This is a genomic window from Agrobacterium sp. GD03872 (assembly GCF_029840625.1).
Lineage (GTDB): Bacteria > Pseudomonadota > Alphaproteobacteria > Rhizobiales > Rhizobiaceae > Agrobacterium > Agrobacterium fabrum_A.
The window spans coordinates 558,584-616,254 of record NZ_JAOCCY010000003.1; the positions used below are offsets into that span (position 1 = coordinate 558,584).

Annotated in this window: 53 protein-coding genes, 1 tRNA gene and 1 other RNA gene (2 of these 55 running past the window's edge); 24 read left to right on the forward strand and 31 right to left on the reverse strand. The window is 60.0% G+C overall.

The features are described from left to right. From rsmH to N5D22_RS10455, 10 genes are all read right to left on the reverse strand, one after another. On the reverse strand, nucleotides 1–154 hold the start of the coding sequence (rsmH, locus tag N5D22_RS10410) for a 16S rRNA (cytosine(1402)-N(4))-methyltransferase RsmH (protein WP_279656294.1). 872 nt of this gene lie to the left of the window's left edge; only the first 154 of its 1,026 coding nucleotides appear in the window; it begins with the start codon at nucleotides 152–154; its stop codon lies off the left edge, out of view. A gap of 14 nt (nucleotides 155–168) precedes the next feature. Then, on the reverse strand, nucleotides 169–609 hold the full coding sequence (gene mraZ / locus N5D22_RS10415; RefSeq protein WP_279656295.1) for a division/cell wall cluster transcriptional repressor MraZ: 441 nt from the start codon (nucleotides 607–609) through the stop codon (nucleotides 169–171). A gap of 429 nt (nucleotides 610–1,038) precedes the next feature. Further along, nucleotides 1,039–1,392 carry a type II toxin-antitoxin system RelE/ParE family toxin gene (locus N5D22_RS10420; RefSeq protein WP_279656296.1) on the reverse strand — a complete coding sequence of 118 codons (354 nt, stop codon included), beginning with the start codon at nucleotides 1,390–1,392 and terminating at the stop codon, nucleotides 1,039–1,041. Nucleotides 1,393–1,481: 89 nt separating this feature from the next. Next, nucleotides 1,482–1,760, reverse strand: coding sequence for a type II toxin-antitoxin system ParD family antitoxin (locus N5D22_RS10425; protein ID WP_104679538.1), 279 nt, complete (start codon nucleotides 1,758–1,760; stop codon nucleotides 1,482–1,484). 110 nt (nucleotides 1,761–1,870) lie between these two features. Beyond that, nucleotides 1,871–2,272: RNase P RNA component class A (gene rnpB / locus N5D22_RS10430), an RNA gene on the reverse strand. 56 nt (nucleotides 2,273–2,328) lie between these two features. Further along, nucleotides 2,329–3,519: an FAD-dependent oxidoreductase gene (locus N5D22_RS10435; protein WP_279656297.1), complete on the reverse strand. Its 1,191-nt coding sequence runs from the start codon at nucleotides 3,517–3,519 to the stop codon at nucleotides 2,329–2,331. Nucleotides 3,520–3,578: 59 nt separating this feature from the next. Continuing rightward, nucleotides 3,579–4,766: an FAD-dependent oxidoreductase gene (locus N5D22_RS10440; RefSeq protein ID WP_279656298.1), complete on the reverse strand. Its 1,188-nt coding sequence runs from the start codon at nucleotides 4,764–4,766 to the stop codon at nucleotides 3,579–3,581. Between the two features lie 88 nt (nucleotides 4,767–4,854). Further along, a complete protein-coding gene (locus N5D22_RS10445) occupies nucleotides 4,855–5,394 on the reverse strand; it encodes a transglycosylase SLT domain-containing protein (protein ID WP_279656299.1) in 540 nt (179 codons plus the stop codon). Between the two features lie 248 nt (nucleotides 5,395–5,642). After that, a complete protein-coding gene (locus N5D22_RS10450; RefSeq protein ID WP_279656300.1) occupies nucleotides 5,643–6,422 on the reverse strand; it encodes an N-acetylmuramoyl-L-alanine amidase in 780 nt (259 codons plus the stop codon). Further along, complete coding sequence (locus N5D22_RS10455; RefSeq protein WP_003522185.1) at nucleotides 6,419–7,159, reverse strand: DnaJ family molecular chaperone; 741 nt, start codon at nucleotides 7,157–7,159, stop codon at nucleotides 6,419–6,421. The genes N5D22_RS10450 and N5D22_RS10455 overlap by 4 nt, the downstream gene beginning before the upstream one ends. Before the next feature lie 319 nt (nucleotides 7,160–7,478). Between N5D22_RS10455 and N5D22_RS10460 the strand changes: the two genes are divergently transcribed. From N5D22_RS10460 to N5D22_RS10490, 7 genes are all read left to right on the forward strand, one after another. Next, nucleotides 7,479–8,690 (forward strand): pyrophosphate--fructose-6-phosphate 1-phosphotransferase, encoded by a 1,212-nt coding sequence (locus tag N5D22_RS10460; RefSeq protein WP_279656301.1) that lies wholly within the window; start codon nucleotides 7,479–7,481, stop codon nucleotides 8,688–8,690. 52 nt (nucleotides 8,691–8,742) lie between these two features. Then, on the forward strand, nucleotides 8,743–9,378 hold the full coding sequence (locus N5D22_RS10465; RefSeq protein WP_279656302.1) for a LysE family translocator: 636 nt from the start codon (nucleotides 8,743–8,745) through the stop codon (nucleotides 9,376–9,378). Between the two features lie 136 nt (nucleotides 9,379–9,514). Then, a complete protein-coding gene (locus N5D22_RS10470) occupies nucleotides 9,515–10,576 on the forward strand; it encodes a lytic transglycosylase domain-containing protein (protein WP_279656303.1) in 1,062 nt (353 codons plus the stop codon). A gap of 307 nt (nucleotides 10,577–10,883) precedes the next feature. Beyond that, nucleotides 10,884–12,134 carry a DUF3419 family protein gene (locus tag N5D22_RS10475; protein WP_279656304.1) on the forward strand — a complete coding sequence of 417 codons (1,251 nt, stop codon included), beginning with the start codon at nucleotides 10,884–10,886 and terminating at the stop codon, nucleotides 12,132–12,134. Then, nucleotides 12,131–12,850: a class I SAM-dependent methyltransferase gene (locus N5D22_RS10480; RefSeq protein WP_279656305.1), complete on the forward strand. Its 720-nt coding sequence runs from the start codon at nucleotides 12,131–12,133 to the stop codon at nucleotides 12,848–12,850. Before N5D22_RS10475 ends, N5D22_RS10480 begins: the two co-directional genes overlap by 4 nt. 238 nt (nucleotides 12,851–13,088) lie before the next feature. Further along, nucleotides 13,089–13,868, forward strand: a complete 780-nt coding sequence (locus tag N5D22_RS10485) for a GH25 family lysozyme (RefSeq protein ID WP_279656306.1) — start codon at nucleotides 13,089–13,091, stop codon at nucleotides 13,866–13,868. Between the two features lie 122 nt (nucleotides 13,869–13,990). Then, nucleotides 13,991–15,217 (forward strand): lytic murein transglycosylase, encoded by a 1,227-nt coding sequence (locus tag N5D22_RS10490; protein WP_279656307.1) that lies wholly within the window; start codon nucleotides 13,991–13,993, stop codon nucleotides 15,215–15,217. Nucleotides 15,218–15,682: 465 nt separating this feature from the next. On the opposite strand, the gene metF is transcribed toward N5D22_RS10490, so the two are convergent. The 3 genes from metF to ettA form a co-directional block, all read right to left on the reverse strand. Beyond that, a complete protein-coding gene (gene metF, locus N5D22_RS10495) occupies nucleotides 15,683–16,588 on the reverse strand; it encodes a methylenetetrahydrofolate reductase [NAD(P)H] (RefSeq protein WP_279656308.1) in 906 nt (301 codons plus the stop codon). Nucleotide 16,589: 1 nt separating this feature from the next. Then, nucleotides 16,590–17,603: a metalloregulator ArsR/SmtB family transcription factor gene (locus tag N5D22_RS10500; protein ID WP_279656309.1), complete on the reverse strand. Its 1,014-nt coding sequence runs from the start codon at nucleotides 17,601–17,603 to the stop codon at nucleotides 16,590–16,592. 159 nt (nucleotides 17,604–17,762) lie between these two features. Next, a complete protein-coding gene (gene ettA, locus N5D22_RS10505; protein WP_035220398.1) occupies nucleotides 17,763–19,412 on the reverse strand; it encodes an energy-dependent translational throttle protein EttA in 1,650 nt (549 codons plus the stop codon). Between the two features lie 148 nt (nucleotides 19,413–19,560). On the opposite strand from ettA, the gene N5D22_RS10510 reads away from it, so the two are divergent. From N5D22_RS10510 to N5D22_RS10525, 4 genes are all read left to right on the forward strand, one after another. Then, complete coding sequence (locus N5D22_RS10510; protein WP_279656310.1) at nucleotides 19,561–20,511, forward strand: alpha/beta hydrolase; 951 nt, start codon at nucleotides 19,561–19,563, stop codon at nucleotides 20,509–20,511. 101 nt (nucleotides 20,512–20,612) lie between these two features. Further along, entirely contained in the window at nucleotides 20,613–21,815 is a 1,203-nt protein-coding gene (locus N5D22_RS10515) for a CaiB/BaiF CoA-transferase family protein (protein ID WP_279656311.1), read from the forward strand. Then, nucleotides 21,812–23,461 carry a thiamine pyrophosphate-binding protein gene (locus N5D22_RS10520; protein ID WP_279656312.1) on the forward strand — a complete coding sequence of 550 codons (1,650 nt, stop codon included), beginning with the start codon at nucleotides 21,812–21,814 and terminating at the stop codon, nucleotides 23,459–23,461. Before N5D22_RS10515 ends, N5D22_RS10520 begins: the two co-directional genes overlap by 4 nt. 189 nt (nucleotides 23,462–23,650) lie before the next feature. After that, the gene (locus tag N5D22_RS10525) at nucleotides 23,651–24,403 is read left to right on the forward strand and encodes a HugZ family protein (protein ID WP_279656313.1); all 753 of its coding nucleotides are present in this window, start codon (nucleotides 23,651–23,653) and stop codon (nucleotides 24,401–24,403) included. A gap of 281 nt (nucleotides 24,404–24,684) precedes the next feature. On the opposite strand, the gene N5D22_RS10530 is transcribed toward N5D22_RS10525, so the two are convergent. The 3 genes from N5D22_RS10530 to N5D22_RS10540 all read right to left on the reverse strand — a co-directional run bounded on the left by N5D22_RS10530 (nucleotide 24,685) and on the right by N5D22_RS10540 (nucleotide 26,364). Next, nucleotides 24,685–25,026 carry a RidA family protein gene (locus N5D22_RS10530; RefSeq protein WP_003494829.1) on the reverse strand — a complete coding sequence of 114 codons (342 nt, stop codon included), beginning with the start codon at nucleotides 25,024–25,026 and terminating at the stop codon, nucleotides 24,685–24,687. 49 nt (nucleotides 25,027–25,075) lie between these two features. Continuing rightward, nucleotides 25,076–25,414: a TIGR01244 family sulfur transferase gene (locus N5D22_RS10535; RefSeq protein WP_279656315.1), complete on the reverse strand. Its 339-nt coding sequence runs from the start codon at nucleotides 25,412–25,414 to the stop codon at nucleotides 25,076–25,078. Nucleotides 25,415–25,530: 116 nt separating this feature from the next. Beyond that, nucleotides 25,531–26,364 carry an aldose 1-epimerase family protein gene (locus N5D22_RS10540; RefSeq protein WP_279656316.1) on the reverse strand — a complete coding sequence of 278 codons (834 nt, stop codon included), beginning with the start codon at nucleotides 26,362–26,364 and terminating at the stop codon, nucleotides 25,531–25,533. A 155-nt stretch (nucleotides 26,365–26,519) separates the two neighbouring features. Between N5D22_RS10540 and N5D22_RS10545 the strand changes: the two genes are divergently transcribed. Next, nucleotides 26,520–27,908 (forward strand): L,D-transpeptidase, encoded by a 1,389-nt coding sequence (locus N5D22_RS10545; RefSeq protein WP_279656317.1) that lies wholly within the window; start codon nucleotides 26,520–26,522, stop codon nucleotides 27,906–27,908. Between the two features lie 68 nt (nucleotides 27,909–27,976). Here the strand turns inward: N5D22_RS10545 and N5D22_RS10550 are convergent, their stop codons facing one another. From N5D22_RS10550 to N5D22_RS10595, 10 genes are all read right to left on the reverse strand, one after another. Further along, nucleotides 27,977–29,182 (reverse strand): MFS transporter, encoded by a 1,206-nt coding sequence (locus N5D22_RS10550; RefSeq protein ID WP_279656318.1) that lies wholly within the window; start codon nucleotides 29,180–29,182, stop codon nucleotides 27,977–27,979. 47 nt (nucleotides 29,183–29,229) lie between these two features. Continuing rightward, complete coding sequence (locus tag N5D22_RS10555) at nucleotides 29,230–29,877, reverse strand: TetR/AcrR family transcriptional regulator (RefSeq protein ID WP_279656319.1); 648 nt, start codon at nucleotides 29,875–29,877, stop codon at nucleotides 29,230–29,232. A 144-nt stretch (nucleotides 29,878–30,021) separates the two neighbouring features. After that, nucleotides 30,022–30,738 carry a ParA family protein gene (locus N5D22_RS10560; protein WP_279656320.1) on the reverse strand — a complete coding sequence of 239 codons (717 nt, stop codon included), beginning with the start codon at nucleotides 30,736–30,738 and terminating at the stop codon, nucleotides 30,022–30,024. 385 nt (nucleotides 30,739–31,123) lie between these two features. Then, on the reverse strand, nucleotides 31,124–32,269 hold the full coding sequence (locus N5D22_RS10565) for an iron-containing alcohol dehydrogenase (protein WP_279656321.1): 1,146 nt from the start codon (nucleotides 32,267–32,269) through the stop codon (nucleotides 31,124–31,126). After that, the gene (locus N5D22_RS10570; protein WP_279656322.1) at nucleotides 32,266–33,654 is read right to left on the reverse strand and encodes an aldehyde dehydrogenase family protein; all 1,389 of its coding nucleotides are present in this window, start codon (nucleotides 33,652–33,654) and stop codon (nucleotides 32,266–32,268) included. The genes N5D22_RS10565 and N5D22_RS10570 overlap by 4 nt, the downstream gene beginning before the upstream one ends. 18 nt (nucleotides 33,655–33,672) lie before the next feature. Continuing rightward, nucleotides 33,673–34,089, reverse strand: coding sequence for a PIN domain-containing protein (locus tag N5D22_RS10575; protein WP_279656323.1), 417 nt, complete (start codon nucleotides 34,087–34,089; stop codon nucleotides 33,673–33,675). After that, complete coding sequence (locus N5D22_RS10580) at nucleotides 34,082–34,510, reverse strand: helix-turn-helix transcriptional regulator (RefSeq protein ID WP_347881376.1); 429 nt, start codon at nucleotides 34,508–34,510, stop codon at nucleotides 34,082–34,084. The genes N5D22_RS10575 and N5D22_RS10580 overlap by 8 nt, the downstream gene beginning before the upstream one ends. A gap of 47 nt (nucleotides 34,511–34,557) precedes the next feature. Further along, on the reverse strand, nucleotides 34,558–35,925 hold the full coding sequence (locus N5D22_RS10585; protein WP_003494807.1) for a glutamine synthetase family protein: 1,368 nt from the start codon (nucleotides 35,923–35,925) through the stop codon (nucleotides 34,558–34,560). 66 nt (nucleotides 35,926–35,991) lie between these two features. After that, the gene (locus N5D22_RS10590) at nucleotides 35,992–37,506 is read right to left on the reverse strand and encodes an amino acid permease (RefSeq protein WP_279656325.1); all 1,515 of its coding nucleotides are present in this window, start codon (nucleotides 37,504–37,506) and stop codon (nucleotides 35,992–35,994) included. 211 nt (nucleotides 37,507–37,717) lie between these two features. Next, nucleotides 37,718–38,491 carry an N-formylglutamate amidohydrolase gene (locus tag N5D22_RS10595; RefSeq protein WP_279656326.1) on the reverse strand — a complete coding sequence of 258 codons (774 nt, stop codon included), beginning with the start codon at nucleotides 38,489–38,491 and terminating at the stop codon, nucleotides 37,718–37,720. A 176-nt stretch (nucleotides 38,492–38,667) separates the two neighbouring features. On the opposite strand from N5D22_RS10595, the gene N5D22_RS10600 reads away from it, so the two are divergent. The 6 genes from N5D22_RS10600 to N5D22_RS10625 all read left to right on the forward strand — a co-directional run bounded on the left by N5D22_RS10600 (nucleotide 38,668) and on the right by N5D22_RS10625 (nucleotide 44,924). After that, nucleotides 38,668–39,546 carry a MurR/RpiR family transcriptional regulator gene (locus N5D22_RS10600; RefSeq protein ID WP_279656327.1) on the forward strand — a complete coding sequence of 293 codons (879 nt, stop codon included), beginning with the start codon at nucleotides 38,668–38,670 and terminating at the stop codon, nucleotides 39,544–39,546. Nucleotides 39,547–39,838: 292 nt separating this feature from the next. Further along, nucleotides 39,839–40,945, forward strand: a complete 1,107-nt coding sequence (locus tag N5D22_RS10605) for an ABC transporter substrate-binding protein (protein WP_279656328.1) — start codon at nucleotides 39,839–39,841, stop codon at nucleotides 40,943–40,945. Nucleotides 40,946–41,049: 104 nt separating this feature from the next. Continuing rightward, on the forward strand, nucleotides 41,050–41,934 hold the full coding sequence (locus N5D22_RS10610) for an ABC transporter permease subunit (RefSeq protein WP_279656329.1): 885 nt from the start codon (nucleotides 41,050–41,052) through the stop codon (nucleotides 41,932–41,934). Further along, on the forward strand, nucleotides 41,931–42,713 hold the full coding sequence (locus N5D22_RS10615) for an ABC transporter permease (RefSeq protein ID WP_279656330.1): 783 nt from the start codon (nucleotides 41,931–41,933) through the stop codon (nucleotides 42,711–42,713). Before N5D22_RS10610 ends, N5D22_RS10615 begins: the two co-directional genes overlap by 4 nt. Before the next feature lie 13 nt (nucleotides 42,714–42,726). Further along, nucleotides 42,727–43,785: an ABC transporter ATP-binding protein gene (locus N5D22_RS10620; protein ID WP_279656331.1), complete on the forward strand. Its 1,059-nt coding sequence runs from the start codon at nucleotides 42,727–42,729 to the stop codon at nucleotides 43,783–43,785. Nucleotides 43,786–43,880: 95 nt separating this feature from the next. Further along, nucleotides 43,881–44,924 (forward strand): zinc-dependent alcohol dehydrogenase family protein, encoded by a 1,044-nt coding sequence (locus N5D22_RS10625; protein WP_279656332.1) that lies wholly within the window; start codon nucleotides 43,881–43,883, stop codon nucleotides 44,922–44,924. A gap of 30 nt (nucleotides 44,925–44,954) precedes the next feature. Here N5D22_RS10625 and N5D22_RS10630 read toward each other — a convergent pair whose 3' ends face one another. After that, nucleotides 44,955–45,590: a hypothetical protein gene (locus N5D22_RS10630; protein WP_279656333.1), complete on the reverse strand. Its 636-nt coding sequence runs from the start codon at nucleotides 45,588–45,590 to the stop codon at nucleotides 44,955–44,957. Between the two features lie 309 nt (nucleotides 45,591–45,899). Between N5D22_RS10630 and N5D22_RS10635 the strand changes: the two genes are divergently transcribed. Beyond that, nucleotides 45,900–46,676 carry an AAA family ATPase gene (locus N5D22_RS10635; RefSeq protein WP_279656334.1) on the forward strand — a complete coding sequence of 259 codons (777 nt, stop codon included), beginning with the start codon at nucleotides 45,900–45,902 and terminating at the stop codon, nucleotides 46,674–46,676. 78 nt (nucleotides 46,677–46,754) lie between these two features. Next, nucleotides 46,755–48,086 (forward strand): MFS transporter, encoded by a 1,332-nt coding sequence (locus N5D22_RS10640; protein WP_279656336.1) that lies wholly within the window; start codon nucleotides 46,755–46,757, stop codon nucleotides 48,084–48,086. A gap of 204 nt (nucleotides 48,087–48,290) precedes the next feature. On the opposite strand, the gene metH is transcribed toward N5D22_RS10640, so the two are convergent. Beyond that, entirely contained in the window at nucleotides 48,291–52,064 is a 3,774-nt protein-coding gene (metH, locus tag N5D22_RS10645; protein WP_279656337.1) for a methionine synthase, read from the reverse strand. Between the two features lie 192 nt (nucleotides 52,065–52,256). Between metH and N5D22_RS10650 the strand changes: the two genes are divergently transcribed. Then, nucleotides 52,257–53,504, forward strand: a complete 1,248-nt coding sequence (locus N5D22_RS10650) for an AGE family epimerase/isomerase (RefSeq protein ID WP_279656338.1) — start codon at nucleotides 52,257–52,259, stop codon at nucleotides 53,502–53,504. 146 nt (nucleotides 53,505–53,650) lie between these two features. Here the strand turns inward: N5D22_RS10650 and N5D22_RS10655 are convergent, their stop codons facing one another. Continuing rightward, a complete protein-coding gene (locus N5D22_RS10655; RefSeq protein WP_279656339.1) occupies nucleotides 53,651–54,211 on the reverse strand; it encodes a dual specificity protein phosphatase family protein in 561 nt (186 codons plus the stop codon). A gap of 200 nt (nucleotides 54,212–54,411) precedes the next feature. Then, complete coding sequence (locus tag N5D22_RS10660; protein ID WP_279656340.1) at nucleotides 54,412–54,864, reverse strand: hypothetical protein; 453 nt, start codon at nucleotides 54,862–54,864, stop codon at nucleotides 54,412–54,414. A gap of 443 nt (nucleotides 54,865–55,307) precedes the next feature. Here N5D22_RS10660 and N5D22_RS10665 point away from each other — a divergent pair, with 443 nt between their 5' ends. Both N5D22_RS10665 and N5D22_RS10670 read left to right on the forward strand, forming a co-directional pair. After that, nucleotides 55,308–55,940 (forward strand): porin family protein, encoded by a 633-nt coding sequence (locus N5D22_RS10665; protein ID WP_279656341.1) that lies wholly within the window; start codon nucleotides 55,308–55,310, stop codon nucleotides 55,938–55,940. A gap of 218 nt (nucleotides 55,941–56,158) precedes the next feature. Further along, nucleotides 56,159–56,530 (forward strand): hypothetical protein, encoded by a 372-nt coding sequence (locus tag N5D22_RS10670; RefSeq protein ID WP_279656342.1) that lies wholly within the window; start codon nucleotides 56,159–56,161, stop codon nucleotides 56,528–56,530. A 173-nt stretch (nucleotides 56,531–56,703) separates the two neighbouring features. On the opposite strand, the gene N5D22_RS10675 is transcribed toward N5D22_RS10670, so the two are convergent. Continuing rightward, a tRNA-Ile gene (locus N5D22_RS10675) sits at nucleotides 56,704–56,779 on the reverse strand. 178 nt (nucleotides 56,780–56,957) lie between these two features. Here N5D22_RS10675 and N5D22_RS10680 point away from each other — a divergent pair. Further along, on the forward strand, nucleotides 56,958–57,671 hold the 5' portion of the coding sequence (locus tag N5D22_RS10680) for an SIMPL domain-containing protein (protein ID WP_279656343.1). 30 nt of this gene lie beyond the right edge of the window; 714 of the gene's 744 nt are visible here — the first part of the coding sequence; the start codon lies at nucleotides 56,958–56,960; the stop codon falls past the right edge of the window.

A 57,671-nucleotide genomic window follows, 5' to 3' on the forward strand; every position in this document is an offset into this window, starting at 1 on the left:
CCTGGGTGTAGCCGCCAGCGCCGAAAGTGCCGTCGAGGATGATCTTGCCGGGCGCAGGTTCCAGTGCGGCGATGACTTCGCGAAGCAGGACAGGGATGTGACGCTGAGGTCCGCCATCGGCATCAGAAGATCGTCCGCCAGAATTCGCCGCCATCCCGTGTCCCCGTCCTAGGCGGGGCGAGCAGCCGAAAAACCGCGCCCCGCTCTTGCTTCCGCCTGCGCCGCCAAAAACGCATCCGGTTGCCAAAGCTGAAAATGATCCGCCCGCCCGACGAAGGTGACTTCGGTGGATATGCCGGTGAATTCCCGCACGAAATCCGTCACCATCAATCGACCTTCCTGGTCGAGCTTCATGAAAACGCCGCCGCCGTGAACCAGCAGCGACATCGCGTTCGCCTCGGGCGAGAAGGCATCCATGGACGCAATCTGCCGCTCGTAGCGTTCCAGCAAATCCGGACCGCCGACACTGACTGCCGGAAAGGCGAAATCCTGAAGACAATAAAGCTCCTGAATGCCGCGCTTCGCCAGCACCGAACGAAACGGAGACGGAACCGAAACGCGCCCCTTGGCGTCGATCCTGTTCGTCACGTTCGATAAAAAGCGGTCCATTACTCAACTCGCCAAAACCGCATTCCGCAAAGCGAACCATCCACTTTGCAGACGACACCGGTACGCACGACACATCGCCAAGCGCCAGGGCGACATGCCCTGCAGCAGCCCCTCGCAGGCTCCTCACTTGTTTCAGCGATTGCGGGTCAAAAACACGACCCAATGTGGTGTGCATTTGGGATATCATGGGACACTATGGGCGTCAATGGGAGAAGCCGGCACGATACCGACTTCGCATCGGAAATTCATAAGCCGTTAAGTTTAACGAATGGTTTATTTGGCGCGCGACAATGCGCCCTCACGGCACGGGAAGATGCGGCGAAGTCGCTGTTTTTCTCTGCCAAAACAAGGAAATGGCCATATCATCCGGATTCACGAGCAGATGGGTCAGGCCGTCAATGTCAGAAAATAATGGAATCGATGAGAAGCTCAGTCACGATGGTTTCCATCGCTGCGCTCTATAACCGCTTTCTCAAGGCGCAGTGCTTCCTCATCAAACTCCTGGCCTTTAGCCAGAAGGCGCAGAACGACCACATCGTCCTGCTCCACCACAAAAGCGACACTGGTGCTGCGTTCAAAACCGATTATGCGGAGTCCCACACGCAGTTCGTTACGCACCGTGCCCCGTTCGGGAAAGACATTCAAAGTTGAAAGAAATATGCCGATGCGATCAATGTACCGATCTGCGACAGCGGGCGACCCTGATTTGCCGACGATATTTTGATGGATATGCACCAGATCGGTCTGCGCTTCAGGTGACAGGCGCACAGCGTAATACTTCATTTAAAAGCGTTTCCAGCAAAAACATGCGGCAACTTGGCATTACGAATTACATAAATATAAATAGATAAAGGGTTTCCGAGAGGTGAGAGCTATGTGCGCCCCTCACCCTTGGCAATCCGCGCCCTGACCTCAGCCAAACCTTCATTGAGGGGCTTGGCCCTGCCCGGGTCTGCTTTGTGAGCATCGTATGCGGATGTCACTTCTTCCTGCAACCAGCGCTCCACGGCCGCATCGCGGGCCGCCAGGGTTCGAAGGCCATCACGGATAACCTCGCTCTCCGTCGCATATTCGCCGGAAGCGACCTTTGCCTTGACCATTTCCGCCATTTCCAGGGGAAGTGTGATGCTGAAAGCTTGGGTGGTGCGCATGGTTTTCGCCTTTCATTCACCCTTGTATCACACGGTATGATTTAATCATACACATTCCGGATTATCCATGAGGACGCGGCATGTCGGAGCCGCCGCAAGATTGAGGAAAATTCGCCAGTTGGCCTGTAAGCCGGGTTCTGTATGGCCCCGGTTTGACCCGGAACGTGGCAGCCATTCATCTGGGACGGCATTTGCATGCCGCCTCGCGCAACCCACCCGGATGACGGGCCCGGAAACCGGCTGTGAATGGGCTTTCGCCCATCCCGTGTCATCCCTATTCGGTCTTGCTCCCGGTGGGGTTTACCTTGCCGCCGCTGTTACCAGAAGCGCGGTGGGCTCTTACCCCACCCTTTCACCCTTACCATGCGATGCATGGCGGTTTGCTCTCTGTGGCACTTTCCCTGGGGTCGCCCCCGCCGGACGTTATCCGGCACCGTATTTCCGTGGAGCCCGGACTTTCCTCACCTTACCGTCTTTCGACATTGGTAAAGCGCGGCTGCCCGGCCAACTGGCATGGGCTCAATAACCATGTTCCGGGGCGAAAGCCACCGAAAAGCGCAGGCAAGGATCAAAGAAATGCCGGCTTGAAATCCGTCGCAAAGGCGCCGTCGGCGATTTTTCCGTCCCGCAGCAGCACAGCGCCGAGCCGTCCGATCTCATCGGAACTCTTGGCCGCCGTGCCGTTACCGCCGGTCAGAACCGCAATCTTCGGCGAGGCGGTGAAGCCGATGGCCGGATAACCGCTTTGCGTTTTGGAGACGACGCAGGCGGCCATCGAGACACGCGAGAGATCGATGGAAGGCACCAGCGATCCGACGATCTCCGAGAGATGATCACGCACGCTTTCGCGTCCGCCGGAGCGGAACCATTCCCGGATTTCCGGGTCGCTGCCGAGCCTCTTGTCGTCGGGATCGCCGCCGATCTTCAGATAGAATTTGCCATCCGGATAACGCACCGGCGGCAGAAGATAGATATGTTTCGTCGTGTCGCGCGGCTCATAGATCAGCGACGGCATGTCCGCATATTGATCCAGATCGCCCTCATCTACCTCGAAGAACGCGACGGTGCGTGCATAGACATCGAGGGCCACCGGCTGCGGCAGCAGATCTTTCGTGATCGAGAAGCCGCCGGCCGCCACCAGCACCCGGTCTGCGGTATAAACCGCACCCGAGGCCGTCTCCACCCGTGCGCGACCATCCTCTTCCAAAGTCGAGACGACGATATCGTCGATAAGCGCAACGCCCGCCTTTTCAGCGAGAACAGCCTGCGCCCTCACCAGCCCACGCGGGTTGACGTATCCGGCATTGTCCCTTTCGAACACGCCCTCAGAACCCTGCTCGAAGGAGAAATAGGGAAAGCGGCTTTTCAGACTTTCACCGCCGAGCAGTTCCGTCGAAACGCCGAGCCGTGCCGCCGCCTTGCGGACATCGTCGACAAAAGGATTATCGCCGCCCCGTTCAGGCCCCACCATCAGGCAACCGACCGGCGCATAAAATTCAACGCCGCTTCTTGCGGCAATATCGGCGTAACGCGCTATCGAGCGGTTGGCGAGCAGCGCCCAGTCGACATCGCCATCGATGGTGCGGGTAATCCGCGCCTCGTCATAGTGACTGGCGTAGACGCCTCGATGCGATTTGATGTCGGCAGGTTCGCCGGGACCGATCAGCGCGACGCCATCCACCGTTTCGGCCAGATGGCGGGCGGCGGCCGCGCCCATCATGCCGCAACCCACGACGATGTATCTGAAATGTCCCGACATGCCGCCCTCTTCACCCGCTCATTTCCGTCGCAACCTTGTAGCTGCTTCGCCCCTGAATGTCAGACGAAAACCGGCGACATTTCGGCGGCGAATTCATCCTCGGTCAGCTGGCCGTTCAAAAGCAGCATGGCGCCCAGCCGGCCGATTTCGTCAGAAGACTTGGCGGAGACGAAATTGCCGCCGGTCAGAACCGCGATATTGGAGGACTGCGTATAGCCGATATAGGGATAGCCGCTGCGGGTAATGGAGGCGACACAGGAGCCTGAAGTGACCGGGCAGCCGGCAAGCTCCGGCATCAAGGAGAGCGCCCGCCTTTTCAGAAACTCCACCTCATCAGGCGCGCCGTCCGAATGGAACCAGCCGACCGCCTCGGCCAGCGTTTCAAGCCTGCCCTTTTCGCTCTCGCCGCCGATCTTCAGATAGACCTTGCCGTCGGGATAACGCACCGGCGGCAGAATATAGACGATGTCATCCTCGGTCTCCGCCAGTACGATGGTGGAAGGCATGGCACCGAACAGCGCCTGCCGCGCCTCATCCAGCTCAAAAAAGACGATGGTGCGGCCCGTGGCCGCCATATCGACCGGAGAAGGCAGAAGCTCGGCCATGTTGGTGAAGCCGCCGGCCGCTACGATGAGTTTTTCAGCCGTATGGACCGCCCCTTCCCGAGTCGAAACCTCGACGCCATGGGACGTATCGCGAATATGCGCCGCCGTCTCACGCACAAGCCGCGCGCCCTGTGCAGCGGCAATCGTGCATTGCGCCCTCACCAGGGCGCGCGGATTGACTTGGCCGGCATATTGCGGCTCGAAATAACCGCTGTGATCGGCCGGCAGGGAGAACATCGGAAACCGGCCAGCCAGCGCATCAGCGCCGAGTGTCTCTACGCCGAGACCGAGACGGTCGGCCGAGGCAAGCGCGCGCGAGACATAGTCCCCCGCAAGCCCCTTGCCGTTTCCGGTGAACAGGCAGCCCGCTTCCGTGAAAAAGCGGATGCCGCTTTTGGCCTCGATCTCCGCATAACGGCGGATGGAGCGCTGCGCGAGTTCCGCCCAGACCGGATCGCCATCAAAACCGCGGGTAATGCGCGCTTCGTCGTAATGGCTCGAAAACACACCCCGATGGGTCTTGCGATTGGCGGGCTCGTCCGGGCCGATCAGCGCCACGCCATCCGTTTGCACTGAGAGATGCCGCGCCGCGGCCGCTCCCATCATCCCGGCCCCGACGACGATATATTTGAAATCCGGCATGTCATGCTCCGTATCAGATTTGCTTCTGACTACAGCATGCCGGGCCGAACCGGAATCGCTTTTCGCAATTTCGCAGACGGTGGCGGCCTCAGCCGGCCAGCAGCGCCTGCACCTTGCCGCAATAGCGCTTGGAGACCGGGTTCATCCGGGTGGCGCCATGGCCTGCATTGTAACGCAGGATCGTGCTGCACACCTGACCGCCGCCGAGCTGATGCGCCGTCGCCAGATATTGCATGCCCCAGCGAATATTGGTCTCGGGATCGTAGAGCGCCTTGGTCGTGCCGCGATAGCCCATCATCCGCGCCGTCGCCGGCTTGATCTGCATCAGCCCGACCTCGCCTGCGCTGCCGCGGGCCTTCGGATTGAACTTGCTTTCCACCGAAACCACGGCATGCGCCAGATTGGTGGGAACGCCGTAACGCTTGGCATATTTGACGATCAGATCGGAATAATCGTTCCTGAGCGAAGAAGGCAGGCTCTTTTCGGGAATGGGATAACCGGACTTGCGGAAGAAGGTCTCCAGCGTCACGGTTTTGGTCTTGACGTCCTCGTCTTTGGCAAAAGCAATCCCCGCCTGCGAAGCGAGCGCAACAACGCCCGCCACGACAGCAACAACAACCCTGTTCATATGTAGAAAAAGTCTCCAGATCGGATGACAGAAACAATGAAGCGACACAAATAATCTGCGCCCGGAAAGTCGATCACGACCTTCCGCTGTCCGGTCTCCTTGATTGATATTGACGGCAGGTTCCCCTGAAGAACGACACCGCATGCAGTGACGTTCTTAAACTTCCTCAATGCGGATTAACTGTGGCACAGGAAAAAAAGCGACTTGAACACGCCGGAAAACCGGGAACGCTTTTCCAGTTTCCGCGTTCAGGCGGCCGAAAATCTCGGCAGGCTGGCGATCAGCCGGTGCAGCGTGTCAATAGTGGAGAAATCCGCGATGCCATCCACCAGGGCGGGACGGAAATGCCGCTGGAAGGCAGCCACGGCGCCTTCGGTTTTCTCGCAATAAGCGCCTGTAATTTCAACGCCATAACCATAGATGGACAACATCGACTGCAGCGCTTCGACCGGCTGGCCATGGTCGCCGCGCTGAAAAAAGCGGCCGCCACGGATCGGCGCAGGCTCCACCCAATGGCCGACACCGTGCTGCGACAGGATGTCCCACGGGAATTTTTCACCCGGATCGACCTTGCGGATCGGCGCGACATCCGAGTGCGCCAGCACCCTTTCAGGGGCGATAGACCAGCGCTGGCCGCAATCGCGACACAATTCGATGACGGCTTCCACCTGTTTCTTCGGAAATTCCGGCAGGCCGCCGGGATGGCCCTGATTGGCGATCTCGATGCCGATGGAGCGGGAATTGATGTCTTCATCCCCCGCCCAGCTGCTTTTGCCCGCGTGCCAGGCACGGCGGATTTCCGGAACCATCTGGATGATGCGCCCATCCTCGAAGACAAAATAATGGCTGGAAACCTGACTTTCCGGATTGCAGAGCCACGACAGCGCGCCGTCGGCCGTCGTCATGCCGGTATAATGCAGCAGGATAATATCGGGGCCGGCCACACCAAGCCTTTCGCCATGGTTAGGCGAAGGCGCAACAGTTGCGCCCCGGAAATCCGGGATAAAATCCGGCAGACATTCACTCATGCGACGCGGCGTTCTTTCTCGATGGCCGCATAGGCGGCGTTAAGAGCCGCCATACGCTCATTCGCGGCCGCATGCAATTCCATGGGAACGCCGCGTGCAATGAGCTTGTCAGGATGGTGTTCGGCAACCAGCGAACGGTAGCGCCGGCGAATATCGGAAAAATCGTCAGAGGGCGAAACGCCGAGCACGCGATAGGGGTCGCGCCCGTCCATATGGACATGCCGCGCCATGATCGTTTCGAAGTGATCTTCGGTAATACGAAAGATTTCCGCGATCCGGCCGAGGAAGGCCAGTTCCCGCTCATGGATCAGCCCATCCGCCTTGGCGATGTGGAACAGGCCGTCGATGACGCTTTCCAGCATCTCGCAATTGGCATGTCCGGAACCGCAGAGACCGGCAAGCCGCTCGGCATAGGCCTCGTAACCGGCAACATCCTGACGGGCGAGATTATAAAGACGGGCGACGTTCTTGGCTTCCTCTTCCGGAAAATCGAAGATTTGCCGGAAGGCGCGCACCTCGGCGTCGTTGACGACGCCGTCGGCCTTCGCCATCTTGGCGGAAAGCGCGATGATGGCCACGGAAAAGGAAACCTTGCGGCGGGTCTCCGGATCACCTTCGAAAAGGGTGCGGATGGCTTCCACCACGCGCCCGAGCGCACCGCCTGCCGCGTCGCCGATTGCGCCGAGCAGCCGTTCCCACAGGGATGAAATTTGCAGACAGGCGAAATCGAACATCATGCGACAAGCATGACGGGATATTGCCGCGAATGCAATATGTCCAGCGGACCGGCGGCATTAACTTTTATTCATCTTTGCGACAGTTTTGCTTCAGGAACAAGGGTGCCGCAGACGATGGGGCCATGGTTTTCCACAGACGACGGGGAGTCGGCCACCGGCTATGCCGATTGAAACGATTATATTCCGCCACTTTGCTCAAGCCGCTGAAAAACCGCGAGAAATCGGCGTTTTTCTTCATAAATTCACTTTACACCTACACGCGGCTGTCGCATCCATTTGCCAGACATGTCTTTGGGTATATGTGAAAAGGAGAGCCATGATGGCCAAACAGAAAGTCGCAATGCTGACCGCGGGTGGCCTTGCGCCCTGTCTCTCTTCGGCCGTGGGCGGCCTGATCGAGCGTTATAGCGACATTGCGCCTGAGATCGACATCATCGCTTACCGCTCCGGTTATCAGGGCGTGCTTCTGGGTGACCGTATCGAGATCACCAAGGATATGCGGGAAAAGGCGCATCTGCTGCACCGTTACGGCGGCTCGCCGATCGGCAATAGCCGCGTCAAGCTCACCAATGCCGCCGATTGCGCCAAGCGCGGTCTGGTCAAGGAAGGCGACAATCCGCTGCGCGTCGCGGCTGACCGGCTGGCGGCTGACGGCATCACCATTCTCCACACCATCGGCGGCGACGACACCAACACGACGGCAGCGGACCTTGCCGCCTATCTCGGCGCCAACGGCTACAACCTCACCGTTGTCGGCCTGCCGAAGACGGTGGATAATGACGTGGTGCCGATCAAGCAGTCGCTCGGCGCCTGGACGGCCGCCGAAGTCGGCGCATCCTTCTTCGACAATGTCAGCAACGAACAGAGCGCTGCGCCGAAAACCTTCGTCATCCACGAAGTCATGGGCCGCCATTGCGGCTGGCTGACCGCCGCCACCGCCCGCGCCTATATCCAGAAGACCAGCGGCAACGACTATGTCGAAGGTCTGATGATGAACACGCAGATGAAGAACATCGACGGCATCTACCTGCCGGAAATGGCCTTCGACATCGAGGCGGAAGCCGAGCGCCTGAAGGAAATCATGGACAGGAACGGTTATGTCACACTGTTCGTTTCCGAAGGTGCGGGCCTCGATTCCATCGTCGCCGAGCGCGAAGCCTCCGGCGAGGCCGTCAAGCGCGACGCTTTCGGCCATGTGAAGATCGACACCATCAATGTCGGCGGCTGGTTCCAGAAGCAGTTCGCCAGCCTCATCGGTGCGGAACGCTCCATGGTGCAGAAATCGGGCTATTTCGCCCGCTCCGCCGCCGCCAATGGCGACGACCTGCGCCTCATTCAGGGCATGGTCGATCTCGCCGTCGAAAGCGCGCTCAACAAGGTCTCCGGCGTCACCGGCCATGACGAAGACCAGAATGGCAAATTGCGGACCATCGAGTTTCCGCGTATCAAGGGCGGAAAGCATTTCGACCTCTCTGCAAAATGGTTTACCGAAGTGATGGAACACGTCGGTCAGCCGTTCACAGCCGCCTGATTTTAAGATAGTCTAAAATAAGACGGCGACAGGGAGGGCAAGGAGGAAGAGAATGTCTGGACAGGCCTGGCTGATTTTTTGTGCAGCATGTGCCGTTGTGTTCGCACTCCCCTCTCCCCTTGTATTCTCTGTCGCCTCCTACGCCGCCATTCGCGGCAGGAAGACGGTCTTCGCCTCCGTCAGCGGCGGCGCTCTCGGCATCGTCACGGCCATGACGATCTCAGCCATTCCGGTGGCCGGTCTCGCCTGGCTGCCGCAATCCTTCGTGGAAATCGTGCAATGGGCCGGCATCGGCTGGCTGATGCTGTTCCTTCTGTGGACCTTCGCCACGCCTGCCGCCCAGGCGGCCAATGCCGACAATGACAATCTGCCGGGCAAATCCTGGAGCGGCATTTTCCGTGATTGTTACGCCATTGCCGCCCTGCGGCCGCGCTACTTCGCTTTTTTTCTGGCGTTGCTGCCGCAATTCGTTTCCACGTCAGGCAATGCAATTGAAACGCTTGCCATGGCGCAGGCCGCCATCCTTCTCCTGACGCTGGTGATTCTGACCGCGCAGGCGCTGTTTGCCGGGCCTACTCTGGCGATGGTGCGCCGCATGTCGGGCGATAAAAAAATCCGGCCGAAATACCGCACCCACTTCATTTCCGGCCGCGCCGTCAGCGCCGGATACAGGCGCATCGCAGCCTGAAAAACCACCCGAAAGCCGGGGAGAAACGTCCCGGCTTGCCGCTATCCTTACAATAGGTTAATGAAGGCTCGACGGGACACTGCCTGCTTCGCTCGACGCGGGGGTATCGAAAGACAGGCATAACGAAGGCGGCAACATGCGAAATTCGGGAAAATTCCGCGGAAGAAGTGCACTTCTTCTGTCTTCCACCGTGGGTCTGGCACTGGCATTGAGCGCATGCACCAGCGTCGAATATACCGCGAAGGAAGGGCCGGACGGCCCGAAAATCGCGACGGTCAGCCCCACTGCCGTCCCTGCGCAAACACCGGCGCAGCCGGCAACAGCCGAAGCCGCAGCGGGCGCAACCCCGGCAGCAGCAACGGTGCAGACGGCCGAAGCCGCAACCTCTTCCCAGCCGACAGCACTTCCCACAGCCGTCGCCGTCAAGGGCGGACGCGTGGCCCTGCCGCCAGCTTCGGAAATCGCAGCCGCCGCAGCCCTCACCACGCAGATGCAGCCGCAGCAGAACGAAATTGCCCAGACCACCGTTGCGACCTCCACGGCCGCAGCGCTTGCACCGACAAGTACCGCCCCGGCAGCCGCAGCCATCGAAACGGCCGACATGGCGGCGAAACCGGCCGCCGCCGACCTGCCGCAGGTCGTCGCCGTCAAGGGCAGCTTCCCGCCCGCTCCGCCGCCGCCCGGTTCGCCCTCCATCGGCACCGAACTGACGGCCGAACGGAAAGTCATTCCCCTGCCGAAGCCGGACAGCACGGTTCTCGCCTATGCCGCCGGCCCCACCAATGCCGCGCTGGCCGCCATCCGCCAGAACGAATCAATGACGGCACCGCTCAATTCGGCTCCGGCCGGACGCGAAAAGCTGAGCGGACTGATTACCAAATACGCCACCATGTATGATGTGCCGGAAGATCTGGTTCACCGCGTGGTGCGGCGCGAAAGCATGTATAATCCCGGCGCCTATAGCAGCGGCAATTTCGGCCTGATGCAGATCCGGCACGCCACCGCCCGCTCCATGGGCTTCGACGGCCCGGCCTCCGGCCTGTTCGATGCCGAAACCAACCTCAAATATGCCGTCAAATATCTGCGCGGCGCATGGGTCGTGGCGGGTAACGACCGCGACAACGCGGTCCGGCTTTATGCGCGCGGTTATTATTACGACGCCAAGCGCAAGGGCATGCTGCACGTTCTGCGCAAGTGAGGGCCTCCGGCTGCGCTGGGAGCGCCGTGCTACCAGGCAGCCTTTTTAAATAAACGCCGCATAGGTTTCTTTCGTCGTCCTCGGGCCTGTCCCGAGGATCTGCAAGCTTTTGATTTTTACGATACGTGGCTGGATCCCCGGGACAAGCCCGAGGATGACGCCGCAACCAATGGAAGCCTGTCGGCAATCCGAGATTGGGGCTGGTTTTCCACCGTCTCCCTTATTCCCCACCCTTGCCCACAGCCCCTGTCATCAAATTGTAGTGTCACGGCTGTAGACGCCTCTCAATCGACTGAGAGGTGAACAAATGACGAGTGCGGCACCCAAGACCGGCTTCAGCAAGAACACGAAACTGAAGTCCGCATTGCTCCAGCACAAGGCACTCTCCAAAAGCGGACTGTCCGAGCGCTTCTTCGGCGTCCTTTTTTCCGGCCTCGTTTATCCGCAGATCTGGGAAGACCCGGAGATCGATATGGAGGCGATGGAGCTGGGCGAAGGTCACCGCATCGTCACCATCGGTTCGGGCGGCTGCAACATGCTGGCCTATCTCTCCCGCAATCCGGCCAGCATCGATGTCGTTGATCTCAACCCGCACCATATCGCGCTGAACAAGCTGAAGCTCGCCGCCTTCCGCCATCTGCCGGCGCATCAGGACGTGGTGCGCCATTTCGGCCGCGCCAATACGCGCAGCAACAGCCACGGTTACGACCGCTTCATCGCCGAGCATCTCGACGCCACGACCAAGGCTTACTGGTCGAAGCGCACCCTTTCCGGCCGCCGCCGCATCTCTGTCTTCGACAGGAATATCTATCGCACCGGCCTGCTCGGCCGCTTCATCGGCGCCGGCCATCTGATGGCCCGGCTGCACGGCGTGAAGCTCACCGAAATGGCCAAGACCCGCACGCTGGACGAGCAGCGCCAGTTCTTCGACAGCAAGGTCGCGCCGCTGTTCGACAAGCCGGTGGTACGCTGGCTGACGAAGCGCAAGAGCTCCCTGTTCGGCCTCGGCATTCCGCCGCGCCAATATGACGAGCTGGCCAGCCTTTCCGATAACGGCACGGTTGCCTCGGTTCTCAAGCAGCGACTGGAAAAACTTGCCTGCAACTTCCCGCTCAGCGACAATTATTTCGCCTGGCAGGCCTTCGCGCGCCGTTATCCCGAGCCGCATGAGGGCGCCCTGCCCGCCTATCTCAAGCAGGAATATTACGAGACGATCCGCAACAACACGGCGCGCGTCGCGGTGCACCACGCCACCTATACCGAGCTTCTCTCGCGCAAGCCGGCGAGCGCCGTCGACCGTTATATCCTCCTTGACGCGCAGGACTGGATGACGGACACGCAGCTCAATGAGTTGTGGTCGCAGATCAGCCGCACCGCCGCATCGGGCGCGCGCGTCATCTTCCGCACCGCGGCCGAAAAGAGCGTCATCGAAGGCCGGCTTTCCCCTGACATCCGCAACCAGTGGGTCTATCTCGAAGAGCGTTCCAACGAGCTCAACGCCATGGACCGCTCGGCCATTTACGGCGGCTTCCATATTTACGAGAGGGCTATGGCATGAGAACCGCCGGCGAGAATGTGGGCCTTGCTGACAGCGCGCATGCGAGCCTGATGGACCGCATGTATCGCCACCAGCGGCATATCTACGATATCACCCGCAAATATTACCTTCTCGGTCGCGACCGCACCATTTCCGGCCTCGACGTGCCGAAGGGCGGCTCGCTCCTGGAAGTCGGCTGCGGCACCGGCCGCAACCTGCTGCTGGCCAGCCGCAAGTTTCCGGATGCGAAACTCTTCGGCCTCGACATCTCCGCCGAAATGCTGCTGACCGCATCCGAGAATTTCGCCGGCAAGGCCGAACGCCCCAATCTGCGCGTGGCCGACGCCACGGCGTTCCGCGCTTCGGAATTCGGCCAGCCCGACGGCTTCGACCGCGTCATGATCCCCTATGCGCTGTCGATGATACCGGACTGGGAAAAAGCAATCGAACAGGCGCTCACGGTGCTGAAACCCGGCGGCTCGCTGCACATCGTCGATTTCGGCCAGCAGGAACAGTTGCCGGCGTGGTTCCGCACGCTTCTGCAGGCCTGGCTTACCCGTTTCCACGTCACGCCCCGCGCAAATCTCCGTTATGTTCTGGCCAACATGGCCGGCCGTTTTGACGGCAACCTCGAATTCGAGGAAATCGCCCGGGGTTATGCCTGGCGGGCTGTCATCACGCTTCCAGTCGTTGAAGCACAGCAGCCGAAAATCCACCGCATATTGGCCGACGCCTGATTCTCCTGGGGAATTGCGAATCCTCCAGGGCTGCAAGGAACGTCTCCTTCAACACTCCGGCCGCGCCGGATTTCGGTGCTGAAACCGCAAATCGCTTCAAATCCAGCGGCTTGCGAGGTGCAAAAAGCACGCTGCCTCTTGCCATATCAGTTTGTTTACCATGTTATGGCTAGATCGGGAGATTGCGGCGCGCCGTTTTGCGGCCGCGGGATGGGCAACAATAATCATCAGGATTCCAATGCGGCTGCGTTTATCGGCACTATTGTCGGCTTTGCTGTTGATCGGCGGCTGCACATCCACGAGCTACGACCTGCTGGAAACCGCATCCGTTTCCAAGCCGAAGTTCTCCGATACCGACCCGCAGGATTTCGGCATGAACAACCCGCACCGCCACGAGGTGCACGGCATCGACGTGTCCAAATGGAATGGCGATGTCGACTGGCAGACCGTGCGCAAGTCAGGCGTCTCCTTCGTCTTCATCAAGGCGACGGAGGGTTCAGACCGAATCGATCCGAAATTCGACGACCATTGGCGCAGCGCGGCAGCCGCCGACATTCTGCATGCGCCTTACCACTTCTATTATTTCTGCTCGACGGCGGATGCCCAGGCCGACTGGTTCATTCGCAACGTGCCGAAGGACGCCGTCACCCTTCCGCCGGTTCTCGACGTGGAGTGGAACCCCTCCTCGCCCACCTGCAAGACGCGCCCGGCGCCCGGCGTCGTCCGTGCCGAGATGCAGCGTTTCCTCGACCGCATCGAAGCCCATTATGGCAAGCGCCCGATCATCTATACCTCGGTCGATTTCCACCGCGACAATCTCGTCGGCCAGTTCAAGGACTACCATTTCTGGGTGCGTTCCGTCGCCGCCCATCCGGCCAAGATCTACGAAGATCGCAAATGGGCCTTCTGGCAATATACGGCAACCGGCGTCGTGCCCGGCGTGAACGGCCCGACCGACATCAATGTCTTTGCCGGCACGGAGAAAAACTGGCGAAAATGGATTGCTTCGGCCAAATAACACGGCCAAGAAGCAACACTTTCGAAAAATCGGCGTTGTTCTGCAATGTCAGATCGCTCAGTCCGTTTTTTTGTCGCAAACATATGGGTAAAGCGGGCCAACAACCTATCGAGGAAATCCCCATGCCCACGTTCCGGTCGCGCAGCATCGTTTTTGCCGCCGCTTTGTCGCTTCTTTCCACTGGCTCCGCCCTCGCCACACCGCCCGTGGCTTCGCCTGACGATCCCAAGCAGGTTGCCTGCGGTGGCGATCTCGGCGCATTCCTCGAAGGCGTGAAGACCGATGCACTTGCCAAGGGCATTCCGGCCGATGCGATCCAGAAGGCGCTTGCCGGCGCGCAGATCGACCCGAAAGTGCTCTCGCGTGACCGCGCCCAGGGTGTCTTCCGCCAGACATTCCTGGAATTCTCGCAGCGCACCGTCAGCCAGGCGCGCCTCGATATCGGCCGCAGGAAGCTGCAGGAACTCTCCTCCACCTTCGCCCGCGCCGAAAGTGAATATGGTGTGCCGGCCGGCGTCATCGCCGCCTTCTGGGCCATGGAGACGGATTTCGGCGCCGTTCAGGGCGATTTCAACACCCGCAACGCGCTGGTGACCCTTTCGCATGATTGCCGCCGTCCGGAACTCTTCCGTCCGCAGCTGCTGGCGCTGATCGAAATGGTCCAGCACGGCGATCTCGATCCCGCCGCCAATACCGGCGCATGGGCCGGTGAAATCGGTCAGGTGCAGATGCTGCCCAAGGACATCATCGCCTTCGGCGTCGACGGCGATGGCGACGGCCACATCAATGTCAAGAGCAGCGCCCCGGACGCCATCCTGACGGCGGCGAAATTCATCCAGCATCTCGGTTTCAAGAAGGGTGAACCCTGGATTCAGGAAGTTTCCCTGCCAGAAAACCTGCCCTGGGAAAAATCCGGCCTCGGCGGCCCGCTGACTGCCGGTGAGTGGTTCGCGCTCGGCGTCACCCCGCGCGATGGCAACAAGAACTTCGCCTCGCTGCCCGCCGCTCTCATCATGCCGCAGGGCCGCAAGGGGCCGACCTTCATCACCTATCCCAATTTCAACATCTATCTGGAATGGAACCAGTCGTTCATCTACACGACCTCGGCCGCCTATTTCGCTACCCGCCTGATGGGGTATCCCGTCTATAACAAGGGCAATCCCGAACCCGGTTTCGATGACGCGACCATGAAGGAACTTCAGACCAAGCTCGAAGCGCGCGGACACAATGTCGGCAAGGTGGACGGCATTCTCGGTTCCGGCACCCGTGTCGCCATCCAGAAGGAGCAGCAGCGTCTCGGAATACCCGCGGATGGCTGGCCGTCTGCGGCACTTCTGCAGGCGCTTTAACACGTCTTAACAGCGCTCTGCGGCCCTTAATCTGTCGGCCGGAATCAAGGCAGAAATCGTTAATCTCGACCGGATGACTGGGGATAACACCCCGGTCATTTACTTTTTTTAAACATATGAAGCAGTGCGTGATAAGAAAATAATCATTTGTTTTCAATGCATTGCAGAGTTTTCTTTTTTACGTCGCAAAAAAGTGTGCTGCACCGCATCACAAAAACCGCTTTTCAACTGCCACAAAACGGTCATATTATCGAACCTGTCAACAACAGGAGGCACCCATGGGACTTACAAAATCTCTCAATGCCTTGGCAGTCGGTTTGGCGTTTTTGTTCGTAGCGATGATGCTTTTCATCTGACGAGACGTGAAGACCAAACGCAGATAAGAACCGTAGATGACACGAGTTTAAAAAGCGCAGGCCCCGAGGGACCTGCGCTTTTTTCTTGTCCGAAATCGGCTGGCGGAAATCAGGCGGCGCTGCGGCGCAGACGCTCCAGACCGAGATTTTCAAGCACGGCATCAACCAGCGGCGCGCGGTTCATGGTGTAGAGGTGGAACTCATTGACGCCACGCCGCTGCAGATCGGCAATCTGCTCGGCGGCGACCTCTGCGGCGACGCGGGCGCGGCCTTCCAGATCCTCGTCATAGCCTTCGAAGCGCTCATCCAGGAAACCGGGAATGCTGGTGCCGCAACGACCGGCGAAACGCTTGAGCTGATGAAGATTCTGGATCGGCATGATGCCCGGAACCACCGGAATTGTGATGCCCGCCGCCGTGACCCTCTCCATATAACGTTCGAACACGTCATTATCGAAGAAGAACTGCGTCAGCGCCCGGGTCGCGCCATTATCCGCCTTGCGCTTCAGCATATCGATATCAACAGCTTCGCTTGCGCTTTCCGGATGCTTTTCCGGATAGGCCGAAACGGAAATCTCGAAATCACCGATGTCGCGCAGCCCCTTCACCAGAGCCGCCGCATTTTCGTAGCCTTCCGGATGCGGCTTGTAGGCCGTGCCGATGCCGGTCGAGGGATCGCCGCGCAGCGCCACGAAATGACGAACGCCGACATTGCGAAACTCTTCGATGACCTGATGCACGTCGTCACGGCTGGCATCCACGCAGGTCAGATGCGCGGCAGTCGGCAGATGGCTGTCGCCGATCATGCGGCGCACCGCATCCAGCGTCGGCGCCTTGGTGGAGCCACCCGCGCCATAGGTGACGGAGACAAAATCCGGATCCCATTTCTTCAGCTCGGCAACCGTTTCCCAGAGCTGGGTTTCCATCTCGGCGTTCTTGGGCGGGAAAAACTCGAAAGACAACCGGATATCGCCCCGGATTTCGCCATTGTGGCGCGCGGTTTCCGACCTCAACATATCATGCCCTCCCGGAGCCAAGTAAAACCACCTCTTGCGCCACATCGTCTGCCATCAGCAGCCGCTGGTCGCGGGCAACCCATATAGTGACGTCCAGAGCTTCGTCGGACGCTTTTTCAGAATGAAGATCGACGGCGCGCTCCAGAGAAAGCCCGGCCTTTTTCAACCATTCTTCCATCAGCGGATGCGAGAAACCGAGCCGCACATGCGCATGCTCCTCACGCAGATATTCGAAGGAATGCGGCGCCAGATCGATGACGATCAGCCGCCCGCCGGGACGCAGCATGCGCGCGGCCTCGGAAAGCGCGATTTCCGGCTGGTCGAGAAAATGCAGAACCTGATGGATGACGATCAGATCGAAATCCTGCCCCTCCAGCGGCAAGTTCAGAATATCGCCATGGCGGACCGAGGCGTTGCCCACACCCGCCTTGTCGAGATTGGCGCGCGCCACCGAGAGCATGTCGCGGCTGGCATCGACGCCGATCGCGCGGCGATAGATGCCGCTCAGAAGCTGCAGGATGCGGCCGGTGCCGGTGCCGAGATCGAGAAGAGAATCGATCGGGCTGGTCCCCACCAGTTTCAGCAACGCGCCCTCCACGGCCTCGTCGCTGACATGCAGACGGCGCAGCTCGTCCCAGGCAGACGCATTGCGGCTGAAATAATCCTGCGCCCGCTCCGCCCGCACCCGCTTGACGGTGGCAAGCCGTTCGCTGTCACGCTGGAGAACGGCATCGGAGGGTGATGCGGCGGCAAGCAGCTGCTGAACCACAATGGCGGGTTCACCATCCTGCCGCAGGCGGAAATAGGCCCAGGCGCCTTCCTGATAACGCTCGATCAGCCCTTCTTCCGTCAAAAGTTTGAGATGACGGGAGATACGCGGCTGCGACTGGCCGAGAATTTCGGTAAGATCGGTGACCGTCAGATCGCCGGCAGAAAGAAGCGCCAGCAAGCGGAAGCGCGTCGGCTCACCCGCCGCCTTCAGAAGATCCACCAGTTTGTCCAGACCAAACGCCACTCTGCCGCGCCTCGCGAGCTAATCAAGATATAAAGATATCTTTATGTCGATGTAGCGCTCGATGCAAGCGCAAAGTGTCCTGCGCCGCCATCAAGTCCATTACTGCACAAGAAAAGGCCCGCTTTACGGCGGGCCTTTCTGAAGCGATGCGGGAAAGGATCAGCGCGTCAGGCGCTTGTAGCTTACACGACCGGGCTTGATGCTTTCCGGGCCGAGGCGGCGGACCTTGTCCTTTTCGTAGTCTTCGAAGTTGCCTTCGAACCATTCCACATGGCTGTCACCCTCGAAAGCGAGGATGTGGGTGGCCAGGCGGTCGAGGAACATGCGGTCGTGGCTGATGATAACGGCGCAACCGGCGAAGGCTTCCAGCGCTTCTTCGAGCGCGGCAAGCGTTTCCGTATCAAGATCGTTGGTCGGTTCGTCGAGCAGCAGCACGTTGCCGCCGGCCTTCAGCATCTTGGCGAGGTGCACGCGGTTACGCTGACCACCCGAGAGATTGCCGACCTTCTGCTGCTGATCGCCGCCCTTGAAGTTGAAGGCGCCGCAATAGGCGCGCGAGTTCACTTCGAACTTGCCGAGCTTGATGATGTCGTTACCGCCGGAGATTTCCTCCCAGACGGTCTTGTCACCCGCCAGCGTATCGCGGCTCTGGTCGACATAACCGAGCTGAACCGTCTCACCAACCGTGACCGAACCGCTATCCGGCTTTTCCTGACCGGTGATCATCTTGAACAATGTGGACTTGCCCGCACCGTTCGGACCGATGACGCCGACAATGCCGCCGGGCGGCAGCTTGAACGAAAGGTTTTCGATCAGCACGCGATCGCCATAGGACTTGGTAAGGTTCTCGGCCTCGATAACCACGCGGCCAAGACGCTCGGCAACCGGAATGACGATCTGCGCATCGCCGGGACGGCGGTTTTCCGCCGCTTCCACCAGCTCGTCATAGGCCTTGATACGCGCCTTGGATTTCGTCTGGCGTGCCTTCGGGCTGGAGGCGATCCACTCGCTTTCGCGGCTGATGGCCTTCTGGCGCGACGCGTCCTCACGGGCTTCCTGCTGCATGCGCTTGGCTTTCGCCTGCAGGTAAGCGGAGTAGTTGCCTTCGTAAGGAATGCCGCGGCCACGGTCGAGCTCGAGAATCCAGCCCGTGACGTTGTCGAGGAAGTAGCGGTCGTGGGTGATCATCATCACGGCGCCGGGATAATCGCGCAGGTGCTTTTCAAGCCAGGCGATGGTTTCCGCATCAAGATGGTTGGTCGGTTCGTCGAGCAGCAGCAGATCCGGCTGCGACAGCAGCAGACGGCAGAGCGCCACACGACGGCGTTCACCGCCCGAGAGACCGGTTACGGCCGAGTCGCCGGGCGGGCAACGCAGCGCGTCCATGGCCATCTCGACCTGGTTTTCCAAATCCCAGAGATTCTGGCTGTCGATGATGTCCTGAAGCTTCGCGCCCTCATCCGCCGTTTCATCGGAATAGTTCATCATCAATTCGTTGTAGCGGTCGACGATGGCCGTCTTGCTCGCCACGCCTTCCATGACGTTTTCCATCACGGTCTTGTTTTCGTCGAGCTTCGGCTCCTGCTCGAGATAACCGAGGGTCGCACCTTCGGCGAGCCAGGCTTCACCGGTATATTCCTTATCGAGGCCGGCCATGATTTTCAGAACAGTCGACTTACCGGCGCCGTTGGGGCCGAGGATACCGATCTTGGCGTCGGGGTAGAAGGAGAGATGAACGTTCTCCAGAACCTTCTTCGCACCATAGGCCTTGTTCAGCCCGGCCATGTGATAGATGAATTGACGTGCCATTGTAGCGAATGCTCCACATCGGATTTTTAAGAGTACGTATCGGGAAATTTGCCGCTATGTAGGGTAAATAGGACCTTGGGGCAACCTCTGGCACGATTATGACCCCATGATTATGACAAGGGACACTATGACAGGCACGGGTGCGAGCATGAGTGAGACGACGGAAGAGTTGGCCTTCAGCCGGATCGAGAGGCTCGACGCCCCCTCCGGGGCGTCGCTTGCCTTTCGCCACCAGCCTTCCGCCCTGTCTCCCGCGCGCGGCGTGCTGATGATCTGCCACGGCCTCGTCGATCATGCCGGGCGTTATCGCCGCCTTGCCGACATCATGTCGAAGCAGGGTTTCGAGGTCTATGCCCATGATCACCGCGGGCATGGCCGCACCCGGGCAGCCGATGCTCCTCTCGGCCGCTTCGCCTGGAGGGACGGCGCAAGCAAGGCGATTGCCGATGTGATGGCGATGCGTCTTCTGGTGGGCGAAAGGCATCCCGGCCTACCCGTCATCCTTTTCGGTCAATCCATGGGCGGGCTCATCGCCCTCAATACCGCCGTCAGCCACCCCGACGCCTTCGATGGCCTGTCGATCTGGAACTCCAACTTCAATTGCGGCCTTCTCGGCCGCTTCGCACAGGTCGTGCTGCGTCTTGAAAAAATGCTGAAGGGCTCCGACGTACCGAGCGCCATCCTGCCGAAAGCGACCTTCCGCGCCTGGAATGCCAGGATGCCGGAAAAACGCACCCATGCGGACTGGCTGAGCCATGACAAGGCCGCGGTGGATGCCTATGCCGAAGATCCGCTCTGCCAGTTCGAGGCCAGCGTTTCGCTCTGGCAGGATGTCTTCGAACTGTCCTATCGCGCACCGAAGCTCATCGAGCGGCTGCCAAAGACTTTACCGCTCCTCCTTGTCAGCGGCGATCAGGACAAAGCCACAAATGACGGCCGGGAAATCGTCTGGCTGGCCGAGCGCTTCCGCGAGGCGGGTTTCAGCCATGTCGAACACACGATCTACAAGGGCATGCGCCACGAGACCCTGAACGAGATCGGCTGGCAGGCCGTCGCGGCGGATTTCGCCGCCTGGTGCGGCCGTGTCATCGGCGACTGAACGCGCTGTGCCGAAACGGAATAAGCCCATGAGATAAAATCACATGCGGCGGGGCAGGCAGCGGTCTATAAACCGGCAGACACAAGAATACCGGGGGACCGATGACCGACATGCCGAACAGGAAACCGCCGCTATCAGGCATTCGCGTCATCGAGCTGGCGCGCGTTCTGGCCGGTCCCTGGGCTGGGCAGATGCTGGCCGACATGGGTGCCGACGTCATCAAGGTCGAAAACCCCGAGGGCGGTGACGATACCCGCGCATGGGGACCGCCCTTCGTCGAAAGCGATGATGGAGAAAACCTCTCCGCCGCCTATTACCACGCCACCAATCGCGGCAAACGCTCCATCGTCGCCGATCTGAAGACGCCCGAGGGCTGCGAGCTGGTGCGCCGGCTGGTGCGCACCGCCGATGTCGTCATCGAAAATTTCAAGCGCGGCGGGCTTGCCAAATATGGCCTCGATTACGAGAGCCTGAGGGTCCTCAATCCGAAGCTGATCTATTGCTCCATCACCGGCTTCGGCCAGACCGGGCCTTATGCCGATCTCGCCGGATACGACTATATCGTACAGGGCATGTCCGGCTTCATGTCGATAACGGGCGAAGCCGACGGCCAGCCGATGAAGGCGGGCGTCGCGGTTGCCGATATCTTCACCGGCATCTATTCCGTGTCAGCCATTCAGGCGGCTCTGATCCATGCCATCCGCACCGGCGAAGGCCAGCATATCGACATGGCGCTTCTTGATGTGCAATCGGCCGTGCTCGCCAACCAGAACATGAATTACCTGATTTCCGGCAAGCCGCCCGTTCGGCTCGGCAACGCCCACCCGAATATTTCCCCCTATGAGGTGGTGCCGACGGCTGACGGTTTCCTGATCCTTGCGGTCGGCAATGACGGCCAGTTCCGCCGCCTCTGCACCATTCTCGGCATCGGCGCGATTGCCGATGACGAACGTTACGCGACGAACAAGGCCCGCGTGGCCCACAAAACGGAAGTCCGGCAGATCGTTTCCACCGAAACGCTGAAATGGCAGAAGCGCGATCTTCTGACCGCCTGCGAAAACAACGCCGTCCCCGCCGGACCGATCAATTCCATCGAGGAAATGTTCGCCGATCCGCAGGTGAAAGCGCGCGGCCTTCGCGTCGATCTGGAGGCGGAAGACGGCACCGTCATCCCCGGTGTCCGTACACCCATTATCATGTCGCAAACGCCGCTGCGCTATGAACGACCGAGCCCCAAGCTCGGCGAACATCAGGCGCAGGTGCTGGCCGAACTGGAAAACATCGAAAGGACCACGACGCCATGAAGAGAACAGGCGGACAGTTGATCGTCGAAGCGCTGAAGGCCAATGGCGTCTCCCGCGTTTCCTGCGTTCCGGGCGAAAGCTATCTGGCGGTGCTGGATGCGCTTTATGAAAGCGGCATCGAAACCGTGGTCTGCCGCCAGGAAGGCGGCGCCGCCATGATGGCCGACACCTGGGGTCGGCTGACCGGCGAACCGGGCATCTGCATGGTGACCCGCGGACCGGGCGCAACCAATGCCTCGGCCGGGCTGCACATCGCAAGGCAGGATTCCATTCCGATGATCCTGTTCATCGGCCAGGTGCAGCGCGAAGCGCGTGAGCGCGAGGCGTTTCAGGAAGTGGAGTATCGCCGCGCCTTCACCGAATTCGCCAAATGGGTGGGTGAGATCGACGATGCCCGCCGCATCCCTGAATTCGTCACCCGCGCCTTTGCCGTCGCCACCTCCGGCCGCCCCGGCCCGGTGGTGCTGACGCTGCCCGAAGACATGCTGGTGGAAGAGGTCGAAGCGCCCAAGGCAAAGCCCTATACCCCTGTCGAGGCGCATCCCGGCCCGTCACAGATGGCCGCCTTCGCAAAAATGCTTGATGAGGCGAAGCGCCCGGTCTTCATCATCGGCGGCACCCGCTGGTCAGAGGAAAGCGTCGCAGGCTTCAAGGCTTTTGCGGAAAACAACAAGCTGCCCGTCGGCTGTTCCTTCCGCCGCCAGATGCTGTTCGATCATCTGAGCCCCTCTTATGCGGGCGATGTCGGCATCGGCATCAATCCGGCGCTGGCCAAGGAGATCAAGGAGGCCGATCTCGTGGTGCTGCTCGGCGGCCGCCTCTCCGAAATGCCGTCTTCCGGTTATACGCTGCTCGACATCCCCTACCCGTCGCAGAAACTCGTCCATATCTATCCGGAAGCCGAAGAGCTTGGCCGCGTTTACCGCCCCGATCTCGCGATCTGCGCTGCACCGGATGACTTCGTTGCCGCCCTCTCCTCGCTTACGCTTTCCGCAAATGCATGGGCGGATCGCACCGCCGCCATGCATGCGGCCTATCTCACCTGGTCTACGCCGCCGAAGACCGGCCCCGGCGCTGTGCAGATGGGTCCGATCATGGACTGGATCGAGGCCAATGTGCCCGAGGATGCGATCTTCACCAATGGCGCAGGCAACTATGCCACCTGGGTCCATCGCTTCCACCGCTTCCGTCGCTTCAACACGCAATCGGCTCCGACATCAGGATCGATGGGTTACGGCCTGCCGGCGGCGGTCGCAGCCAAGCATCTGTTCCCCGAGCGCGAGGTGATCTGCTTTGCCGGCGACGGCTGTTTCATGATGCATGGACAGGAATTCATCACCGCCGTGCGTTACGGCCTGCCGATCATCACGGTACTGGTCAATAACGGCACCTACGGCACGATCCGCATGCATCAGGAACGGGAATATCCCGGCCGTGTCAGCGGCACCGATCTTGTCAATCCGGATTTCAACGCCTTTGCCAAAGCCTATGGCGGCCACGGCGAAACGGTGGAAAGAACGCAAGACTTCGCCGCCGCCTTCGAACGGGCGCGGGCAAGCGGCAAGCCGGCCATCATCGAGGTGAAGCTGGATGCGGAAGCGATCACGCCGACGCGTACCCTGACGCAGATCAGGACCGGAAGCTGATATTACGCATGGACACGGCTCCGGCATGGTGTAAATCCTGACGCTCGCACGACGTCATCCTCGGGCCTGTCCCGAGGATCCAATCACGTATCGTAAAGTTCATCGGTTGCAGATGCTCGGGACAGGCCCGAGCATGACGAAGGAGGGGTCTCACACTTCTTTCAGCAGCCCTTTGGATCAGGAAACGACATGCCGGATGCAGCCCCTCCCGTCATCACCCCGCGCGGCGCAAAGATCGAGCCCTCGGCCGGTGCGCCTTTCGAGGCCGTGCGCGTGGCCCGGGATGTGCTGCACACTTCCCGCACGGCAGCGCTTGCAACCCTCGACCCCATCAGCGGCTATCCCTATACGACCGCCACCAATATCGGCATCGAACCGGACGGCACGCCGTTCTTCTTCGCGGCGGGGCTGACGCTGCACGCCCGCAACGTGGAGACAGACGCGCGCATCTCGCTGACACTCGCCCCCTTCGGCAAGGGTGACGCGCTGACGCTGCCGCGGCTGACACTGGTGGGCAGGGCGGATCAAATCGGCCCGGACGAAGTGCCGCTCGCCATCGCGCGCTACATTGCCCGTTATCCCAAAGCGAAACTTTATCTCTCCCTTCCCGACACGCGACTTTACCGGCTGCGGACGGAAGGCGTGCAGATCAATGGCGGCCCGGCCCGCAACGCCAGCAACATCACCCCGGCCGATCTGCGCACCGATCTGTCAGGCGCAGACGAACTGATGGCGGCGGCGGAAAGCGAAGCGATCCGCCTCAACGCCATCAAGGGCGAAGCGGCCCGGCTTGCTGTTCTCGCCGGCGCAAAGACTGGCCGCTGGGCAATCACCTCTATCGACCCTGAGGGCATCGATCTCGCCTCGGCGAGCGATCTGGCCAGGCTGTGGTTTGCGGAGCGGGTGACGACGTTGAAGCAGTTTGAGAAGGCGCTTGCTTAGCCGGTGAGGTGACGGACGCAAGCGATTCAAAAAAAATGAAAATTGCTTCTACTTGGCATTTTGTGGCCATGTCGCCACGCCGCGCCGTCACCCCGGACTAGATCCGGGGTCCAGCGCGATCAAGTCCTTGATCGCGAAAGACTCTCTTCACGGCGCAGACGCGCCGTGGCTGGATGCCGGGTCAAGCCCGGCATGACGAGGAGGGTTTTGACCCCATCCCATCAAAAAAGGCCGGGCCGCATTCCGCGACCCGGCCCCTTCTTAAAAACTCAGACGGATGCTCAGAGAGCAGCGGTCACGATGAACTCAACCTTGTAATCCGGCGTTGCCAATGGTGCACCGCTGGTGGCGCGGGCCGGCGGGTTTGCCGGGTCGATCCAGCCTTCCCAGACGGCGTTCATTTCGCCGAAGGTGGACATGTCGGAGAGATAGATGATCGTCTGCAGGATCTTCGACTTGTCCGAACCGGCAGCAGCCAGCAGGCGGTCGACTTCAGCGAGAGCGGACTTGCTCTGTTCCGTAACGCTCGTGCCTTCGCCAACCTGGCCGGCCAGATAAACGGTGTTGCCGTGAACGACGGCGCCGCTCATGCGCTTGCCCGGCTCGATACGCTTGATGGTCATGGAAAACTCCTGTTGATTGGCATTTGAAAATAGAAGAATGCGCGGAAAATCAGCCGCGCAGGTGATGGGTCTTTTCGTAGATCGCCGTCGAGCGCGCGCCGGAACGGCAATAGCCGAGCATCGGGCGCTGCAATTCGTCCAGCGCATCGACCATGCCGGCAACGGCATCCGCATCGACGCCATAACGGCCGACCGGCACATGCATGATGGTGAGGCCAAGCTGCTCGGCACGCTCGGCAATATCGGCGAAAAGCGGCTGGCCTTCTTCTTCGCCGTCAGGGCGGTGGCAGACGATCGACTTGAAGCCGAGCGCCTTGATCTCGTCGAGATCGGTGACGCTGATCTGTCCCGTTACCGAATATTCGTCGTCTATGCGCCTGATATCCATGTTTGCCTCCGCTGAAACCGGCGTCCGCGCCGCCGGCTGTCATCCTTGAAATCCGCATCCGATGTAAGCGGTCAAACCCCATGCGTCAATGACGGCGCACCGTCATTCGCTACAGTTCAGAGGATGGAAAAGCGCAGGCCGAAGGAACGGCTTTCGCCCGGCTGGAGAATATTGAACTCGCCGGAAGCCTCAAGCTCGCTCCGCCCCACCCAGCGATGCGATACAGGCTCGATGCCGAGCACATTGGCCGGCGCCTGCTGGTTGCGCCACATCTGCAGATAGGGCAGCGTTTCCGTGCGAAAACGCACGGTCAGCGTCTTCCCGCCAATGGCCGCAATCGGTCCGAGCGCGAGCGACGCCCACTCGTCATCACCGGCGGAAACGCAGAAAACATTGCCCGGCTCCTCGCCGAAACGCCAGCCGTGGCCGCCGCCTTCCAACATCGCGCCTTCAAGCCGCACGGCATCGTCGAAGAGGCGTGCACCGATATTCATATGATACATCAGAAACACCGGGACCGGCCGCGCCGAGGTGTTGACGATCTTATCATCAAGGCTGACTTCGCCGCTTTCCCCGTCGATACACCATGTCCGTTCCAGAAGGGCAGTGCCGCCATCGGCAAGCTTCACGGGAACCTCGACGCGCGCCAATGCATTGGACTCTTGAACATCGAACGCGATGGTCGTCGCGGGATGGGAGGAAAACGATCCATGCAGCGGATATCGACGCCCCTCCCCGTCGCCATCGATCGGCTCGGGGTGGCGGATATGGTCGGGGCCGCAGGTGAACAGAAAACCTTCCAGCGAGTGGTCGATGCGCGCATCGCCGTCGTCGGGAATGGCGCGGCCGGGTGCGATGTCGACGCCATCGACGACACAGGCGCCGATATCGAAAACGGAGGTTTCATCGAGGAAAATGCGTGGCGATCTGCCGGCCTGAAACGAACGCAAGATAACCTCCCTGTGGCGATAAAAACGCATGAATCACGGAAACGCTACTAGTCGTGACGGAAATTAAGATTGCATTAACCGCGAATTCACCTTTTTCACAATAGGGTCAAGATTGCGGTGTGTTTATCGGTGAACAAGCAAGGGATAGCAGAATCGTGAAACAGTTTCTTAACGCAGCTCTGGGTCTGACAGTCGCGCTGGCGGCAGCCATCGCCCCGCTACAGGCTGGCGCGCAGCAGCGTTATGGAGATCAGCAGACGATGCTGGTGACCCCTGATGGTCGCGTGCTCGACTTCATGCCGGAGCGCGGCGATATCGTCATCAGCCGCGATGCGATGGGACGCACGGTGTTTTACGACCAGTACGGCAATCTCCTCGCCACCGAAATGCCCTCCGGTTACCAGCAGCGGCAGCAGGCGCGCCAGCGCGACACCACCTATTATCCGCCCGCCCCCGGCGGCCAGTATCGTGAGCCGCCGCGCGACTACGGCTATCAGGACAACGGCAGCGTGCGCGATTACCGCGAATATCGCGGCGACGGCTCCGACGACAATTTCTATACCGGCTCCGTTCCCGCACCCGGCACGGTTGAAAGCGGCCCGCTCGGCCAGCCAATGCCCGGCGAAAGCACCACGGCCGCCGTCCCGCAGCCGGAACACCTGATCGAGCGGCATACTCCTGTCACCACACCGGTCAATCGCTCGCGGCAGGAAATCGTCGCGCTCCAGACATTCCTCGACCGTGAAGGCATCTCGCCCGGCGTTATCGACGGCAAGATGGGCGACAACGTCAACAAGGCGATTGCCGCCTGGCAGGACATGACCGGCGAGAAGCTCGACCCCAACAATTCCGATGACATTCTGGAGCGTCTGCGCGCTTCCGGCGGCATGCCGATCGTCGACTACACGATCACTGCCGCCGACGCCGCCGGCCCCTATGTCGCCTCCATCCCGGACGACTATGCCGAGAAGTCGCAACTGCCTGCCCTGTCCTTCACCAAGACTTCGGAAGCGCTCGCCGAACGCTTCCACATGGATGAGAACTATCTGAAGGAACTGAACCCCGGCATCGATTTCTCCGTTCCCGGCACAATCATCAAGGTGGTCAATCCGGGCGAGACGAAAAAGGGACAGGTTGCCCGCATTGTCGCCCATAAGGGCATCAAGCAGGTCTTCGCCTATGGTCAGGACGGCAATCTGATTGCCGCCTATCCGGCCACCATCGGTTCCACGGACACGCCCTCGCCGAGCGGCACGCATACGGTCGAGCGTATCGCGCTCAATCCCGGCTATACCTACAATCCGAAGATCAACTTCAAGCAGGGCCAGAACGACAAGATCCTGCAGATCCCGCCGGGTCCGAACGGTCCGGTCGGCACGGTCTGGATTGCGCTGTCGAAACCGACCTACGGCATTCACGGCACGCCGGAGCCGTCCAAGATCGGCAAGACCAACAGCCACGGCTGTATCCGCCTGACCAACTGGGATGCGACCGAACTGGCGAAAATGGTCCGCCCCGGCGTGGTGGTCGAATTCGCGGAATAGGATCGACCGAAAGAAAAAGAAAAAGCCCGGCGGTTTGGTCCGCCGGGCTTTTTTTATTTGGTGGCGTTTCAGTCGCGTTTTTCCGTGAGGAAATAAAGCAGGGCTGCCACCGGCAAGGCGAAGCCGATCCACGAGGCGGCTTGCCATTCGCCGACGGCATAGGCCCAGCCGCCGACGGCGGAACCGATTGCGCCGCCCATGAAGAACGTCGCCATATAGATGCCGTTCAGGCGGCTGCGGAATTCCGCTCCGAGCGTGAAGATGGCGCGCTGGCCGAGCACCAGATTGGTGGTGACGCCGAAATCAAGAACGATGGCCGCGACGACCAGAATGGCGAGCGCCAGATGCGAGCCTTCCGGTGCAAGATGCGTGACGGCGAAGGAGAGCGCCACCGACGCCAGTGCAAAGAAGGTGGCCGCACGCGTCCAGCCACGATCGGCCATCCGCCCGGCAATCGGCGCAGCCACGGTGCCGGCCGCACCGGCCAGCGCGAAAAGCGCGATTTCACCCTGACTCAGATTGAAATGCGGTCCGCTCAGATAAAGCGGTGTCGTGGTCCAGAACAGGCTGAAGGCCGCAAACAGGAAGGCGTGGTAGATCGCCCGCCGCCGCAGGATCGGCGTGTGCAGCGCAAGCCTGCCCATCGAGGCCATCAAGGCGCCATAGCTCAGCCGCGCATCCGGCATGCGGACGGGCAGACGCCGGAAAAGCACGACGGCAAGAAGCGCCATGACTGCCGCTGATGTCAGAAACACACCACGCCAGGAAACCACTTCCGACAGCAGGCTGGAGACCGGCCGCGCCAGCATGATGCCGGCCATCAGCCCGCTCATGACATTGCCGACCACCCGGCCGCGAATGGCGTGCGGCGCCATATGGGCGGCATAGGGAACGATGACCTGCACAGCCACCGAACTGACGCCGACCAGGAAGGCGGCAATCAGAAACGGCGCCGCATGCGGCGCGAATGCCGCCGCCACAAGGGAAAGCACCGCCATCCCGACGGAACCGACCACCAGCTTGCGGTTTTCAACGAGATCGCCAAGCGGCACGACAAACAGCAGACCGATACCGTAACCGATCTGGGTCAAGGTTACGATCAGACCCGTCGCACCGGCGGAAAGACCAAGCTCCGCACCGATGATGCCGGCCAGCGGCTGGCCATAATAAAGATTGGCGGCAATCAGTCCGCAGGCTGTCGCCAAGAGGAAAGTCAAAGCAGGGGAAATGGATGTTGCCTCAGCATCATCCCCATCAATTACACGCATCGTCATCACTTTTCTCCAATATGGAAACAATCGTTTCCTAAATAGTCACAAAATCAATCGGCAAGCTTCATGGCGATATCCACCACGGCCACCATGTCTTTGAGGCTGCGCCCCGTCTTTCCCACCACCCGCATGCCATACATCATGCACAGCATCGCCCGGGCTAGATCGTCGGGATCGGCCTTCGAACGCACGGAACCATCCTTCTGCCCTTCGGCAACGAGACGGGCGACGATCCGCTCCCTCGCCTTCACCGCCCGCTGGACCACGATTGCAATATCGTCGTCCAGAGCCGCCAGATCGGCAGCGGCGCCAACCACCAGACATCCGTCAGAGCCGACACCGCCATGCGACCGTTCCGCATAGAACATCAGGCCTGCCCTCAGACGCTCATAACCGGTATCGAAACCGGCCACCGCCGCCTCGAAACGCTCGGTCTGCACGATCCTGTAACGCTCCATCGTGGCGATGAAGATGGCCTTCTTGTCCTTGAAAGCCTTGTAAAGACTGCCCTGCGCCAGTTCCATCGCATCGGTGAGATCGCCGACGGAGGTGGCGTGATAGCCGCGTCTTGAAAAGACGCGGATCGCACCATCGAGCGCACGGTCGACGTCAAACTCGCGTGGCCTGCCGCGATGGCGCTGTTCCTGGGAATTGGGTCGGGTGATATTGGTCATGATCCCTATATAGAAAACGATCATTTCCAAATCAAGCGAATAATTGAGGACAGTGAAAAGTGGCGGCCGCTAGCCGCACACGGGCGACAGACCGCCCGTCAGGAAGCCGTGGTCTCCCGTTTGCGGTGATGAACCCCGCAAACGGAGTGAATGTTTAGAGCCCGTGTTTCAGGCGGCCTTGCGGGTGAAAAGGCGCATGGGTTGCGTGCCGAACCGCATAGGCCGTTTTGGCAGAAGGTCGAGCACGTCGCCCGCGAATGCCTTCGCATTCTCCACCGCCTTGTCGATATTGCTGACCTTGTCCTTGTCGAGACAGAGGAGCGTGCCGCCATAGTCGAAAATATCGCGATAGGCCGCTCTCTCGACAATTGCGGTATTCAGAACCGAAACATTCTTCTCAGCCAGCAGCATCTTGACGAGAAGGAGCGAGCGCGTCGCCACCATGGCGTTGACCCGCGTCAAAACGATCGAGTGGGCAATCGCCTTGCCCATCTTGCGGTTCAGGAATTCGATGTGGTCCAGAACCTCGGCGGCCCCGCGCGCATCCATGGCTGAGCCCTGAACCGGGATCAGCACGTGATCGGAAATGCCGAGCGCCATGGTCAGAAGCGGGGTTTTCGCCCCCGGCAGATCGATGATGAAACAGTCGGTATTAACAGTGTTTTCGCGAATATGGCCTTCGATGGAGGCCATCGTCACATGCGAAATCACCGAGAGATTTTTGATCTCGCCTGATAATTCGTACCAGCGGGAAATCCACAATTGCGGATCGGCATCCAGAACCGTCACGCGGTGGCCGCTGCGGGCGAGTTCAGTCGCCAGAAGCAGCACGGCCGTGGTTTTTCCCGCGCCGCCCTTGGTGTTGGCAAAAGTAATGACAGGCATGATATCCCCTGTTGATCAGAGCCATTTCATGCTCATTCACGCACCGAGCCAATCATGGTGCTTTCCATAACCTTTACGAACATGGTTAAGAAAAGGCTAAGAACGATTATGCGCCGCAACAAAAAGCCCGCGACTGGATCATCGCGGGCTCTATGGATTGCGGGTCGTATCTCAGCCCTGCCCTGATGCAGGACACGATGTTGCAGCACGGTTTCTTCTCCCCGCCGGGGAGAAGGTGGCCCGAAGGGTCGGATGAGGGGGCCAGCTCTCGATCTATCGCTGGCCTTGCCCCCTCATCCCGCTGCCGCGACCTTCTCCCCCTCGGGGAGAAGGCGAAAACCGCACCCGCTAGGGCTCTCATAAACCTAGCGAATGGCAAGGCTCATCAGAAGCAGTCCTCGAACAGCTTCTTTGTATTCTCCAGCGTCATCGGCACCGGATTACCGCCGCAGCTCGGATCCTTGATTGCCTCCGCCGTCAGCTCGTCGATACGATCAGGCTTGATGCCCATGGCGGTCAGGTTTTCCGGCACGCCGAGTTCCCTGCGAAGCTCCAGCACATAATCGTAGAAGCCGTCGAAGCCGCCGGAAATGCCGAGATAGGCGGCCGCGCGCGCGATCTTGTCTTCAATGGCGGGGCGATTGAAACGCAGCACCGCCGGCATGACAACGGCGTTAGTCATGCCGTGATGGGTATTGTAGACCGCGCCGATGGGGTGCGACAGGGAATGGATTGCGCCGAGACCCTTCTGGAAGGCGACCGCCCCCATCGCCGCCGCCGCCATCATATTGGTGCGCGCCTCGATATCGGTGCCGTCCTTATAGGCGCGCGGCAGGAATTCCTTGACGAGCCGCAGGCCCTCAAGCGCCACGCCGGCGCTCATCGGATGATAGAAAGGCGACGAATAGGCTTCGAGGCAATGGGCAAAGGCGTCCATACCCGTGCCCGCCGTGATGACCTTCGGCATGCCGACTGTGAGTTCCGGATCGCAGATGACGACGCCCGGCAGCATCTTCGGATGGAAGATGATCTTCTTCACATGGGTCTGCGAATTGGTGATGACGCTGGCGCGTCCGACTTCCGAACCGGTGCCGGCTGTCGTGGGAACCGCAACGATGGGCGCAATCTTCGAGGCGTCCGCCCGCGTCCACCAATCGCCGATATCCTCGAAATCCCAGACCGGACGCGTCTGCCCGGCCATGAAGGCGATGGTCTTGCCAAGATCGAGGCCCGAGCCGCCGCCGAAGGCGACGACGCCGTCATGGCCGCCGTCGCGGTAAACCTTGACGCCGGCTTCCATGTTGATCTCGTTCGGGTTCGGATCGACTTCGGCAAAGATCGCCCGGCCGAGGCCCGCCTCTTCCAGCACATCGAGCGCATGCGCGGTGATCGCCATGTTGGCAAGGCCGCGATCCGTGACAAGCAGCGGCTTTTTGATGCCGAGCGTCTTGCAGGCTTCCGCCAGTTCCTTGATCCGGCCACGGCCAAGCTTGACGGCGGTGGGATAACTCCAGTTGGCGACGATATTCATTTCGTGACTTTCTTCAGATGGTAGGATTTCGGGCGGGTCAGGTTCTGGAAACCGAGGACGGAGAGCGAACCGCCACGGCCGGTTTCCTTCACGCCGGTCCAGCAAAGGGCGGGATCGAGATAATCGGCGCGATTCATGAACACGGTTCCGGTTTCGATCTCGCGGCCGATGCGCCCGGCGCGGGCGGCATCCTGCGTCCAGAGCGAGGCGGTCAGCCCGTATCTGCTGTCATTCATCAGCGCGATGGCTTCATCATCGTTCTTCACTTTCATGATGCCGACGGCCGGGCCGAAGGTTTCTTCGGTCATGAATTCCATCGAGTGATCGACATTGACGAGCACTTGCGGCGCGACATAAGCGCTCTCGCCGTCATCGGCGGGGAAAAGCTTCGGATCGACCAGCGCCTTGGCGCCCTTGGCAACAGCATCGGCGACCTGCGCGCGCACCACCTTGGCGAAGCGCTTGTTGGCCATCGGCCCGAGCGTGGTTTCCTCAACCAGCGGATTGCCGAGCTTGTAGTTGGACACCCAGGCCACAGACTTCTCGACGAATGCGTCATAGAGGTTTTCATTGACGTAGATGCGCTCGATACCGCAGCAGCATTGCCCGGAATTATAGGTCGCGCCATCCATCAGCGTGTCGACGGCGGCGTCGAGATCGGCGTCCTCCATCACGTAACCGGGGTCCTTGCCGCCGAGCTCAAGCCCGAGACCGGTGAAGGTGCCAGCAGCAGCACGCTCGATGGCGCGCCCGCCTTCCACCGAACCGGTGAAATTGACGAAATTGAACAGGCCTTCGGAAATCAGCGCCGAGGTCGTGGCATGGTCGAGGAAGACATTGATGAAGACGTCTTCGGGCACGCCGGCCTCGACAAAAGCCCGCACCATGCGCTCACCGACGAGAAGCGTTTGCGCCGCATGTTTGATGACCACCGTATTGCCGGCCATCAAGGCGGGCGCGACGGTGTTGATCGCCGTCATGTAAGGATAGTTCCACGGCGCGATGACGAAGACCACGCCATGTGCCTCGCGCTCGATGCGGCGCTCGAAATTGCCGCTTTCCTCGATGACGAGCGGCGCCAGCGCATCGGCGGCGATGGAGGCGACATAGTTGGAGCGCTCGTTGAAGCCCTTGAACTCGCCGCCATAACGAACCGGCCGGCCCATCATATGCGCCAGTTCCGGCACCACCTCAGCCACCATTTCGTTGAGGCGGGCGACACCCTTCAGAACCAGCTGAACGCGGTCCTCAAGCGGACGCCGCGCCCAGTCCTTTTGCGCCTTGCGCGCTTTTGAAACGGCGGCGCGCGCCGCCTCCAGCGACATCGCCTCCCGCTCGGCATAAACCGAGCCGTCGATGGGCGAGATATTTTGAATGACAGTCATGCCTCAATAACTCCGGTTCTAACAGGCTAAAGTCTTCACGTGGCCGGCCTCGCCATAGGCCAGAATGACGCGATCGCGCGTCATGATAGTCAAATCATTTTCCCGTGCCGTCGCCATCAGGATTCGGTCGATCGGATCCCTGTGCGCAAGCTGGGGAAGAAAGCAGGATGCGATAAAAATGTCCGCCGTGACGGGATGCTCCCGCACCTCAGCCTCCCGCCTGAAATCGTCATACCAGCGCTTGGCGCTCTTCGTCTCGCTGATCCGGCCCTTCGCGACCAGCATGGCCATTTCCCAGGCCGTCGCGGAAGAGACATAGACATGTCCACCTTCTTCGTAGGCCCGGTTCAGTGCCGCTGACGCCTCCTGCGAGACCGGCTCATCCTGTGACATCCAGATGACGGCGCATGTGTCCAGCAAGAAGCCGTCACTCATTGTAAAGCTTTTCTCCCCATTCAAAATCCATGGGCTCGGTCAGGTCCACATCGGGCATGACGGTGATCGTGCCTTTCATACAGCCGAAGATCGGATGCCCCGACGGAGACGACGTGGCCTGTCGGCTGGTTTCGGATGCGGGACCGGCATAGGGCGCCTGTCCGCTTTCGGAAAATCCGTGTGCGCCACCCCGACGATGAAGGGCGATTTCGCCGACGGGAATGCCGAGATAGTCCGCAATCCTGTCCTGCTCGTCAGCGCTCATATTCCTGTCTCCTTTGAGCATCCGTGTGACAGCACTGCGATCCAGGCCTAAAAAACGCGCCAGATCGCTCTGATTGCCCCCTTTTTCCTGAAGGCGCTGTAAAAACCACAGCGTATCGATTGCGTTTTGCGCCAAGACACGTTTCTCCGTTGTCAATCACGCAACAAATTACCATTCAGCTGCATTTTTTACAACATTTGCACTCACGCCCGTTCAAAGCCACGCGCCACTTCCCAGTCGGTCACGCGGCGGTCGTATTCTTCCTGTTCCCAGCGTCCGGCATGGACGTAATGATCGATCACATCGTCGCCGAAGGCGTTGCGCAGCATTTTCGATCCGTCCAGAAAGGCAGTGGCGTCACGCAGTGTCTTGGGTATCTCGCGCACGTCCTTGCCGCCATAGGCATCGCCGACAAAAGCGGGCTCAAGTTCGAGTTTATTTTCGATGCCGTCAATGCCTGCCGCAAGCAAAGCCGCCATGGCGAGATAGGGATTGAGATCGGAGCCGCCGACGCGGCATTCGATGCGGATGCCCTTGGTGCCTTCGCCGCAGAGGCGATATCCCGCCGTACGGTTGTCGAGGCTCCAGATCGCCTTGGTGGGCGCAAACGTGCCGGCCATGAACCGCTTGTAGGAATTGATATAGGGCGCGAGGAAATAGGTGATCTCGCTGGCATGGGCGAGAAGCCCGGCAACATAATGCCGCATCAGTTCCGACATGCCGTGCTTGGCGTCCTTGTCGAGGAAAGCGGGCGTCTTGCCGTCGGCACTCCACAGCGACTGGTGAATATGCGAGGAACTGCCGGCGGCATTGTAGTTCCACTTGGCGAGGAAGGTCACCGCCTTGCCCTTGGACCACGCAATCTCCTTGGTGGCGTTCTTGATGATGGCGTGCCGGTCGGCCATGGTCAGCGCATCGGCATAACGCACGTTGATTTCCGCCTGACCTGCGGACGCTTCACCCTTGGAATTCTCGACCGGAATACCGGCGCCCTGCAGGCCCTTGCGCAGCGCCCGCATGACATCCTCTTCCTTGGTCGTCTGGAAGATATGGTAATCCTCATTATAGCCGCTGGCGAGGTTCAGGCCCTTGTAACCGTTGGCGCGCGCCGCATCGAAGGTCTGGTCGAACAGGAAGAACTCCAGTTCGGTCGCCATATAGGCCTTCAGCCCCATGGCCTCCAGCCGCGCCACCTGCTTTTTCAACAGCGCGCGCGGCGAATGCGGCACTTCTTCATGGGTGTGATGATCGAGCACGTCACACAGCACCAGCGCCGTGCCTTCCAGCCACGGCACGCGCCGTAGCGTCGAGAGGTCGGGTTTCAGCACATAGTCGCCATAACCCTTTTCCCAGCTGGAGGATTTGTAACCGGGAACGGTTTCCATCTCCATATCGGTGGCAAGCACGTAATTGCAGCTATGGGTTTCCTCAAAGGCGCTTTCAACGAAGAATTCCGCCTGGAACCGTTTGCCCATCAGACGCCCCTGCATGTCGACAAGGCAGGCCAGAACCGTGTCGATGCGCCCCTCGGCGACATCCATTTTAAGCGCGTCGAATGTGTAGCTCGTCATTTTGTCCGTTCCCTTTTATTGTGGCGACCGGGCGGCCGGGATGCGGCCGCCCGTTTTGTTTGAGCATCAGGCCTTTGCAGCCGCTGCGGCAACCGCAGCCTGCTTGTGCTCCAGCGCGAATTCCTCTTCCGGCGACAGGATGAGGCGATGGCGTCCGACAAAGGCGAAATAGGCGATCGCCACGGCGAACCAGATCGCGACCCAGAGCACGCCCTTGCTGAAATTCGGATCCTGGATCTGATAAAGCAGCGTGACGATGGCGATGATGATCGTCAGCACCGCACCCGGAATGCCGAAGGGCGAGCGGAACGGCCGTTCGATATGCGGCAGGTTCTTCCGGAGCAGGATGAAGGAAATCGCCTGCATGATGTAGGAGAACATCGCACCGAACACCGCCATGTTCAAAAGCAAGCTGCCGATGATGCTGCCGCCCTGTTCCGCACCCAGCGCGAACCAGATGACGAGCATGACCGCGAGGCCGACGATGGCGCCGGCAATATTGGCGACATAGGGTGTGCGGTATTTCGAGTGGGTGATCGACAGAACCGTCGGGAAATAACCCGCACGCGACAGCGAATAGATCTGCCGGCCCTGCGCATAAAGGATCGTATGGAAGCTGGCGATCAGGCCGGTCAACGCGACGAGACCGAGCAGCACCACGCCGCCATCGCCGTAGATCGCCTTGAAGCCATCCAGCAGCGGCTCAAGCGAGGAGCCGAGATGGAAGGCGCCGACACCCGGCAGAGACGGATTGAGCAGCACGATCATGAAGGCCGAAACCATCAGCGTGATGACGCCGAGGATGATGCCCTTCGGCATGTCCCGCTTCGGATCGACCGATTCTTCGGCCGCCAGCGGCAATTGTTCGATGGCAAGGAACAGCCAGACCGCGAAAGGCAGCGTGGCGAGAACGCCTGAAAAACCGAAGGGGAAGAACGATCCGCCGCCTTCTGGCAACTCGACCGCCTTGCCATCAGGACCGACGCCGATATTCAGCGCATAACGCGAGAAATCGATATTCGGAATGGCGCTGATCCAGAAGAACACCAGAACACCGAGCGAAATCAGCGTGATGACCAGCGTGACCTTGAAGGAAAGCTCAAGCCCGAAGACATTGAGCGCCAGGAAGATCGCATAGAACCCTATCCACACGAAAGGTGAATAGGCCGGATCAAGCCCCAGAATGGAGTTCATATAGGCCGTAATGAAGGTGACGATAACCGCCGGCGTCAGCACATATTCGACATTTTCGCAAAGGCCGGTGATGAAGCCGCCCCAGGGACCCATCGCCGTGCGGGCGAAGGAATAGGCCGCACCCGTATGCGGCAGGGCCGGGCTCATTTCCGCGATCGAAAAGGTCAGCCCGAGATACATGATGGCGATGATGATGCCCGCCACCAGCATGCCGCCCCAGCCGCCGGTGGAAAATCCGAAATTCCATCCGGAAAAATGCCCTGATATGACAGCCCCGACGCCAAGCGCCCAGAGCGACCACACGCCCGCATAACGGGAAAGTCCGCGTTTTTCGAAATAGGATGCATCAGCCTTCTTGTAGCTGACGCCTGATGATGAACTGTCCATGCCCTTCTCTCCTGATAAGAAAAAAACAAGCCAGTCAGCCATTATTGGCCGATTGTGCCCCAGTATTCGGCATTACGCGGGAGATTTCCCGCGATTGGCCGCACGCACTTGCTGTTCCCTTGCCGCTTTGCGCCTTTCCGGCTTTTTAAATGGCGGCAGTCTCATTGGCGGCCGGCCCCGGTGCTTTCACCATCGGCCGGCCATGGCTCCCTCACTCATCGATCGATGAGAGCGCCTTCCCCATAAGCTCGTGGAGGAAGCCGGCAATGGCCGCCTGCTCTCCCTCATTGGTGATGAGATCGTTGCGGATCTCGATCATGACGTTCAAAAGCCCGTCCGGCAGCGCATGCAGCCGCAGCGTATGCGTCACGCCGTCTTCCGGGCCGTAGGGATCGTTGCGATTGACCGTGAGCGAGGACCCCTCGGCGCCCGCCAGCATCGCATCCGCAAGACGGCTGTCGGTATCGTGCAGGATGCCGATCTCGACCTTGCGGAACCGGCCATGATAAACCGGCGTGAAACTGTGGATGGTCACCACCACCACCTTGCGGCCATCCGCCTGCCGCGCGGCGACGATCTCGCTCACCCGGTCATGAAACGGCACATAAAGCGCCGAGGTGCGGGCGAACCGCTCCGCTTCGCCGAGATCGAAATTGCCGGGAATATCGTAAATCTCGCTTTTCACCGGCATGGCGGAAGCCGATTCGGGCGGCCGGTTGCAATCATAGATCAGACGCGAAAACCGCTGATAAACGAGTGTCGCATCAAGCTTTTCCGAAAGCAGACGGGCAACGGCCAAGGCGCCCGGATCCCAGGCCGCATGGCTTGAAAGCACCTCCGGCGAAAGACCCAATGTGCCGAATTTCTGCGGAATGGTGGCGGAGGCATGTTCACAGACGAGAACGACATCGCCCTTCGCCGCGGCGTTCTCGACAGCAACCGCCTGCCCTTCCGCTTCTGTGAAAAACCGTGAACGCACCGTCATGCACGCACCCCGCCCGGAAAACCCGTTATTCCGCCAATGACGAAAAGAATTCTTCACATTATTGCAAGTGTCAAATGGAATTTTGAAATTATCTCTTCATTTTTTCCATTGACTCGATAGCTGGCGCAGATGTTTATTTTAGCCATGCACCGGCAAAAGACCGGAAGGGGAAAAATTTGCGCAGCACGACGGCGACCGTGTCGGATGTCATCCATGCCCATTACGACGCGCTCACCCGTTCGGAGAAACGGCTGGCGGAGAGCCTGCTCGGCAACTACCCCGTTTCCGGCCTCGGCAGCATCACCACCATCGCCGAAAACGCCGGCGTTTCGACGCCGACGGTGGCGCGCATGGTGCAGAAGCTGGGCTATAAGGGCTATCCGGAATTCCAGGCGCATCTGCATCAGGAGCTGGAAGCGACGATATCGGGCCCGGTTGCGAAACACGACCGCTGGGCCACCAATGCGCCGGGACTGCATATTCTCAACCGCTTCGCCGACGCCATCACCGGCAATCTGCGCGATACGCTGAGCGATCTCGACACCGCCGTCTTCGACAATGCCGCAGCACTGCTCTCGGATCGCAAACGCAGCATCTATTTCGTTGGCGGGCGCATTACCGGTGCGATTGCCGAATATTTCTTCACCCATATGCAGGTGATCCGCCCGAAAACGACGCTGATGTCGTCGAATTCCAGCGCCTGGCCGCAATATATGCTGAACATGAGCGCCGGTGACGTGCTCGTCATCTTCGACATCCGCCGTTACGAGCACGATATGACGACGCTGGCCGAGGTCGCCAAGGCAAACGGCGTCGAGATCATCCTTTTCACCGATCAATGGACATCGCCGGTGGCGCGCCATGCGCTGCACACCTTCCGCGTCAGGATCGAGGCCCCTTCGGCATGGGATTCTTCCGTTGTAACCCTGTTCGTGGTCGAAGCCCTGATTGAAGCGGTACAGAACGGCACATGGGATGAAACCAAGGAACGCATGAATGCGCTGGAAGGGCTGTTCGAACAGACACGGCTGTTCCGCAGGCCGGACAGGACGTGAAACTATATAGCCGGCAACTTGCTTGACGCGGATGCCGCACGCTGATTGGATACCTGTAATCGCTACCAGCACGATAAAACAGGATAAGAGACCAAGCTGGGGAACTTATCTAGCCACCACGGATGACGAAGGGAATCTCCCGCAATTGCAGGCAAAAAAAGCCTGATGATGGCGGAAAACGGGCGTAAAGTGACGGAATCCGGATAAATAAATTGCAATCCAACCGTCACATTAACTTCATCGAGAATCCGTATCAGCGTCCGCAATATGAGAACACGAAGAGGAGAAAAAAGTGATCTCTCACTGCCGCCGACTGCTTGCTACGACCACTGCGCTGGTCATCGCCTCCACCGCCATCGCTGCCGCTGAGCCGAGCGCCGAGCTGATCGCCGCCGCCAAGAAGGAAGGCATGCTCACCACCATCGCCCTGCCGCACGACTGGTGCGGTTACGGCGACGTGATCGCCTCCTTCAAGGCGAAGTATCCGGAAATCACCGTCAACGAACTGAACCCCGACGCCGGCTCCGCCGACGAAGTCGAAGCGGTAAAGGCCAACAAGGATAACAAGGGCCCGCAGGCTCCTGACGTTGTCGACGTCGGTCTCGCCTTCGGCCCGCAGATGAAGGCCGAAGGCCTGCTGCAGCCCTACAAGGTTTCCACCTGGAGCGAAATTCCTGACAACGTCAAGGATCCCGAAGGTTACTGGTACGGCGACTATTACGGCGTCATGTCGATGTTCGTGAACAAGGACCTCGTCAAGAACACGCCGAAGGACTGGGCCGACCTGCTGAAGCCGGAATATTCCGGTCAGGTAGCACTTGCCGGTGACCCGCGCGCTTCCAACCAGGCGATCCTCGGCGTTCTCGCCGCCGGCCTTTCCACCGGCGCGAAATCCGGCAAGGAAGCCGGTGAGGCTGGCCTGAAATACTTCGCCGACCTCAACAAGGCAGGCAACTTCCTGCCCGTTATCGGCAAGGCGGGCACGCTGGCGCAGGGCGCAACCCCGATCATCGTCGCCTGGGACTACAACGCCCTTTCCTGGAAGAAAACGCTGAACGACAACCCGCCGACCGAAGTCGTCGTTCCCGAGAAGGGCGTTCTCGCCGGTGTCTACGTTCAGGGCATTTCCGCTTACGCGCCGCATCCGAACGCTGCCAAGCTTTGGATGGAGCACCTCTATTCCGACGACGGTCAGCTCGGCTGGCTGAAGGGCTATTGCCACCCGATCCGCTTCAACGCCATGGTCAAGGCCGGCAAGGTTCCGCAGGAACTGATCGACAGCCTGCCGCCGGCAGCGGCCTATGAAAAGGCGATCTTCCCGACACTCGAGGAAGTTGATGCCAACAAGGCTGCCGTCACCGGCGGCTGGGACAGCGTCGTCGGCGCGAACGTGAAGTAAACTGTTGAAAACGCACCCCGGCCGATCAAAAAGCCGGGGTGCTTCTTTTATAATAAATACTTTAATAGACAGACCGTTTTGAAAGCGGCGTTTGGGGACAAGGCATGTCATCGACCAACACCGGTGCACCATCCGATGCGGGCAGGAAGCTGCCTCTTCACTGGATAGGTGTCGTACCTTTTGCCGTTTTTGTTCTGCTGTTTCTGCTTCTGCCGACGATGAAGATCGTGATCGGCGCGTTTCAGCGTACCGATGGCAGCTTCACGCTGGAAAACATTGCCGGACTTTTCACCTCTTCCATTCTCGCGGCCTACTGGATTTCAATCAAGATCAGCCTCGCTTCTGCGGCTCTCGGCTGCCTGATCGGCTTTGCCGTCGCCGCTGCCGTGGTGCTGGGCGGCCTGCCGCAGCGCATTCGCGGACCGCTTCTGACCTTTTCGGGCGTCGCCTCGCAATTCGCCGGCGTGCCGCTCGCTTTCGCCTTTATCGCCACGCTCGGCCCGGTCGGCCTGCTCACCGTGTTTCTGAAGACGCAGATCGGCATCGATCTGAGGCTGCTTGGCTTCAACATCCTGTCCTTCTGGGGCCTGACGGTTACCTACCTGTTCTTCCAGATACCGCTGATGATCCTCATCATCACGCCGGCGCTGGACGGGCTAAAGCGCGAATGGCGCGAGGCGGCGGAAATCCTCGGCGCGACCGGCCTGCAATATTGGCGCATGGTGGCCTTCCCCATTCTTTTGCCGTCGCTGCTCGGCACCATGTCGCTACTGTTTGCCAATGCCTTCGGCGCGGTGGCGACCGCAATCGCGCTCACCGGCTCGTCGCTCAACATCGTGCCGATCCTGCTCTTCGCGCAGATCCGTGGTGACGTTCTTGGCAATCCGCATCTCGGATATGCGCTTGCCTTCGGCATGATCGTCGTCACCGGCATCGCCAATGCACTTTATATCTGGCTGCGCGCCCGCAGCGAAAGGTGGCTGAAATGAAGCGGTTCTTCGCCTGGGGCGCGCTGATCTTCGGCCTGCTCTATTTCGCCCTGCCGCTGATCGGCATGACCAACTTCTCGCTGAAAATGCGGCGCGGCGAATATTCCTTCGATGCCTATGCCAAGGTGCTTACCGATCCGCGCTTTCAGGAGACCTTCAGCTATTCCGTGGTGATGGCGCTGTTCACCATCGTCTTCGGCGTTCTGCTTGTCGTGCCCACCGCCTATTGGGTGCGGCTGAAGCTGCCGGGCCTTCGGCCCTATATCGAGTTCATCACGCTTCTGCCGCTGGTCATCCCGGCCATCGTCATCGTCTTCGGTTATATCAGGCTTTATAACACCTCGAGCTGGCTGCCGCTGACGGGCACGACCTTCGGCACCAACCTGCTTTTGATGTTCGGTTATGCCACGCTGGCGCTGCCCTATATGTACCGCGCCGTCGATACTGGCCTCCGAACCATCGATGTCGCCACGCTGACGGAAGCGGCGCAGAGCCTCGGCGCAGGCTGGACGACGATCCTGTCGCGCATCATCCTGCCCAATGTTCTGGTCGCCGTGCTCTCAGGTGCGTTCTTGACCTTCGCCATCGTCATCGGTGAATTCACCATGGCGGCCCTTTTGAACCGCCCGGCCTTCGGTCCCTACATGCAGCTGCTCGGCGCCAATCGCGCCTATGAACCGGCAGCGCTTGCCGTTATTTCCTTCGGCATCACCTGGGGTTGCCTCGGTCTGATCCAACTCGTTTCACGCTACCAGAAGGGCGCGCCTCCCAAGGCCTGAGGACAAGATTTTCATGAGCTTTTTGACACTTAGCAACATCAAGAAATCCTTCGGCTCCGTGCAGGTCGTGCATGATTTCAACATGGCCATCGAAAAGGGCGAATTCGTCTCCTTTCTCGGACCATCGGGCTGCGGCAAGACCACCGTGCTGCGCATGATCGCCGGCTTCGAAACACCGACCGGCGGATCGATCGTCATCAACGGCAAAGACCAGACGGCGCTCAGACCGAACCAGCGCAATATCGGCATGGTGTTCCAGGCCTATGCGCTGTTCCCCAACATGAATGTCTATGAAAACGTCGCCTTCGGGCTCAAAGTCGCCGGCAAGCCGAAAGCCGAGATCGACGCCCGCGTGAAGGAAATGCTCCAGCTCATCCACCTGGAACATCTGGCCGACCGCTACCCCTACCAGATGTCGGGCGGCCAGCAGCAGCGTGTGGCGCTGGCCCGCGCTCTGGCCCCTAAGCCGGAAGTCCTTCTCCTGGACGAGCCGCTCTCCGCGCTCGATGCCAAGATCCGTGTCTCGCTGCGCGAAGAAATCCGCCAGATCCAGCAGAAACTCGGCATCACCACCATTTTCGTGACCCATGATCAGGAAGAGGCCCTGTCGATTTCCGACCGCATCGTCGTCATGAATGCCGGCCGCGCCGACCAGATCGGTTCGCCTTTCGATATCTACAACAAACCATCGACCCGTTTTGTCGCCTCCTTCGTCGGCACGCTGAACCTCATCGACGCCACCGTGGTCGATTCCTCGTCCAACACCATCCGTGTCGGAGAGCAGCAGATCACCCTGCCCAAGCCGGTCGATGCGGCCAATGGTGAAAAAATCACGCTCGCGCTTCGACCGGAAGCCGGTTCGCTCGGTCATGACGCGAAAGGCGATGTCGCCATTTCCGGCCTCGTCACCTCCAGCCAGTTCCTCGGCTCCGTCATCCGCACCCGGCTCGATCTTGGCGGTTCCACCCTGTCTTTCGACATGTTCAACGATCCCGGCACAGCACCGCCCGCCGTCGGCGAACAGGTGACGCTGAAATTCGCAGCCGGCGACCTGATGCTCATCAAGGACTGAATCACCTTTCCAGGTGCAAAACCGCTTCGCCCATTTGCTGGAAATGGTAGAGCAGGTATGACTTCGAACCTGCATGCCAATAATGTGAGGCCATGATGCGCGCGCTTTATTACGAACGTTTCGGCGAGACCCCTGTCGTTGCGTCCCTTCCCGATCCGGAACCCACCGATGGCGGCGTGGTCATCGCGGTAAAGGCGACCGGCCTCTGCCGCAGCGACTGGCATGGCTGGATGGGACATGACCCGGATATCCGCCTGCCGCATGTTCCCGGCCACGAATTCGCAGGCGTGATCGCCGCTGTCGGCAAAAACGTCACCCGCTTCAAGACTGGCGACCGTGTCACCGTGCCTTTCGTCTCCGGCTGCGGCCATTGCCATGAGTGCCGTTCCGGCAACCAGCAGGTCTGCGAGGCGCAGTTCCAGCCCGGCTTCACCCATTGGGGCTCCTTCGCCGAATATGTCGCCATCGATTATGCCGATCAGAACCTCGTGCACCTGCCTGATACGATGAGTTACGCCACCGCCGCCGGCCTCGGCTGCCGTTTCGCCACCTCCTTCCGGGCCGTGACCGATCAGGGACGCCTGAAGGGCGGTGAATGGCTGGCGGTGCATGGCTGCGGCGGCGTCGGCCTCTCCGCCATCATGATCGGCGCTGGCCTCGGCGCACAGGTCGTCGCCATCGACATCGCCGAAGACAAGCTGGAACTCGCCCGGCAGCTCGGCGCGACCGCGACGATCAACAGCCGCGCGGTTGCCGATGTTGCCGAGGCGGTTCGTGAGGTAACCGGCGGCGGCGCACATGTCTCCGTCGACGCGCTGGGCCACCCGCAAACCTGCTGCAATTCCATCAGCAATCTGCGCCGGCGCGGACGCCATGTGCAGGTGGGGCTGATGCTGGCCGATCACGCCATGCCCGCCATCCCCATGGCGCGGGTGATCGCGCATGAGCTGGAGATCTATGGCAGCCACGGCATGCAGGCATGGCGTTACGAGGACATGCTGGCGATGATCGAAAGCGGCAGGCTTGCGCCGGAAAAGCTGATCGGCCGCCACATCACGCTTTCCGAGGCGGCTACCGCCCTGCCCGCCATGGACAGCTTCAGGGAAAGCGGCATCAGCATCATCGACCGGTTCGAATAACCGTCCGGTCGTGGCCATTCATTCTCCGCGTCAGACGTTCCTGCGTCCAAAGGCCCGGACCGGAGCGTCTGACCGGGAAGATGCCTGCGCGGCCGACGGCGTCGGGCTGCGTGCGGCATGATCGGTGTCGCTCCATTGCCGATTTACCAATTTCTTCTTGCGAACCTCAAGCGGCGTGGAAACAGCCTCATCTGAACCAATGGCGGCGGGGGTCGTCAATGCTCGCATCATCCAGCGCATGACATTCAACCCCTTGTGGATGAGCACGGAAAGACCGAGCACCCCCACAGCGATGAAAATAACGAGGCCCCAGCCCGTGACGCCGGCGCCGGTGCCGCGCGACGCCTGTTCCATACGATGTTTGGTCGTCGGATCAAAACCGAGCATCGCCTTCAGCCTGGCAATATCCGTATCGCTGAGTTTGCTGTAGCGGTCGCCATGATAGAGAACGTAAGCATTGCCATTGCTGCTGTTCAGATAACCGAGATCGAACGCTTTTCCCTCGCGAAGGAAAGCCGGATTGTCCGGCAAATCATAGACAAGGTCGATCGTCTCACCGCCACCAAACCCGGGAATGGCGAAAAACCGTGCCTTCCGGGCCTCCGCCTGACCGATGAACGCCAGAGAGAACAGCATGACGGCAGAAAATAGCGCAATATAGTTCATCCATTCCCCACAGCAGCAACGAGAATGAGTGACGATTGCCATGAGTGTATTAATTATAAGTATATCCTGAAAATAATACTTTATTAGCGCAGAAATAATCCACCAGAAATGAGAAATAGAATTATTTATACATATATTACATATTGTAATTTTATTGCACTCTAAACAATCGCACGAATCGATGTCGGGAGGTTGACGCCGACATCACGCACCACGTTAAACTCCAGATACAATCACCCGCTTCAGGCTTGATGATGAGCCACGGCGCAACACCTCCGAACAGGACGGATTATTGGCAAGGAACGCGACATGCTGTTTCTCGACAGCGTAACCATGAAAGACACCCCGGACGGAAGAGATGGTTATCCCTTCTCCGTTCCGGCGCTGCGCCATCTGGAGCGCCTCGAATTCAAGACGCCGATCACCTTTTTTGCCGGCAATAACGGCTCCGGCAAATCGACGCTGCTGGAAGGGCTGGCGGCCGGAATGACGGCCTATGCCATCGGCAATCACGGCCAGGTTGCCGGCGATCTCTACCTTCAGCATGCCGAAACCGTGGCGAAATCCTTCTATTTCGCCCGCAAGAAATATCCGAAAATCCGCATGTTCATGCGCGCGGAAGACGTGCTTGGTTATATTCGCCGGCAGAACGAGGACGCGCTGGACGATTTTCGCTGGGAGCGGGAAAAGGCCCTCAAGAATGGTGAAGACTTTCCGGAAGAAACCCCGGATACGTTTCGCAGGATAGTCAGGAACAATGTCATCGACCGGCGTTCGCATGGCGAAGGATTTCTCGATATCATGCAACAGCGGCTGCATGGCGCCGGCCTCTATTTTCTCGACGAACCGGAAAGCCCGCTTTCACCGCAAAAACAGCTCGAACTGGCAGCCCTTATCCGCGACGCCGCCGATGGTGGCGGGCAATTGATCATCGCCACCCATTCGCCGGTGCTTCTGGCTATCCCCGAAGCGACGATCTATCATTTCGACGCTGATGGCATCACCGAGCGCCTCTATGACGAGCTGGAAAACATCAGTTTCCTGCGCCGCTTCCTCGACCATCCGTCGAAATACCTGAGCGATTGAGCATGGATAAGGCTTGAAATCGCGCCGCGCTTGCCGCATGCCCATAAGTAATACGTAATTTAGAAAAGAAGCAGCCTCATGTCTCCCACCACCACACCGGCGGCAGCCCGACCCCTCAACGGTCAGGATTACAGAACTCTTGGCCTTTCGGCCCTCGGCGGCGCGCTGGAATTTTACGATTTCATCATTTTCGTATTTTTCGCCACCGTCATTGGCCATCTGTTTTTCCCGCCGGAAATGCCGGACTGGCTGGTGATGATCCAGACTTTCGGCATCTTCGCCGCCGGATATCTGGTGCGGCCGCTGGGCGGCATCGTGCTGGCGCATTATGGCGACCGTTACGGCCGCAAGCGCGTCTTCGCCTTCTCGATCCTGCTGATGGCGCTCTCGACGCTGGGCATGGCACTGATGCCGACCTATGCCACCATCGGCGTGGCCGCCCCCATCCTGCTCATCATCCTGCGCATGCTGCAGGGTGCCGCCATCGGCGGTGAAGTGCCGGGCGCTTGGACCTTCGTTGCCGAACATGTACCCTTCCGCCGCGTTGGCCTCGCCTGCGGCTTCCTCACATCCGGCCTTTCCTTCGGCATCATGCTGGGTTCGCTGATCGCCTTCGCCATCAACTCGCTCTTTTCGCCGGAAGACGTGGCCGGTTACGCCTGGCGCATTCCCTTCCTGCTCGGCGGCATTTTCGGCCTGATCGCCGTTTATCTGCGCCGCTGGCTGGAAGAAACGCCGATCTTCATGGAGATGAAGAAGTCGAAATCGCTGACGGACAAGTTGCCGCTCGGGCTGGTGCTGAAGCACCATATGCGCGGCGTGGTCATTTCCGCCCTGCTGACCTGGGTTCTCTCGGCGGCCATTGTCGTCACGACGCTGATGACGGCCACCTTCCTGCAGAAGCTCTACGGTTATACCCCGACACAGGCGCTGGCCGGCACCAGCTTCGGCACGCTGTTCCTGATCTTTGGCGTCATCATCGCCGGCGCGCTGATTGACCGCGTCGGCTCCGGCATCTTCTTCATGGGGGCGAGCATCTTCTTCGGCATCGCCACCTTCACCTTCTACAGCTATGCCGGCACATCGCTTCAAACCATGTTTGTGCTCTACGGCGTCATGGGCCTGTCGGTCGGCATGGCGGGTGCGGTGCCCTATGTCATGGTCCGCGCCTTCCCGGCCTCGGTGCGCTTCTCCGGCCTCTCCTTCGCCTATAACGTCTCCTATGCCGTCTTCGGCGGGCTGACGCCGATTGGCGTGACCACGGCGCTCGCTATCAACCCCATGGCCCATGCCTGGTATCTGGTCTTCATCGCCGTCCTCGCCTTCGCGATCGGCCTCTATCTCTATCTGCGTGGCAGCGAGGTCGAGAGCCATGTCGGCATCGAGGAACTGGCGGCATTGAGGTCGTAAGACGGTATAAAGGCGCGCGAATCCTACGCTTTCGCAAACCTCTCCAGATACCCGACGTCATCCTCGGGCTTGACCCGAGGATCCATTGATTTCAGGTGGTTATGGATCCTCGGGTCAAGCCCGAGGATGACGAAACAGAGGTCGCAGCAATGTTGAGCAGTGGCAACGTCCGCGCTCCAATGCAAAAGCGTGAGGCGCGAAACCTCACGCCGCGCTGTCGATTTCCTCCGCGCCGTTCGTCGGCACGTAGTTGAGGACAGGACCGAGCCAGCGCTCCACCTCTTCCACCGGCATGTCCTTACGGCGCGCATAATCGAGAACCTGATCGCGCTCCACCTTGGCGACACCGAAATAATAGCTCTCGGGATGGCCGATATAGATGCCGGAGACGGAGGAGCCCGGCCACATGGCGTAGCTTTCCGTCAGTTCCACACCCGCCGCATTGGTGGCGTCGAGCAGGGCGAACAGCGTCTTCTTTTCGGTATGGTCGGGCTGGGCCGGATAGCCGGGCGCCGGGCGAATGCCGGCATAGGCCTCGCCAATCAACTCCTCGCCGGCAAAAGCCTCGTCCGGCGCATAACCCCAGAACTCCTTGCGCACCCGCTCATGCATGCGCTCGGCAAAGGCTTCCGCGAAACGGTCGGCCAGCGCCTTGACGAGAATAGACGAATAATCGTCATTGGCCCGCTCGAAGCGCTCGGCAATCGCCACTTCCTCGATACCCGCCGTCACCACGAAGCCACCGACATAATCGGCAACACCGCTATCGACAGGCGCGACGAAATCCGACAGCGCAACATTCGGGCGACCGTCGCGTTTGGAAAGCTGCTGGCGCAGCGTGAAGAAGGTCGCCAGCTCTTCGCCGCGGCTTTCATCCGTAAACAGCCTAATATCGTCACCCACGGCGTTGGCCGGCCAGAAGCCGATCACCGCCCGCGGCCGGAACCAGTTTTCCTCGATGATCTTCTTCAGCATCGCCTGCGCATCGCTGTAAAGCTGCCGCGCCGCCTCGCCCTGCTTTTCGTCATCGAGAATGGCCGGGAAACGACCCTTCAATTCCCAGGTCTGGAAGAACGGCGTCCAGTCGATGTAGCGGGAAAGCTCTTCAAGATCGTAAGTCTCGAACACCCTGGTGCCGAAGAATTGCGGCTTGACGGCGCTATAGGCCGACCAGTCGATCTTGTGCGCATTCTCGCGGGCGCGGGAAAGCGGCAGGCGCTGCTTTTCGCGCTCATTGCGGGCATGCGCCTCCGCCACCTTGGCGTATTCGCTGCGAATACCGTCGATATAAGCGGGCTTCTGTTCGGCGGACAGAAGCGCCGACACGACGCCCACCGCACGCGAGGCGTCGGTGACATAGATTGCCTGTCCCGCCTCGTAACGCGGATGGATTTTCACCGCCGTATGCACACGGCTCGTCGTTGCGCCACCGATCAGCAGCGGGATGTCGAAACCCTGCCGCTCCATTTCGGCCGCCACATGCACCATCTCGTCCAGCGACGGGGTGATGAGGCCGGAAAGGCCGATCACATCCACCTTTTCGGCAATCGCCGTTTCAAGGATTTTCGTCGTCGGCACCATGACGCCGAGATCGATGATCTCATAATTGTTGCAGGCGAGAACGACGCCGACAATGTTCTTGCCGATATCGTGCACATCGCCCTTCACGGTCGCCATCAGCACCTTGCCGGCGGCGCTGCGCTCGGACCCGCCATTCAGGCGTTTTTCCTCTTCCATGTAAGGAAGCAGCACGGCCACCGCCTGCTTCATCACACGGGCGGATTTCACCACCTGCGGCAGGAACATTTTGCCCGAACCGAAGAGGTCGCCGACCACGTTCATGCCGGCCATCAGCGGCCCTTCGATGACGTGCAATGGACGCTCTGCCTTCTGGCGCGCCTCTTCCGTATCGGCCTCGATATATTCGGTAATGCCGTTGACCAGCGCATGCTCCAGCCGCTTCTCGACCGGCAGTTCGCGCCATGAAAGGTCCTGAACCTTGGTATCCTTGGCGCCCGTGCCACGGAAACGCTCCGCCACTTCAAGCAAACGCTCGGTCGCATCGTCGCGACGGTTCAGCACCACGTCCTCGCAGGCCTCACGCAGTTCCGGATCGATATTGTCGTAAACCGCAAGCTGCCCGGCATTGACGATGCCCATATCCATGCCGACCTGAATGGCATGGTAGAGGAACACGGCATGCATCGCCTCACGCACCGGCTCATTGCCGCGGAAGGAGAAGGACAGGTTGGAAACGCCGCCGGAAATATGCGTGAGCGGCATGGTTTCGCGGATGGTTCTAGTGGCCTGAATGAAATCCACGCCGTAATTATTGTGCTCCTCGATGCCGGTCGCAACGGCAAAGACGTTGGGATCAAAGATGATGTCTTCCGGCGACAGGCCCGCCTTCTCGGTCAAGAGCTTGTAGGCGCGCGAGCAGATCTCGACCTTGCGCTCGTAAGTATCGGCCTGCCCGACCTCATCGAAGGCCATGACCACGACCGCCGCACCGTAATTATGGACGAGCCGCGCCTGCTGGAGAAACTTCTCCTCGCCTTCCTTCAGCGAAATGGAATTGACGATCGATTTGCCCTGAACGCATTTCAGGCCGGCCTCGATGATCTCGAACTTGGATGAGTCGATCATCACAGGCACGCGGGCAATGTCAGGTTCGGCGGCGATGAGGTTCAGGAACTCCACCATCGCCTTTTCGGAATCGATCAGGCCCTCATCCATATTGATGTCGATGATCTGCGCACCGTTTTCCACCTGGTCGCGGGCGACAGCCAGAGCCGCCGTATAATCACCGGCGGTGATGAGCTTGCGGAAGCGGGCCGAGCCGGTGACGTTGGTGCGTTCGCCGACATTGACGAAGGGAATGTCCTTGGTCAGCACGAAAGGCTCGAGGCCCGAAAGCGACATGAAGGGCTTGTGCTCGGGAATTTCGCGCGGCTTGTAGCCTTTGACAGCCTCCGCAATCGCCCGGATATGCTCCGGCGTGGAACCGCAGCAGCCGCCGACGATGTTGACGAGACCGTCGCGGACAAAACCCTGAACCTGACGCGCCATCATCTCGGGCGTTTCGTCATACTGGCCGAATTCATTCGGCAGGCCGGCATTCGGATAGGCGCAGACGAAGGTATCGGCGACGTCAGACAGTTCCTGAAGATGCGGACGCATGGCGTCGGCACCCAGCGCGCAGTTCAGGCCGATGGTGAAGGGGTTGGCGTGGCGCACCGAGTTCCAGAAGGCCGAAGGCGTCTGGCCGGAAAGCGTGCGGCCGGAAAGATCGGTAATCGTGCCCGAGATCATCACCGGCAGGCGGATGCCCTTGGCCTCGAAACGCTCCTCGCAGGCGAAGATCGCCGCCTTGGCGTTCAGCGTATCGAAGATCGTCTCGATCAGGATAATGTCGGCCCCGCCGTCGATCAGGCCATCGATCTGCTCGCCATAGGCGATACGCAGATCGTCGAAGCTGACGGCGCGATAACCGGGATTGTTGACGTCAGGCGAAATGGAGGCCGTGCGGTTTGTCGGGCCGATGGCGCCGGCCACGAAACGGCGGCGGCCATCTTCGCGCTCGGCGCGCTGGGCGGCGCGGCGGACAATCGCGGCACCTTCGCGGTTGAGGTCGTAGACGGCGTTTTCCATCTCGTAATCGGCCTGCGCGATACGCGTCGACGAAAACGTGTTGGTTTCGAGAATATCCGCACCCGCCATGGCGTAGCGATAGTGGATATCCTCGATAGCGTCCGGCTGGGTCAGGATCAGAAGGTCGTTATTGCCCTTCTGGTGACAGGCGCAGCCGATAAAACGATCGCCACGAAAATGGTCTTCGTCAAAACCCAGCCCCTGGATCTGCGTGCCCATGGCGCCATCGAGAATGAGGATGCGTTCGCTGGCGGCTTCGCGCAGCGCCTTGAAAATTTCCGCGCCGTCGCGCTTTGCCCCTTCAGGGCCAAACAGGTCGTCAAACACGGGCATACTCCTCATTTCGATTTGCAAGATCGCAAGCCGTCAAGTCACATAAAGATATGTTTATGTCAATATATCTTCAAGGGACAGACATGGCTTTGCGTCGTTGCGGCAGACTACGAAATTTCACTGACAGATGACAGGTTTATACGGCAAGGATATAAGCCGAAGCAGCAAACCGCATGGAGGACGAGAATGCCCGAGGACGATCACAACAGCCGCAACTGGAACACCCTGCCCTGGCATCGCCAATGGCTGGTAAAACAGGCCGAGGGACTTTTCGATTTCTTCCAGTATCGCGCCTTCAACCCTGCCGGCGGCTTCTTCGATCTCGATGCCAAAGGCGTGCCGTTGCAGCCAAACGACCCCGTGCGCGGCATCCATGCTTCGGCCCGCATGGTCCATTGCTTCTCCATCGGCCACCTGCTTGGCCGCCCGGGCTGCGGCGATATCGTCGACCACGGCATGACCTATCTCTGGAACAGGCACCGCGATGGCGAGCATGGCGGTTATTTCTGGCAGGTGAACGATGCCGGCCCTGTGGACGCCACCAAGCAGGGTTACGGCCATGCCTTCGTGCTTCTGGCCGCTTCTTCCGCCAAGACCGTCGGCCACCCGCTGGCCGACCGGATGCTGGCCGATATTACCGAGGTTCTGGAGACCCGCTTCTGGGAAGAAAAACACGGCGCCATCGCCGAGGAATTCCATCGCGACTGGTCGCCCATCGAGAATTACCGCGGCCAGAACTCCAACATGCACCTGACGGAAGCGCTGATGGCCGCCTATGAGGTTACCGGCGACAATAGTTACCTCAGCAAGGCGGAGCGCATCGCCGACCTCGTCATTCGCCGTCGCGCCGGCGAGCTGGACTTCCGCGTACCGGAGCATTTCGACGAGAACTGGACGCTCGATAAGGAGTATCGCGGCAACGAAATGTTCCGCCCCTCCGGCACCACCCCCGGCCACTGGCTGGAATGGGCGCGCCTCATCCTGCAATTATGGGTGCTGGGAGAGCGTCGCCATGACTGGATGCCGGTGGCAGCGAAATCGCTCTTCGTGCAATCCATGGCGCTCGGCTGGGACCGGGAAAAGGGCGGCTTCTTTTATACGCTCGACTGGAACGACAATCCCGACAAGCGGTCAAAGCTCTGGTGGCCCATGTCCGAGGCGGCTGGTGCTGCCCACTTCCTCAACGAGAACCTGCCGGCGGACAACTTCTATGAAGACAGTTACCGCCGCATCTGGAGCACCGTCGCCAACAACTTCATCGACCATGAGAATGGCGGCTGGCACGAGGAACTGACGGAATATCTGGTTCCCGCCCATACGCTGTTCCCCGGCAAGGGCGATATCTACCACGCGCTGCAGGCCTGCCTCATCCCGCTTTTCCCGGCGACGGGAAGCCTGACGAAGGTGATCAGGGAAAGCGGCGGGGATTATTGAGGCGCGTTGCGCAACCGTCCGTCATGCCGGCCTTGAGCCGGCATCCAGCCACGGCGCGCCTGCGCCGTGAAAGAGTCTTTCGCGATCAATGACTTGATCGCACTGGCCCCTGCATCAAGTCCGGGGTGACGATGTCTGGCGGCGTCTCAAAAGCCGATGGTTTCCTCGAAATCGTCCCAGGACTGGTACATTTCATACCGCCCGATACCGGGGATCGGCACATGCCCGTAATAGGGCGAAAGCTGAAACTCGGCGGCCGCCTCGCTCTTGCCGGCCACGGCGGCCACATAGATGGCGGAGGCGAGCCCGGTGCGGTTCGCGCCATGCTCACAGTGAATAAGGATCGGCTTTTCCGCATTGCGCAGCATGGCCGCCAGCGTTTCCGAATCCTCAACCGAGACCTTTTCGCCTGAGTTCAGCGGATAATCGACCAGCCGGATGCCGTTGTTTTTCGCCGCCTGGCTTTCAGCCTCATACCAGCCTTCACGTTTTTCATCGCGCAGGTTGATGATCGTCTTGATGCCATAAGCCTTGGCATAAGCGGCAATATCCTTGCCGCTCGGCTGGGCCGAACGATAGAGTTCGCCCGGAATGACCTCGTGGAAATTTCCGGTCAATTGCCCGATACCCATATGCGCGCCCGCCAGAACCGGCAGGGCGACAAGGCCAATGGCCGTGATTTTCAGAAACTTCAAAACAATACGCAAACCGTCTACCCGCGACATCAATCGAATGGGCGGGAGATGGCATCGCAAACCGGCGAAAACAAGTCAGGTCCCTTCCAAAGCTGCCCGGTTCGAAAAGGCAAGGGCCCGCCCTCCCGCGTAAAGCCCCTGTGGTGCAGGGACTTTATCGACAGCGCGAAAATTTTCAAAATGCCGTGATAACCAGCGGTCGCATCGGCCGCTCAGTCGAACTCCGCGGAAATGACGGTGACACGCCATTCCAGCCGCTGCGGTTCCACCCTTTCATTGTTGCGCAGCCGGAAGGAACGGCAGGCGGCGAAAGTCTCGCCGGCCTCGATCCGTCTTTCGCTCACCTGGTAGGGGTCGAAGGAGACGGAGGCGCGGAAGGCGGGTTCGAAACCTTCCAGCGTATAGGTCAGCCGCTGCACCGCAACATTGTTGTCGTTGCGGAAGCTGACACGAATGGGCAATGCCGGATCCGTACAGGTCGCATCGAAACCGGCGGTCGCAACGACATGATCGAGCCGCTGGCTGCCGCGCCGCCAGTCATAAATGACAAAGGCCGCAGTGGCCGTCCAGATCACGAGCAGGCAGATGACAACGGATTTGAGATGCCGTGGAAATGCGATGAGAGTGAGAAGAAGAATGGCGCTGAGAACGGCTCCGACAATCACGTCGCCCCTCCTCCGCTAAAATAAAACCTCATGCGATTTCATCCTCCCATGCCCTTCCTGCCCGCAGCGACCACCCTCAACGAGAGGTCGCGGCGGTATCGTCTCAACCGCAGCCATGCCGCTTGTTGTACGGCGCGAAGCACCGGCACTGTTTGCAGTCAACCACAACTCTATGGTCACGCCCCCCGCTGTCAAGACAACCAAGCGTGACACCGGCGGGCCGCCCTGCCGGACTTTTGATGAAACACCGAAGGGAACCAAACGCGGCTGCGGACGTTCGCCGCATCACAACAGCATGGCGGGGCGATGAAACGCCACGACCAGGGGCAAGACGGCCATTAACGCCGGGAGGGCACAGCGCCTCTTGGAACCGCCGAACCCCAACCCATATTAAAAGCAGCTAATCTATGCTATGGATGTCAGTCAGCTCAGGGAGAAAAACGATGAAAACGCTGATCGTAACGTCACTCCTGGCCCTGTCGGCCAGCACCGCAATGGCCGCGGATGCCGTCTACGAAACGCCTGCACCGCCGGTCGCGCAGGAAGCCCTGCCGGTCTTCACCTGGTCTGGCCCCTATCTTGGTATTCAAGGCGGCGCGGGCTGGGCAAATGGCGATTTTTCGGCGGGCGGCCCGGTCGCCTCGGATAATTTCGACGGCGGCATTCTTGGCGCTTTCGCGGGTTACAATTACCAGTTCGACAATAATCTGGTCCTCGGCATCGAAGGCGACGTCGATTACAACTGGAACGACAATGACTATGCGGGCACCGAGATCGGCACCGACTGGCAGGGCTCCGTTCGCGGCCGTGTGGGTTATGCCTTCGACCACGCCCTGCTCTATGCCACCGCCGGCTGGACCGCGACACGCGGCTTCATCGAAACGCCCGGCGCCGGCAAGGACAGCACCACGTTCAACGGCTACACCGTCGGCGCGGGCCTGGACTATGCCTTCACCGACAATGTGTTCGGCAGGCTTGAATATCGCTATAACGACTATGGCGACAAGGACATCTTCGGCATCAACACCGATCTTGACCAGCACACTGTGAAAGTCGGTCTCGGCGTGAAGTTCTGATCGCCCTGGCGACTTGCGGCGATTTTTGCAAAAGCCCGGCCCTCCGCCGGGCTTTTTCGTTGCTGAAAACCTGCACCGACCATGGACCCGCCCATTGCAGGATCCGAAAATATGAACCCTGAAACAATGAAACATTCACAGGCCGTTCACCCGTCCCGTGCCATCATCCGGGCATAATGAGCCTCTATCTCCCGAAGCAGGCTTATGGAGTAGCCCCGATGAAAAAGATAATTCTTTCCACTATTGCCGCGCTGGTCGCCACCGGCAGCATTTTTGCATCCTATGGCACCGCTGCCGCGCAGGACTATCCCTATCGCCCGCGCTACGACCGGGGTTATGACCGCGGCGGCCCGCCCCCGCCGCCCTACCGCGAACACCGCCGCCACAATGACGGTGCGGCGATTGCCGGCGGCCTCGCCGCAGGCGTCATCGGCGGCCTGATCGGCGGCGCCATCGCCAACAGCAATAACGGCCCGCGCTACTACGAGCCGCCACCGCCGCCCCGCCCGCGCTGCTGGTTCGAAGACCGCCGCGTTCCCAATTCCTATGACGGCGGCTGGCATATGGAAAGTATGCGGGTTTGTAACTGACACTAAAGCTTTCCCGATCCGGCTTGCCCCAACGGTACGCCGGATCGACACTGATGCATTCATTCCACCGCCGGACTTTGCCATCAGCAGAACAGAGATCACGCCTCAGCCGTGACAGAAATGCGCTCGCGCGGAGTGGCGAAACATCTCAAGCAATTGATCTTAAAAGAAATTGGTGGGCCCGGAGGGACTCGAACCCCCAACCAAGCGGTTATGAGCCGCCGGCTCTAACCATTGAGCTACAGGCCCTTTCGGAAAAGCGGTCCGAAACACCGGCTTCGCAATGGCTCGAATCCGGTGGGTGACGCTCTAACGTAATTTTTTGAGCCCGACAAGCCAATGATGCTTTCGCAAGGCAGCGCCGCCGTATTAGCTACACAATCTAAGGCAATACCCTTCAAAGGGACACAATCAACGAGGAAACACCATGAAGACAAAAACGGCCCGCCTTTTCGCACTCACCGCATTGACTGCAGCAGCCATGATGCCGCTTGCCGCCCAGGTGTCTGCGCAGGAGGCCAACCCGCGCGAAGCCACGATCAGTGTTTCCGGTGAAGGCCAGGCGGCCATCGCCCCTGATATGGCGATCCTTTCCTTCAGCGTCGTCAAGCAGGCGGAGACGGCGGCTGCGGCACTTACCGAAAACTCCAAGGCGCTCGCCGATGTCCTGAAGGCGCTGAAAGACGCCGCCATAGAGGATCGCGACCTGCAGACGAGCAATTTCTCGGTTCAGCCGCTCTACAAGCATTTTGAGCCCAAGGACGGCGTTTATGTCGCGCCTGAAATCACCGGCTATCAGGTTTCCAACGGCCTGACCGTGCGGGTGCGCGACCTGAAGAAGCTCGGCGCGATCCTCGATACCTCCGTCAAGCTTGGCATCAACCAGGGCGGCGACATCACCTTCACCAATGACAAGCCGGAAGCCACGGTAACCGAAGCCCGCAAGCTGGCCGTTGCCGATGCGATGGCGAAGGCGAAGACGCTGACGGAAGCGGCGGGTGTGAAGCTCGGCCGGGTGATCCAGATCAGCGAAAACATGCAGCGGCCAATGCCTGTACCGGCGGGCATGATGCGTGCCTCGATGATGAAGGAAGCCGATAGCGTTCCGATAGCGTCGGGTGAAAACAATTACAGCGTGGTG

Coding starts and splice junctions, on each gene's coding strand:
- N5D22_RS10440 (WP_279656298.1), bottom strand. CDS start 4,766: ATGCCGGATTTCAAATATATCGTCGTCGGGGCCGGGATGATGGGAGCG.
- N5D22_RS10570 (WP_279656322.1), bottom strand. CDS start 33,654: ATGACTGTCATTCAAAATATCTCGCCCATCGACGGCTCGGTTTATGCC.
- N5D22_RS10425 (WP_104679538.1), bottom strand. CDS start 1,760: ATGCGCACCACCCAAGCTTTCAGCATCACACTTCCCCTGGAAATGGCG.
- N5D22_RS10420 (WP_279656296.1), bottom strand. CDS start 1,392: ATGAAGTATTACGCTGTGCGCCTGTCACCTGAAGCGCAGACCGATCTG.
- N5D22_RS10590 (WP_279656325.1), bottom strand. CDS start 37,506: ATGGACAGTTCATCATCAGGCGTCAGCTACAAGAAGGCTGATGCATCC.
- N5D22_RS10510 (WP_279656310.1), top strand. CDS start 19,561: ATGAGTGAGACGACGGAAGAGTTGGCCTTCAGCCGGATCGAGAGGCTC.
- N5D22_RS10450 (WP_279656300.1), bottom strand. CDS start 6,422: ATGAGTGAATGTCTGCCGGATTTTATCCCGGATTTCCGGGGCGCAACT.
- N5D22_RS10575 (WP_279656323.1), bottom strand. CDS start 34,089: ATGAGTGACGGCTTCTTGCTGGACACATGCGCCGTCATCTGGATGTCA.
- N5D22_RS10455 (WP_003522185.1), bottom strand. CDS start 7,159: ATGATGTTCGATTTCGCCTGTCTGCAAATTTCATCCCTGTGGGAACGG.
- N5D22_RS10625 (WP_279656332.1), top strand. CDS start 43,881: ATGCGCGCGCTTTATTACGAACGTTTCGGCGAGACCCCTGTCGTTGCG.
- N5D22_RS10470 (WP_279656303.1), top strand. CDS start 9,515: ATGCGAAATTCGGGAAAATTCCGCGGAAGAAGTGCACTTCTTCTGTCT.
- N5D22_RS10615 (WP_279656330.1), top strand. CDS start 41,931: ATGAAGCGGTTCTTCGCCTGGGGCGCGCTGATCTTCGGCCTGCTCTAT.
- N5D22_RS10585 (WP_003494807.1), bottom strand. CDS start 35,925: ATGACGAGCTACACATTCGACGCGCTTAAAATGGATGTCGCCGAGGGG.
- N5D22_RS10610 (WP_279656329.1), top strand. CDS start 41,050: ATGTCATCGACCAACACCGGTGCACCATCCGATGCGGGCAGGAAGCTG.
- N5D22_RS10475 (WP_279656304.1), top strand. CDS start 10,884: ATGACGAGTGCGGCACCCAAGACCGGCTTCAGCAAGAACACGAAACTG.
- N5D22_RS10530 (WP_003494829.1), bottom strand. CDS start 25,026: ATGACCATCAAGCGTATCGAGCCGGGCAAGCGCATGAGCGGCGCCGTC.
- metF (WP_279656308.1), bottom strand. CDS start 16,588: ATGTTGAGGTCGGAAACCGCGCGCCACAATGGCGAAATCCGGGGCGAT.
- N5D22_RS10535 (WP_279656315.1), bottom strand. CDS start 25,414: ATGGATATCAGGCGCATAGACGACGAATATTCGGTAACGGGACAGATC.
- N5D22_RS10465 (WP_279656302.1), top strand. CDS start 8,743: ATGTCTGGACAGGCCTGGCTGATTTTTTGTGCAGCATGTGCCGTTGTG.
- N5D22_RS10555 (WP_279656319.1), bottom strand. CDS start 29,877: ATGATCGTTTTCTATATAGGGATCATGACCAATATCACCCGACCCAAT.
- N5D22_RS10670 (WP_279656342.1), top strand. CDS start 56,159: ATGAAAAAGATAATTCTTTCCACTATTGCCGCGCTGGTCGCCACCGGC.
- N5D22_RS10665 (WP_279656341.1), top strand. CDS start 55,308: ATGAAAACGCTGATCGTAACGTCACTCCTGGCCCTGTCGGCCAGCACC.
- N5D22_RS10520 (WP_279656312.1), top strand. CDS start 21,812: ATGAAGAGAACAGGCGGACAGTTGATCGTCGAAGCGCTGAAGGCCAAT.
- ettA (WP_035220398.1), bottom strand. CDS start 19,412: ATGGCACGTCAATTCATCTATCACATGGCCGGGCTGAACAAGGCCTAT.
- N5D22_RS10650 (WP_279656338.1), top strand. CDS start 52,257: ATGCCCGAGGACGATCACAACAGCCGCAACTGGAACACCCTGCCCTGG.
- N5D22_RS10515 (WP_279656311.1), top strand. CDS start 20,613: ATGACCGACATGCCGAACAGGAAACCGCCGCTATCAGGCATTCGCGTC.
- N5D22_RS10630 (WP_279656333.1), bottom strand. CDS start 45,590: ATGAACTATATTGCGCTATTTTCTGCCGTCATGCTGTTCTCTCTGGCG.
- N5D22_RS10635 (WP_279656334.1), top strand. CDS start 45,900: ATGCTGTTTCTCGACAGCGTAACCATGAAAGACACCCCGGACGGAAGA.
- N5D22_RS10435 (WP_279656297.1), bottom strand. CDS start 3,519: ATGTCGGGACATTTCAGATACATCGTCGTGGGTTGCGGCATGATGGGC.
- N5D22_RS10460 (WP_279656301.1), top strand. CDS start 7,479: ATGGCCAAACAGAAAGTCGCAATGCTGACCGCGGGTGGCCTTGCGCCC.
- N5D22_RS10480 (WP_279656305.1), top strand. CDS start 12,131: ATGAGAACCGCCGGCGAGAATGTGGGCCTTGCTGACAGCGCGCATGCG.
- mraZ (WP_279656295.1), bottom strand. CDS start 609: ATGGACCGCTTTTTATCGAACGTGACGAACAGGATCGACGCCAAGGGG.
- N5D22_RS10620 (WP_279656331.1), top strand. CDS start 42,727: ATGAGCTTTTTGACACTTAGCAACATCAAGAAATCCTTCGGCTCCGTG.
- N5D22_RS10490 (WP_279656307.1), top strand. CDS start 13,991: ATGCCCACGTTCCGGTCGCGCAGCATCGTTTTTGCCGCCGCTTTGTCG.
- N5D22_RS10595 (WP_279656326.1), bottom strand. CDS start 38,491: ATGACGGTGCGTTCACGGTTTTTCACAGAAGCGGAAGGGCAGGCGGTT.
- N5D22_RS10445 (WP_279656299.1), bottom strand. CDS start 5,394: ATGAACAGGGTTGTTGTTGCTGTCGTGGCGGGCGTTGTTGCGCTCGCT.
- N5D22_RS10525 (WP_279656313.1), top strand. CDS start 23,651: ATGCCGGATGCAGCCCCTCCCGTCATCACCCCGCGCGGCGCAAAGATC.
- N5D22_RS10550 (WP_279656318.1), bottom strand. CDS start 29,182: ATGACGATGCGTGTAATTGATGGGGATGATGCTGAGGCAACATCCATT.
- N5D22_RS10565 (WP_279656321.1), bottom strand. CDS start 32,269: ATGAATATCGTCGCCAACTGGAGTTATCCCACCGCCGTCAAGCTTGGC.
- N5D22_RS10640 (WP_279656336.1), top strand. CDS start 46,755: ATGTCTCCCACCACCACACCGGCGGCAGCCCGACCCCTCAACGGTCAG.
- N5D22_RS10485 (WP_279656306.1), top strand. CDS start 13,089: ATGCGGCTGCGTTTATCGGCACTATTGTCGGCTTTGCTGTTGATCGGC.
- N5D22_RS10560 (WP_279656320.1), bottom strand. CDS start 30,738: ATGCCTGTCATTACTTTTGCCAACACCAAGGGCGGCGCGGGAAAAACC.